The organism is Arcobacter lacus (assembly GCF_003063295.1).
Taxonomy (GTDB): Bacteria; Campylobacterota; Campylobacteria; order Campylobacterales; family Arcobacteraceae; genus Aliarcobacter; species Aliarcobacter lacus.
In genome coordinates this window covers 1-57671 of the sequence record NZ_MUXF01000007.1, presented here as the reverse complement: position 1 = coordinate 57671, position 57671 = coordinate 1, and the positions used below count along the sequence as shown (strand labels likewise).

At 27.3% G+C, this 57671-nt stretch carries 62 protein-coding genes (1 of these 62 running past the window's edge); 6 read left to right on the top strand and 56 right to left on the bottom strand.

What is annotated here, in order from left to right; genetic code table 11:
- Positions 1-23: the 3' portion of a large conductance mechanosensitive channel protein MscL gene (mscL, locus tag B0175_RS04950; protein WP_108527547.1), read on the top strand. Its footprint begins 406 nt before the window's first position; only the last 23 of its 429 coding nucleotides appear in the window; its start codon lies beyond the left edge, outside the window; the stop codon is at positions 21-23.
- A gap of 7 nt (positions 24-30) precedes the next feature.
- Here the strand turns inward: mscL and B0175_RS04945 are convergent, their stop codons facing one another.
- The 37 genes from B0175_RS04945 to B0175_RS04765 all read right to left on the bottom strand — a co-directional run bounded on the left by B0175_RS04945 (position 31) and on the right by B0175_RS04765 (position 34591).
- Positions 31-1281, bottom strand: a complete 1251-nt coding sequence (locus tag B0175_RS04945) for an arsenic transporter (RefSeq protein WP_108527546.1) — start codon at positions 1279-1281, stop codon at positions 31-33.
- Positions 1275-1586: an ArsR/SmtB family transcription factor gene (locus tag B0175_RS04940; protein WP_108527545.1), complete on the bottom strand. Its 312-nt coding sequence runs from the start codon at positions 1584-1586 to the stop codon at positions 1275-1277. The genes B0175_RS04945 and B0175_RS04940 overlap by 7 nt, the downstream gene beginning before the upstream one ends.
- Positions 1586-1822, bottom strand: a complete 237-nt coding sequence (locus B0175_RS04935) for a thioredoxin family protein (protein WP_108527544.1) — start codon at positions 1820-1822, stop codon at positions 1586-1588. The genes B0175_RS04940 and B0175_RS04935 overlap by 1 nt, the downstream gene beginning before the upstream one ends.
- Positions 1823-1826: 4 nt before the next feature.
- The gene (locus tag B0175_RS04930) at positions 1827-2792 is read right to left on the bottom strand and encodes a permease (RefSeq protein WP_108527543.1); all 966 of its coding nucleotides are present in this window, start codon (positions 2790-2792) and stop codon (positions 1827-1829) included.
- The gene (locus B0175_RS04925) at positions 2793-3191 is read right to left on the bottom strand and encodes an arsenate reductase ArsC (protein ID WP_108527542.1); all 399 of its coding nucleotides are present in this window, start codon (positions 3189-3191) and stop codon (positions 2793-2795) included.
- Between the two features lie 108 nt (positions 3192-3299).
- Complete coding sequence (locus tag B0175_RS04920; RefSeq protein ID WP_228156068.1) at positions 3300-3863, bottom strand: flavin reductase family protein; 564 nt, start codon at positions 3861-3863, stop codon at positions 3300-3302.
- Between the two features lie 127 nt (positions 3864-3990).
- Positions 3991-5175 (bottom strand): MFS transporter, encoded by a 1185-nt coding sequence (locus B0175_RS04915; RefSeq protein ID WP_108527540.1) that lies wholly within the window; start codon positions 5173-5175, stop codon positions 3991-3993.
- 33 nt (positions 5176-5208) lie between these two features.
- Positions 5209-7320 (bottom strand): flagellar biosynthesis protein FlhA, encoded by a 2112-nt coding sequence (gene flhA / locus B0175_RS04910; protein ID WP_108527539.1) that lies wholly within the window; start codon positions 7318-7320, stop codon positions 5209-5211.
- Positions 7321-7346: 26 nt separating this feature from the next.
- A complete protein-coding gene (gene flgL / locus B0175_RS04905) occupies positions 7347-8477 on the bottom strand; it encodes a flagellar hook-associated protein FlgL (RefSeq protein WP_108527538.1) in 1131 nt (376 codons plus the stop codon).
- Positions 8474-9781 carry a flagellar protein export ATPase FliI gene (gene fliI / locus B0175_RS04900; RefSeq protein WP_108527537.1) on the bottom strand — a complete coding sequence of 436 codons (1308 nt, stop codon included), beginning with the start codon at positions 9779-9781 and terminating at the stop codon, positions 8474-8476. The genes flgL and fliI overlap by 4 nt, the downstream gene beginning before the upstream one ends.
- Positions 9778-11778: a tetratricopeptide repeat protein gene (locus B0175_RS04895; protein WP_108527536.1), complete on the bottom strand. Its 2001-nt coding sequence runs from the start codon at positions 11776-11778 to the stop codon at positions 9778-9780. Before B0175_RS04895 ends, fliI begins: the two co-directional genes overlap by 4 nt.
- A 3-nt stretch (positions 11779-11781) precedes the next feature.
- Positions 11782-12831 carry a flagellar biosynthesis protein FlhB gene (gene flhB / locus B0175_RS04890; protein WP_108527535.1) on the bottom strand — a complete coding sequence of 350 codons (1050 nt, stop codon included), beginning with the start codon at positions 12829-12831 and terminating at the stop codon, positions 11782-11784.
- A gap of 9 nt (positions 12832-12840) precedes the next feature.
- Complete coding sequence (locus tag B0175_RS04885; RefSeq protein WP_108527534.1) at positions 12841-13590, bottom strand: flagellar biosynthetic protein FliR; 750 nt, start codon at positions 13588-13590, stop codon at positions 12841-12843.
- Positions 13590-15524, bottom strand: coding sequence for a flagellar hook-length control protein FliK (gene fliK / locus B0175_RS04880; RefSeq protein WP_108527533.1), 1935 nt, complete (start codon positions 15522-15524; stop codon positions 13590-13592). Before fliK ends, B0175_RS04885 begins: the two co-directional genes overlap by 1 nt.
- A 12-nt stretch (positions 15525-15536) precedes the next feature.
- On the bottom strand, positions 15537-16001 hold the full coding sequence (gene flgC, locus B0175_RS04875) for a flagellar basal body rod protein FlgC (protein ID WP_108527532.1): 465 nt from the start codon (positions 15999-16001) through the stop codon (positions 15537-15539).
- A 14-nt stretch (positions 16002-16015) separates the two neighbouring features.
- Positions 16016-16336 carry a flagellar hook-basal body complex protein FliE gene (gene fliE, locus B0175_RS04870; protein WP_108527531.1) on the bottom strand — a complete coding sequence of 107 codons (321 nt, stop codon included), beginning with the start codon at positions 16334-16336 and terminating at the stop codon, positions 16016-16018.
- An 11-nt stretch (positions 16337-16347) separates the two neighbouring features.
- Positions 16348-16731: a hypothetical protein gene (locus B0175_RS04865; RefSeq protein WP_108527530.1), complete on the bottom strand. Its 384-nt coding sequence runs from the start codon at positions 16729-16731 to the stop codon at positions 16348-16350.
- A gap of 62 nt (positions 16732-16793) precedes the next feature.
- Positions 16794-17618: a P-loop NTPase gene (locus B0175_RS04860; protein ID WP_108527529.1), complete on the bottom strand. Its 825-nt coding sequence runs from the start codon at positions 17616-17618 to the stop codon at positions 16794-16796.
- 2 nt (positions 17619-17620) lie between these two features.
- A complete protein-coding gene (gene flhF / locus B0175_RS04855) occupies positions 17621-18772 on the bottom strand; it encodes a flagellar biosynthesis protein FlhF (RefSeq protein ID WP_108527528.1) in 1152 nt (383 codons plus the stop codon).
- On the bottom strand, positions 18769-19164 hold the full coding sequence (locus B0175_RS04850) for a hypothetical protein (protein ID WP_108527527.1): 396 nt from the start codon (positions 19162-19164) through the stop codon (positions 18769-18771). The genes flhF and B0175_RS04850 overlap by 4 nt, the downstream gene beginning before the upstream one ends.
- Complete coding sequence (locus B0175_RS04845) at positions 19148-19525, bottom strand: hypothetical protein (RefSeq protein ID WP_108527526.1); 378 nt, start codon at positions 19523-19525, stop codon at positions 19148-19150. Before B0175_RS04845 ends, B0175_RS04850 begins: the two co-directional genes overlap by 17 nt.
- Positions 19526-19539: 14 nt before the next feature.
- On the bottom strand, positions 19540-19842 hold the full coding sequence (locus B0175_RS04840; protein ID WP_108527525.1) for a rod-binding protein: 303 nt from the start codon (positions 19840-19842) through the stop codon (positions 19540-19542).
- 1 nt (position 19843) lies between these two features.
- A complete protein-coding gene (locus B0175_RS04835; RefSeq protein ID WP_108527524.1) occupies positions 19844-20713 on the bottom strand; it encodes a FliM/FliN family flagellar motor switch protein in 870 nt (289 codons plus the stop codon).
- Positions 20714-20728: 15 nt separating this feature from the next.
- On the bottom strand, positions 20729-21040 hold the full coding sequence (locus B0175_RS04830) for a flagellin (protein ID WP_108527523.1): 312 nt from the start codon (positions 21038-21040) through the stop codon (positions 20729-20731).
- Between the two features lie 47 nt (positions 21041-21087).
- Complete coding sequence (locus tag B0175_RS04825) at positions 21088-23154, bottom strand: tetratricopeptide repeat protein (RefSeq protein WP_228156069.1); 2067 nt, start codon at positions 23152-23154, stop codon at positions 21088-21090.
- Entirely contained in the window at positions 23141-23467 is a 327-nt protein-coding gene (locus B0175_RS04820; RefSeq protein ID WP_108527522.1) for a hypothetical protein, read from the bottom strand. The genes B0175_RS04825 and B0175_RS04820 overlap by 14 nt, the downstream gene beginning before the upstream one ends.
- Before the next feature lie 53 nt (positions 23468-23520).
- Positions 23521-25752 (bottom strand): flagellar hook-basal body complex protein, encoded by a 2232-nt coding sequence (locus tag B0175_RS04815; RefSeq protein WP_108527521.1) that lies wholly within the window; start codon positions 25750-25752, stop codon positions 23521-23523.
- A 102-nt stretch (positions 25753-25854) separates the two neighbouring features.
- Positions 25855-27606 carry a flagellar hook-basal body complex protein gene (locus B0175_RS04810; RefSeq protein WP_108527520.1) on the bottom strand — a complete coding sequence of 584 codons (1752 nt, stop codon included), beginning with the start codon at positions 27604-27606 and terminating at the stop codon, positions 25855-25857.
- A gap of 15 nt (positions 27607-27621) precedes the next feature.
- The gene (locus tag B0175_RS04805) at positions 27622-28299 is read right to left on the bottom strand and encodes a flagellar hook assembly protein FlgD (protein WP_108527519.1); all 678 of its coding nucleotides are present in this window, start codon (positions 28297-28299) and stop codon (positions 27622-27624) included.
- A gap of 11 nt (positions 28300-28310) precedes the next feature.
- Entirely contained in the window at positions 28311-28598 is a 288-nt protein-coding gene (locus tag B0175_RS04800) for a FliM/FliN family flagellar motor switch protein (protein ID WP_108527518.1), read from the bottom strand.
- A gap of 49 nt (positions 28599-28647) precedes the next feature.
- On the bottom strand, positions 28648-29382 hold the full coding sequence (locus tag B0175_RS04795) for a FliH/SctL family protein (RefSeq protein ID WP_108527517.1): 735 nt from the start codon (positions 29380-29382) through the stop codon (positions 28648-28650).
- Entirely contained in the window at positions 29382-30395 is a 1014-nt protein-coding gene (gene fliG, locus B0175_RS04790; protein WP_108527516.1) for a flagellar motor switch protein FliG, read from the bottom strand. Before fliG ends, B0175_RS04795 begins: the two co-directional genes overlap by 1 nt.
- Before the next feature lie 12 nt (positions 30396-30407).
- Positions 30408-32132, bottom strand: a complete 1725-nt coding sequence (gene fliF / locus B0175_RS04785) for a flagellar basal-body MS-ring/collar protein FliF (protein WP_108527515.1) — start codon at positions 32130-32132, stop codon at positions 30408-30410.
- A gap of 17 nt (positions 32133-32149) precedes the next feature.
- Positions 32150-32548, bottom strand: a complete 399-nt coding sequence (gene flgB, locus B0175_RS04780) for a flagellar basal body rod protein FlgB (RefSeq protein ID WP_108527514.1) — start codon at positions 32546-32548, stop codon at positions 32150-32152.
- On the bottom strand, positions 32548-33267 hold the full coding sequence (locus B0175_RS04775) for a flagellar hook-basal body protein (protein ID WP_108527513.1): 720 nt from the start codon (positions 33265-33267) through the stop codon (positions 32548-32550). The genes flgB and B0175_RS04775 overlap by 1 nt, the downstream gene beginning before the upstream one ends.
- A 14-nt stretch (positions 33268-33281) precedes the next feature.
- Positions 33282-34205: a hypothetical protein gene (locus B0175_RS04770; protein WP_108527512.1), complete on the bottom strand. Its 924-nt coding sequence runs from the start codon at positions 34203-34205 to the stop codon at positions 33282-33284.
- A gap of 14 nt (positions 34206-34219) precedes the next feature.
- Positions 34220-34591: a response regulator gene (locus B0175_RS04765; RefSeq protein ID WP_108527511.1), complete on the bottom strand. Its 372-nt coding sequence runs from the start codon at positions 34589-34591 to the stop codon at positions 34220-34222.
- Positions 34592-34751: 160 nt separating this feature from the next.
- On the opposite strand from B0175_RS04765, the gene flgG reads away from it, so the two are divergent.
- From flgG to B0175_RS04750, 3 genes are read left to right on the top strand one after another with little or no spacing between them, the layout of a single operon-like run.
- Positions 34752-35540, top strand: a complete 789-nt coding sequence (gene flgG / locus B0175_RS04760; protein ID WP_108527510.1) for a flagellar basal-body rod protein FlgG — start codon at positions 34752-34754, stop codon at positions 35538-35540.
- 19 nt (positions 35541-35559) lie between these two features.
- A complete protein-coding gene (locus B0175_RS04755) occupies positions 35560-35931 on the top strand; it encodes a hypothetical protein (protein ID WP_108527509.1) in 372 nt (123 codons plus the stop codon).
- A gap of 2 nt (positions 35932-35933) precedes the next feature.
- Positions 35934-36878, top strand: a complete 945-nt coding sequence (locus B0175_RS04750; protein WP_108527508.1) for a hypothetical protein — start codon at positions 35934-35936, stop codon at positions 36876-36878.
- On the opposite strand, the gene rimM is transcribed toward B0175_RS04750, so the two are convergent.
- The 19 genes from rimM to rpsL form a co-directional block, all read right to left on the bottom strand.
- Positions 36875-37411, bottom strand: a complete 537-nt coding sequence (gene rimM, locus B0175_RS04745; RefSeq protein WP_108527507.1) for a ribosome maturation factor RimM — start codon at positions 37409-37411, stop codon at positions 36875-36877. The two genes, B0175_RS04750 and rimM, sit on opposite strands and share 4 nt — an antisense overlap.
- Positions 37412-37651 (bottom strand): KH domain-containing protein, encoded by a 240-nt coding sequence (locus B0175_RS04740; protein WP_004511332.1) that lies wholly within the window; start codon positions 37649-37651, stop codon positions 37412-37414.
- A gap of 13 nt (positions 37652-37664) precedes the next feature.
- The gene (gene rpsP, locus B0175_RS04735) at positions 37665-37892 is read right to left on the bottom strand and encodes a 30S ribosomal protein S16 (protein WP_004511333.1); all 228 of its coding nucleotides are present in this window, start codon (positions 37890-37892) and stop codon (positions 37665-37667) included.
- 80 nt (positions 37893-37972) lie between these two features.
- The gene (ffh, locus tag B0175_RS04730) at positions 37973-39325 is read right to left on the bottom strand and encodes a signal recognition particle protein (protein WP_108527506.1); all 1353 of its coding nucleotides are present in this window, start codon (positions 39323-39325) and stop codon (positions 37973-37975) included.
- A 150-nt stretch (positions 39326-39475) separates the two neighbouring features.
- Positions 39476-40231, bottom strand: a complete 756-nt coding sequence (locus B0175_RS04725; protein ID WP_004511335.1) for a pseudouridine synthase family protein — start codon at positions 40229-40231, stop codon at positions 39476-39478.
- Complete coding sequence (gene waaA / locus B0175_RS04720) at positions 40222-41373, bottom strand: lipid IV(A) 3-deoxy-D-manno-octulosonic acid transferase (RefSeq protein ID WP_108527505.1); 1152 nt, start codon at positions 41371-41373, stop codon at positions 40222-40224. Before waaA ends, B0175_RS04725 begins: the two co-directional genes overlap by 10 nt.
- 2 nt (positions 41374-41375) lie before the next feature.
- Positions 41376-42101 (bottom strand): zinc ribbon domain-containing protein, encoded by a 726-nt coding sequence (locus B0175_RS04715; RefSeq protein ID WP_004511337.1) that lies wholly within the window; start codon positions 42099-42101, stop codon positions 41376-41378.
- The gene (locus tag B0175_RS04710) at positions 42094-42849 is read right to left on the bottom strand and encodes a Nif3-like dinuclear metal center hexameric protein (RefSeq protein WP_108527504.1); all 756 of its coding nucleotides are present in this window, start codon (positions 42847-42849) and stop codon (positions 42094-42096) included. The genes B0175_RS04715 and B0175_RS04710 overlap by 8 nt, the downstream gene beginning before the upstream one ends.
- A gap of 2 nt (positions 42850-42851) precedes the next feature.
- Complete coding sequence (gene glyQ, locus B0175_RS04705; RefSeq protein WP_004511339.1) at positions 42852-43733, bottom strand: glycine--tRNA ligase subunit alpha; 882 nt, start codon at positions 43731-43733, stop codon at positions 42852-42854.
- Positions 43730-43960 carry a glutaredoxin domain-containing protein gene (locus tag B0175_RS04700; protein WP_108527503.1) on the bottom strand — a complete coding sequence of 77 codons (231 nt, stop codon included), beginning with the start codon at positions 43958-43960 and terminating at the stop codon, positions 43730-43732. The genes glyQ and B0175_RS04700 overlap by 4 nt, the downstream gene beginning before the upstream one ends.
- Positions 43960-44454, bottom strand: coding sequence for a 5-(carboxyamino)imidazole ribonucleotide mutase (purE, locus tag B0175_RS04695; protein ID WP_020848449.1), 495 nt, complete (start codon positions 44452-44454; stop codon positions 43960-43962). Before purE ends, B0175_RS04700 begins: the two co-directional genes overlap by 1 nt.
- A gap of 40 nt (positions 44455-44494) precedes the next feature.
- Positions 44495-45739 (bottom strand): hypothetical protein, encoded by a 1245-nt coding sequence (locus tag B0175_RS04690; protein ID WP_108527502.1) that lies wholly within the window; start codon positions 45737-45739, stop codon positions 44495-44497.
- Positions 45740-45758: 19 nt separating this feature from the next.
- Complete coding sequence (locus tag B0175_RS04685; RefSeq protein WP_108527501.1) at positions 45759-47048, bottom strand: peptidase U32 family protein; 1290 nt, start codon at positions 47046-47048, stop codon at positions 45759-45761.
- A gap of 109 nt (positions 47049-47157) precedes the next feature.
- Complete coding sequence (locus B0175_RS04680) at positions 47158-49563, bottom strand: methyl-accepting chemotaxis protein (RefSeq protein ID WP_108527500.1); 2406 nt, start codon at positions 49561-49563, stop codon at positions 47158-47160.
- A gap of 54 nt (positions 49564-49617) precedes the next feature.
- Positions 49618-51150, bottom strand: coding sequence for an AAA family ATPase (locus tag B0175_RS04675; RefSeq protein ID WP_108527499.1), 1533 nt, complete (start codon positions 51148-51150; stop codon positions 49618-49620).
- Positions 51151-51153: 3 nt separating this feature from the next.
- Positions 51154-52020, bottom strand: coding sequence for an NAD(+)/NADH kinase (locus tag B0175_RS04670; protein ID WP_108527498.1), 867 nt, complete (start codon positions 52018-52020; stop codon positions 51154-51156).
- A gap of 194 nt (positions 52021-52214) precedes the next feature.
- Positions 52215-54323 (bottom strand): elongation factor G, encoded by a 2109-nt coding sequence (gene fusA / locus B0175_RS04665; RefSeq protein ID WP_108527497.1) that lies wholly within the window; start codon positions 54321-54323, stop codon positions 52215-52217.
- Positions 54324-54332: 9 nt separating this feature from the next.
- Entirely contained in the window at positions 54333-54800 is a 468-nt protein-coding gene (gene rpsG, locus B0175_RS04660) for a 30S ribosomal protein S7 (RefSeq protein ID WP_004511351.1), read from the bottom strand.
- 16 nt (positions 54801-54816) lie between these two features.
- On the bottom strand, positions 54817-55200 hold the full coding sequence (gene rpsL / locus B0175_RS04655) for a 30S ribosomal protein S12 (RefSeq protein WP_012147885.1): 384 nt from the start codon (positions 55198-55200) through the stop codon (positions 54817-54819).
- 221 nt (positions 55201-55421) lie between these two features.
- Between rpsL and B0175_RS04650 the strand changes: the two genes are divergently transcribed.
- Together B0175_RS04650 and B0175_RS04645 are read left to right on the top strand one after the other, a co-directional pair.
- Positions 55422-56183, top strand: a complete 762-nt coding sequence (locus tag B0175_RS04650; RefSeq protein WP_108527496.1) for an alpha/beta fold hydrolase — start codon at positions 55422-55424, stop codon at positions 56181-56183.
- A gap of 74 nt (positions 56184-56257) precedes the next feature.
- Positions 56258-57400: an MFS transporter gene (locus tag B0175_RS04645; protein ID WP_108527495.1), complete on the top strand. Its 1143-nt coding sequence runs from the start codon at positions 56258-56260 to the stop codon at positions 57398-57400.
- Positions 57401-57671 lie beyond the last annotated feature (271 nt).

Sequence of the window (57671 nt, the reverse complement as noted above, 5' to 3'; positions counted from 1 at the left end):
ATTGTGGAAATACAGCAGTTTAAATTTATTTTAAACTGCTAAAAGAACAAGTAGTAAAACAGGTGGTGTAATAATCAAACCAAATTTACTATATTCCCAAAAGCTTATTTTTATACCTTTTTTTGCTAAAACATGAAGCCAAAGAAGAGTTGCTAAACTTCCAAATGGTGTCATTTTGGGACCTAAATTACATCCAATAATATTTGCATAAGCTAAAGCCTCATTTGGTATATCTTTTAATGCTATATCCATAATCATAATTGTTGGAAGATTATTCATAACTGCACTTAAAATTGCACTTATAAAACCTGTTGATATGATAGCTATTGTATCACCTTGTAAAACTAAATAATTTAATATCGTTGTTAAATATTCAGTTAATCCTGCATTTTTTAAACCATAAACAACAATATAAAGACCAATACTAAACCAAACGATTTGCCAAGGGGCTTCTTTTATAATATTTTTTGCATTTACACTTTTTGTTAAACTTGCAATTATTAAAAGAACTAATGCACCACCTAATGCAAAAAAAGAGATAGGAAGTTTGTAAATATCTCCTAAAGCATAAGCACTCAACAAAAAGGCTAGAAAAAACCAAGAAAAATAAAATAGATTCATATTTTTTATAACACTTTTGGGTTCTTTTAAAAGTCTTACATCAACTTTTTTTGGAATATCTTTTCTCAAAATTAACCATAAAAAAACTATCGAAGCAATAACACTCACAATAAAAGGAACAATCATATTAAGAAAATAATCCACAAAACCTATATTAAAATAGTTTGCCGTTACTATATTTGTAAGATTTGAAAATACAAAAGGTAAAGATGCACTATCACTTATAAAACCACCTGCAAGTAAAAAAGCAATTATAGTTTTTGTACTTAATTGTAAAACTCTCATTTTTGCCAATAAAATAGGTGTTAAAATAAGTGCTGCTCCATCATTTGCAAAAAGTGCTGAAACAAAACTTCCCAATAAAATAGAATAAATGAACATTCTTATTCCACTTCCTTTTGAAAATTTTGCCATTTTTAAAGCACACCATTCAAAAAAGCCAATTTCATCTAAAACTAAAGATAAAATAATGATTCCAATAAAAGCTAATGTTGCATCCCAAACTATACTTGTTACATCTAAAACATCATTGATACTTACTACACCTAAAATTAAAGCAACAATTGCACCTAAAATAGCTGTTGTTCCTATTTGTAAACCTTTTGGTTGAGTAATGATTAAAAATAATGTTACTAAAAATATGCAAACAGGAATTAACATACCTCACAACCTTTTTTTAATGCAGGAATTTCTAAGTTCAAATAACTAATTTCTTTTAAAATTGATTGTCTAAAAACATCTAAAGGTGTTCTTATACTATAATATGCCCAACGCCCTCTTCTATCAACTCTTAAAAAACCTCCATCTTTTAATATTTTTAAGTGTCTTGAAACTCTTGATTGTATCATTGAAAAAGAGTTCTCTATATCACAAACACAAACTTCATTGTGTATATCTATAAAATGTAATATTTTGACTCTTGTTTCATCATTTATTGCACCAACTGTTTGTAAAAAAATATCCATCATATTCCTTTAAATAGTAGTAACAGTTCATCAACACTCAAAACTTTTCCAGTAGATTTTACAACTCCATCAACAACAAGTGCTGGCGTACTCATAACACCATAATTCATAATTTCAACTATATCTTCAACTTTTTTAACTTCGTGAAATCCACCGATTTTTGCAACTGCTTGTTTTACAGCTTCTTCTAAAGCTTTGCATTTAGAGCAACCTGTTCCTAAAACTTCTATTTTCATTTTTTCATCCTATTAAATAATTAAATAAATACCCTGTTAGAAGTATCGCAACTCCAACAATTGCAAAAAATATTGAGATAAGTTTTAAACTCAAAACTCTTTTTAAAATCATAGCTTCTGGCAAACTAAGTGCAACAACTGCCATCATAAATGCTAAAGCCGTTCCTAAAAGCATTCCTTTTTGTGTTAAAACTTCAACAAGTGGTAAAATCCCTGCTGCATTTGAATACATAGGTATTCCCATAATAACTGCAACTATTGGCGCATACCAAACATCTCCGCCTGCATATTTGCTGATAAAATCAGCAGGAATATAACCATGAATAAATGCTCCAATTCCAACACCAATTATCACATATAAATAAATCTTTTTAAATATATCTTTTGTATATTCCCAAGACTCTTTTACTCTTTGGGAAAATAAAGTTTCATCACTATTTGAGCCATTACAACAGCTATTTATTGGTTTTACTTCTATTAAAACCTCTTTTTCTAAATTCATACTTCCAATTATAAGTCCAGATACAATAGCTATTAATAGACCAATTCCTACATATAATAAAGCTATTTTCCAACCAAAAAGTGAAAATAACATAGCAATTACAACTGCATCACTAAGTGGTGCAGAAATCAAATATGAAAATGTCACTCCTAAAGGAATTCTTGCTTGTAAAAATCCTAAAAAAAGTGGAATTGCACTACAAGAACAAAATGGAGTTATAACTCCAAAAATAGCAGCCATAATATGTCCAACAATTTTGTGTTTTCCACTTAAATAATCTCTTGCTTTTTCTACTGGAAAATAGCTTCTAAGAAGTGTAACCATATAAATAATTGTAATTAGCAATATAAAAATTTTTATCGTATCATAAATAAAAAAATTTAAAGCTTCACCTAAATGAGTTCCTTTTGAAAGTCCTAAAATATCAAATACAAAAATTGAAGTTAAGTTCACAAGCCAATCAAACATCTATTTTAATACCTCAACAATTTTTGGAAGAAGTTTTTCTTCTATCTCTTTATATGTTTTTTCAAAAGCTTCAAACCCTTTTCCATCAGGGTCTTCAAATCCCACATGAATAACTTTTACAGCTTTTGGAAACATTGGGCAAGTTTCATTTGCATGGTCACAAACTGTTACTACTAAATCATATTCATTGTTTATAACTGTATCAAGTGTTTTAGAGTGATACTCTTCCTTCCAAATCCCTTTATCTTCAAGAAGTTTTTTTGCATTTGGATTTACTTTTCCACTTGCACGAACACCAGAACTATCTGCACTAATTCCATCTAACTTTGCATTTATAAGTGCTTCAGCAATAATACTTCTACAAGAATTTCCTGTACATAATATCAAAACTCTTTTCATATTTGTCCTTTTATAAAGTTTTGGAAATTTTATCACAAAGACATTTATATATCAAGATATCTTGATATATAAATGTCTAAAAATCTCCCAATAAGAGAGATTTTTTTATTATAAATCAACCATAGCTTTAAAAGTAACTCCTACTCGACCGATACTATCTATATTTGTATGATTTCTTTCATTTATTCGTCCATCTTCAATATATTGATAATTTATCTTTAAAATAACAGGAGTTGTATCCCCTTCAACTTTATAAGTATCATAATACTCACAAAAAAGTGCAGTTTGAGTAGAACAAATCATAGGAGGATAATCTTCTAATTCTTTTTTTACTTCTATTTCATATTTTTCTATTTCACTCTCATCTTTTGGTAATTGAGTAGCACATTTTTGAACTTGATCTACATTGTCTTTATTTGGGAAACAAATTGTTGCTTTTTTTGTTTTTAATATGTTTGCTAAAGTATCTTTTGGACTTTCATTCTCTTTTCTTCCAATAGCAACAATTACAAGAGCTGGATTTGTAGAAATTGGAATAAAATAAGAAAATGGTGCAGCATTTAAAACTCCATTATCTTCTGTTACTATCCATGCTATTGGTCGTGGAACTATACTTCCAGACATTATTTTGTATCTATTTAAATCATTTACATCTTTATAATCTAAAATCATTTTCTCTCCTTTTAAATGGTTTCCATTTAAAAGGAAACCTATCATTTAATAACTACTTTTTAACGAAACTTATAAAAAATTTCTAAAAGTAGCAAAACTCTAAAGGGCTTTTAGAAAAAAGCCTTTCTTAAATCAGTTTTAAAATTTTTGTATAGTAATAAGCAAATAATAAAAATGCTACTCCTAAACAAACCGTAATAACTTGCGTTGTTGTAATATGTGCCATAAAACCAATAAACATAGTTGTACAAACATTTGATAACATAAAAAACATATCATTATACGATATTACTCTTCCAATATATTTATTATCACAACTATTTTGTAAAAGAGAATATGTATATGACCACAAGAACGCTGTACTTAATCCTACAAAAAATAAAGAAACTAAAGATAAATAAAAATTATCTTGTGTTAAAGCCCAAAGAATTATAGTTACTCCTTGAAAAACTAATAAATAATGAAGATTCTCTTTATTTATAATTTTATTTAAAAAAAGTGGACCAATCATCAATGCTACTGCTCTTATAGCATTTGAAAGACCAATAGCTAAAGGAACAGCTATCAACTCTTTATATTGATTTTTTGCCAAAATTGTAATCAAAGCATCATAAGAAGTTAATCCAACACTTGCGTGTAAAAATATCAAGTGCAAAATAACCTTATTATTTTTGATATATAAAAAACCATCTTTCATTAATTCAAAAATTTTTTCAGTAACTTTTTTATGTTCTATATTAAGTTTAATTTGTAAAAATACAATAATTGCTAAAACAAATATAAATACATCAACCATAATTGCGGTTTTTACACCATATAAATTTACTATAAATCCACTTGTTGCCATACCAACAGCATAAGTAAATGACCAAATTATAGAATTTATCTCATTTGCAGTTTGAAGATTTTTACCATCTAAAAGTTTAGCTAAAAGTGACATCTCTGTTGAAAAATACATTGAAGCTGCACTCATTCTAATAAAAATAAAAATTAATAAAATCCATAAATGACTCAAATCATTTATTGTTAAAAACATAATTGTCATAAGCAATTCTACAAAAAGTAAAGATATCATCAAAGGTTTAATTCTAACTCTATCAATAATTGCTCCACTCAATGGTGCAATTATAATTGCAGGAATAAAGTGCATTGCGGTAACAACAGAAATTGCAAGTTCTGTAGAACCAAATTCTACAACCATTGTATATATTGCAACAGTAGAAAACCAGGCACCAAAAGATGAAATAAAATTTACTAAAGATAAATCTCTAATAATTTTATTCTCTTTTAAAAATAAAATATATTGTTTCAAATAATTTCCTTAAATATAAAAAAGCAGCGAGTTTTAGAACTCTAAAGTACCTTCAATAGCAAAATTTGCTTTTGAATCTAATTCAGCATGAGATAAGACAGCAATTTGAAGTCCAAATTTTTCATAAATTTCTGATATTCTTTTTCTTAAAACAGGATCAACAACCATACAAACTTTAGAAAAACCTTTGAGTTCTACATCATCAAGAAGTTGTTTTGTTTTAGTTACAAGATTGTTTATTTCTGCAATAGATAACATCAGTTGAGAAATTCCATGATGCTCTTGTAATTTCCCAATAAATTGTTGCTCAACATCAGGTTTTATAGTTACAATGTGTAAAATACCATCAGTATCTTTGAATTTTTGAGTAATTAATCTATATAGTTTTGCTCTAACATGTTCTAATAAAATTTCTGGTGCTTTTGTAAATTCAGCAATATCTGCTATTGCTTCAATAATTGTTAGCATATCAATAATTGGTATTTTTTCATGTAGTAAATCTTTACAAACTTTTAACAGTACTCCATAAGAAGTAACTTTCATAGCTTCTTCTATTACTATAGGGAAATCTTTTTTCAATCTTTCAACAATATCAACAATATCTTGTCTTGTTATAATATCTTCTGCATGTCTTTTAATAATTTCAGAAATATGAGTAGAAATAATAGTTGGAGCATCAACAACAGTAAAACCTTTCATCAAAGCTTCTTCTCTTAAGTCTCCTGTTATCCATGTTGCATCAAGATTAAATACTGGTTCTTTTACATGAAGCCCTTGTAATTTTTCATTTCCTATTCCACCCATAGCAAGAAATTTATCTACTTCAATCTTTCCTTTTACTAAAGGTATTCTTTTAAGGTAAAGTTGATACTCATTTGGTGATAAATGTGTATCATCTGAAATTCTAATTTGTGGTATTACAAAACCTAATTCACTAGCTATCGTTTTTCTTATTGCTTTAATTTTATCTAGAAGTTCAGAGTTTCCTTGAACTAACTGTAAAAGTCTAATTCCTAATTTTAATTCTAGAACTTCTAATTTCATAATTGTTTCAATAGTTTGGGTTTCATCAGCAACAGAAGCGGTTCTTCTTTTTTCTTTTAAATCTGCTGGCTTATCAACTTTTTTGACTTCTGGTGTTTTTAAAACTCTTGTTACAATATTATCATCACCTCTATCAATCATAATAATAATATATCCTAATCCAGACATTAAAATACCCATTACCATTAAAATAAATGTTGGGAAACCAGGAACTAATGCAAAAAGCATTAAACCAATACCAACTAAAATTAAAGATTTACTGTCTTTAATAAGTTGATTAACTGTTTGTGTTGCAAATTTCTCTTCATCTGTATTTGATCGAGTAATAATAATAGCTGTTGCAGTTGACAATAATAGTGCAGGAATTTGACTAACTAATCCATCTCCGATTGTCAAAATTGTATACGTTTCTCCTGCTTGTGCAACAGATAAATCATGTTGAAAAAGACCAACTAAAATTCCTCCAACTAAGTTTACTAAAGTAATAATGATACTTGCAATAGCATCACCTTTAACAAACTTTGAAGATCCATCCATAGCTCCATAAAAATTTGCTTCAGAAATTAATGCTCTTCTTCGCTCTTGCGCTTGCTTATCATCTATAAATCCAGCATTTAAATCTGCATCAATTGCCATTTGTTTACCTGGCATAGAATCAAGTGTAAATCTCGCAGTAACTTCTGCAACTCTTGTTGCACCTTTTGTAACAACCATAAAATTTATTAAAACTAATATGATAAATATGATTACACCTATAACCATATTTCCACCAACAACAAATTGCCCAAATGCAGTAATAATTGAACTTACAGCATCAGGACCATTATGTCCTTCTCCTAAAATGGATCTTGTTGTTGCAATACTTAAAGCAAGCCTAAATACAACTAAAATCAAAATAAGTGTAGGAAAAGTTGTTAAATCAGCTGGCTTTTGAATATATAAAGATATTAATAGAATAAGAAAAGATATAGCCAAAGATACTGATATAAAAAAGTCAAGTGCTTCTTTATTTAAAGGAACTATTATAATCGCAAGCATTGAAAGAAACAATGCTACTGCGATTAAATCTCTTGTGAATATCTTTTTTAAATCAAATTTCATAAAGTCATTTTAGTTAGATTAGTCAATTATCTCATATAATTAACTAACGACAACTGATTTGTTTGGCTAATTGTTGAATATAAAGCTGAGAACATTAATTCTAAACTTTTAAGTTTAATTCCAACTTCAGTTAAGTCAGAAGATCCTATTTCTGTATATGTCTTATCATATTGAGTAATTTTTGAAGTAATTATATCCAATGAATTATTGAATGTTTTGTTTCTTCCACCTAAATTTGCATGTGCGATGCTCACATTATCAATAGCTTTATCTACTTCATCTTGTGCTGCTGAAACTCCTGCACGTCTTTCATCATAAGTTAGAGTAGGATTTCCACTACTATCTAAACCTTTTAAGCTATTTACTGCTTGATCTAGTAAATCAAAAATACTTCTTTTTGCTTCAAACTTTGTGCCATCTGTCATGGGCATAGTTACACTATATTCAGTAGCTGGAGCAGTTGGAGGAGTAACAGATAATGTATCGAAAGAACCATCCCAATTTTTTTTAGATAAAGTATTCGTTGCTGTATCTAATGTCCATTCATTTCCATCTTGATCAAGTATTCTATCACCTTCTTCAAAATTTAAAGTTTCACCTTTTGCTGCTGTATCAGCTGTGTAATAAAAAAGTTCAAGCCCGTTAACTCCAGATTCTCTATAAGAACCTTCATCAACTGCAATTTTTCTTAAGCTATCATTCCCATTATATGTTACTTTTCCATTAGCATCCATTGTAAATGCTTTCACTGAAGAGTCTGAACCTGAAAATACATATTGCCCTTCGACTTGTGTATTTGCCAAATCTAAAAGATTTTGCTTATACCCAGAAAGATTTTGTGCGATTGCTTCTAATCCTTCAATACTTGTCGTTGATGTATTTGCTTTAATAAGCTCTTCTTTTATTGAATCCAATTTAAGTTTTACACTAGATATAGCAGAATCTGCATTTGTATTTAAAACATTTGTTCTTTCAATTTGTTCTTTTATACCTGTCTGAGTCAATATCTTATCATTTATAAGAGCAAGCCTTCCAAAAAGCATAGAGTCATCACTTCCATATTGAAGTTTTTCTCCATTCATTTGAGAATTTAATTTATCTTGCGCATCATTCATATTATTTAATCTATATATTGATGAATTAACTTGTGCAATCATTGTAAAACCTTTCTAAAATTTGCAATGATTTCATCAAAAGAGACATTTTCTTGTGTACTTTGAGTTAAAAACTCTCGTATTCTCTCTTTTCTTGCCATTGCATTATCAAGTTCTGGGTCCATACCTTTCTTGTATGCACCAACTCTAACTAAAACTTCATTCTCTTTTATTAGTGATAATACTCTTTTTAACTTTAAAAAATCATTATAATGCTCTTTTGTAACAACTTTATCCATTACCCTTGAAGCAGATTTTAAAAGATTAATTGGGGGATAAAATCCTTGTTCAGTTAACTCTCTTGTTAAAACAATATGTCCATCAAGAATTGACCTACTTTGATCTGCAATTGGATCATTCATATCATCACCATCTACTAAAACAGTAAAAAAAGCAGTAATCGAACCTTTTTGATTATTTCCCGCTCTTTCCATTAATTGTGGTAAAAGTGCAAAAACAGAAGGTGGATACCCTCTACTTACAGGTGGTTCTCCTGTGCTTAATCCAATTTCTCTTTGAGCCATTGCAAACCTTGTTACACTATCCATCATAAGGAGAACATCAAGACCTTTATCTCTAAAATATTCAGCGATACTCATAGCTGTAAATGCACCATATTTCCTCATTAATGCTGATTCATCTGAAGTTGCAGCAACAATTACTGTATTTTCCAAATCATCATTTAAGTTATAATGAATAAATTCAGGAATTTCTCTTCCCCTTTCTCCAACTAATGCTACAACTTTTACTTGAGCCTCACAACCTTTTACTATCATACCCATCAAAGTTGATTTTCCAACTCCAGAACCAGCAAAAATACCAACTTTTTGTCCTTTTCCACAAGTCAACATTGAATCTATTGCTTTAACACCTGTTGAAAATTTTTGATCAATTATCCCTCTTTCTAGTGGAGACATAGAGATTTTATTAATAGCTGAATTTTCATCTAAATCTCTTATCTTACCTTTATTATCAATTGGTTCACCTAAAGCATTTACAACTCTTCCTAAAAGTCCATTTCCACATTTTACAGTCAAACCATCTCTTTGTAAAAATACTTTATCATTAATTCTAAAGCCTTCTATAAAAGAAAAAGGTACAATCACAAAAGAGTTATCATTTATAGTTGAAACCATTCCTAAAACTGAATAAAGCCTTTGTTCAGATTCTATTCTTACAATATCTCCAACAGCGACTTCAAGACCTACTGCAGTTAATGTAATCGCTGAAATATTTGTAATTCGACCAAAAGCAATAGGCAAAGTTGCCGAATCAATTTTACTTAGTAATTCTTCTATATTTATCATTTCGTATCACACATTTTTTTATATAAATTACCTTCAGATACATTTTTTAAATCTTTACACTTTTGAAGGTATTCGCTACTATTTTTACTATCACCTAAATTATCATATAAAGATAATATTTCATAATAGATTCTTGCTAATTCATCTGGTTTTATTCTTTTTGAATGCTCTAATGCTTGCAATAAATAATTAAGCGCTTCTTGTATTTTATTCTCTTTTTTTGCAATTTTTGACAAATCACTTTCAACTAAAGGAGAATAAACAAAAGCTTTAAATTCATTTTGTTTATCATAAAGTTTTTTTAATACTTCATTTGCTTTTTCAATATTAGTTCTTAATAAATAACCATAATAATCATGATAAAAGTCTATAATAATAGGGTTATTTTCATTTTGTGAAATATACTCTTCATTTTCAGATACAGATTTTAAAAATCTATCTAATTTGTTAAAATCATTTTTTGCTTTAATTACTTGATATTTGTATAGAAATTCTTTCTCTAGAACTTTTTTATCATTTATAGCTTCAATTTTTGATGAAAAATACAAAGCATCATCAGTAAAATTTAGTGAATAAGCCATAGTTTCAAGAACTAAATATATATTTGCATCTTTTGTATCACTAAAAATATTTTTAATTTGAGTATATGATTCTTCGGAAGGAACCTCAACAACACAATGAATTAAACCACTTCTAATAAATTCATCATCAACTAATTTTTGCCAAATTGAGAATTTAATATTTTTTAAAATTTTATTTAGCTCACTACATTCTTCTTTAGATAAATAATCTCTTATAAGTCCAATATAAACATTATCTAATATTTCATAAACATTATCGTAACCAAATCTTTTAAAAATAGAACTTGGTATTTCTTTATAAACTTTTTCAACTTTTAAAACTTCTTCATACTTTTTATCTCTAGCATTGTTTATCAATTCTTGAAGTAAAGCTTTTTGTTGCATATCTTCAATATTTGTATATTTTTCGGCAACATTATTTGGAATTAAAATATTCTGTCTCATCAGAATTTCATCCAAATACATTTGTGCATCTGATATATGATTTCCTTTTGGATAATTATCTAAAATATCTTTATATAAAACTTTGGCTTTATCTAAATAAACATCTGTTTTATCGTATAATTGCATATATATATTTGCTAATTTATATTTTGCGTCTTCAATTGCATCATCTTTTTTCGAGTTTGCAATAATTCCTTGTAAAAGTTCTATTGACTGTTCTATCATACCAAGCTTTGCAAATATATCAATTTTTTTATTTGCTAAATAAACATCATTGATATAAAAAGCCATATTTGTTTTAAGAATTTGAGTCATTAATTCTTTAGCTTCTTCTGTTTTATTTTGTAACAAATAAATATCAAATAATTCATTTCCAACTACTGTTGCAACTTGCTTATCTTTTGTTGAAGATAATATTTCAAAAAGAGTTTTTGTAGCTTTATCATAATCTTTTTGATACTTATAAACTTTCGAGAGAGATATTTTTCCATAAGTTTTTGTGAGTTCATCATCAAAATTATCTATGATTATTTTAGAAAAATATTTTGCATCCTCAATTTTATTTATTCCAAGTTTCAAATCTACTAAAATCATATAGGCTTTTAGTAAATCTTGCTGATTTATTAAAGATGCATTTATTGCTTTTTCTAACTCACTTGAAGTTTCTAACAATAACTTTTTTGATTGATTTTTTAAAGCTAATTCAGAATATAAAATCATTATATCTGAATACAAAACCTTTGTTTTATTTATATCTTTAAATTCTTTTATTTTTGAGAAGGCTTCTGTTGTTTTACCATCTTGTGCTAAACTTCTTATATACTGCAAATAATTTAATCCATCTACTATTGTTTGAGTCACTTTTTGTGGTATTTGTTGTCCATTTGAATCAATAAAACTATAATAAAAATCTTTCTCTTGTTGAGCAATTAAAACATTTATTAATAAAAATAATCCAAATATAAACTTCAATTTTTACCTTTTTCTTTTTAACTCATAAATATAAGAGAATATTTCAGCAATAGCTTTATAAAACTGATTTGGTATCTCTTTATCTACCTCAATTTGATCATATAAAGCACGAGCAAGTGCTGGATTTTCAATTATTGTTACATTATTTTCTTTTGCAATATCTTTTATTCTTAATGCTAAAAAATCAATACCTTTTGCAACAAGAACAGGTGCTGAATTCACTTTATTATCATATTTTAAAGCAACTGCATAATGAGTTGGATTTGTAATAACAACATCCGCATTTGGTACATTACTCATCATTCTTTTTTGTGCCATTTGCATCTGAATTCTTCTAATTCTACCTTTTACTTGAGGATCTCCCTCCATATTTTTATATTCATCTTTAATCTCTTGTTTACTCATTTTTAAAGATTTCATATAATAATATCTTGAAAAGTAAAAGTCCATTATAGCAAAAATAATGATAATAAGTAGAATTGTAAATACAAAATATATCGTTAGTTCAAGCATTGATGAGACAGTTGCCATAGTTTCTTTATTCATCATTGCTAAAAAATCATTATAAGTTATACTAAAAACAAGAAACATAACTGCAATTATAATTGCTAATTTTAAAGTTAATTTTAAAGCTTCTAATAATTTTTTTAAACCAAAAATATTTTTTAATCCTTTTATTGGATCTAATTTTTGTAAATCAAATTTTAAAGGGATTGCTATAAATCCAAATTGAGCCCAGTTTCCTACCAAACCAAGAAGAATAACTAATATAAATAATGGTGCTAATGCCTTTAATAAAGTTATAACCATAGTATAAGTAATTGAATAATAAAGTGCACTATCCATCTCTTGCCCTATAAAATTATAAGAAAGCATCATCAATTTTTTTATCTCCAACATAGAAGAGCCAGAGAAAAACAATAAAAATATTGATCCTAAAGTTAAAATAGAAGCTCCCACAACTTCCATTGATTTACTAACATTCCCCTCTTTTTTTGCATCTTCAAGCTTTTTGGACGTGGGTTCTTCTGTTTTTTCTTGATCATCAGCCATCAATAACCTCTATTCAAATTTTGTAATAAAATAATTTATAAAAGCATCAGCAAATATTTCCATTCCTAATATTAAAAATATAAATATTAGTGCAAATTTAAGTTGAAAAGTAATAATAAATGGTGAAAATGCTGGCATTGATTTTGTACCATATCCATAATATACATCCATGATAAAACCTATAAAAAATAGTGGTAAAGCAAAAGCAAAAGCAAATGAGAACATTCTTTTTATTTCATCTATTGCAAGTTGTATTCCATCGTAAGAAAAAACATTAAAACTTCCTAGATGTATCATCGTAAAACTTTTTGCCAAAATTACTAAAGTCATTTCATACATTCCTGTTTGAAAGAATAACATTAAAGCAATCCAAAAAAGAAGTTTTGCCACTAATCCTTCTTGAGAATTTGTTGTAGGATCAAACATCATAGCCATAGATAAGGCAGTTGAATATTCTATAAATTCTCCAATAATTCTAACTGCTGAAAATATTATATTCACAAGCATCGCAGCAACTAATCCCAAAGTTATTTCAGAAACTAAACTTATTATAAAATTGTTTTGATTTATACTCGTAACAATATCAACAAATGGATATATAAATATCGTAAGATAAAAAGAAAAAGCAACTCTAACCGTTACATTAATTGCTGTATGTCCAAAAACTGGCATAAAAACAACAAAAGCTAATATTCTAGCAAATAAAAGAAGAAATTGATAAACAGTTTGTTCATTAAGTAAAGATAATAGTTCTTCCATTACATATAATCTAAACTATCATCTCTATCTCTATTTTCTTCTTTTAATTTTAGAACTGATTGAGTATCAATTTTATCTTCATATTTTCTATTTTGTTTATTTGAAGATTGCTGTTGTCCACTTCCACTATTACTTTGGCTAGAAGAACTAAAATCAAGATTAAATTGAGTATTTTCATTGAATGTTTTAGATAAAGAGTTTCTTAAAATATTTTGATTATCTAGCAACGTATCTAAAGTTGTGACATTTGACACGCTCATGCTTATATTTAAGCTATTATTTTTATCATTTTTCATTAAAATAGCAATACTACCAAGCTCAACTGGATTTAAATTAATTTTAAATACTGTAACTGGTGGCTTATAGTTTTCATACATTTGTCTTGCAACATCTGACATCATTTGAGACATTTGTTGTTTAGCACCAATAATTCTTGACTGTAGATTATTTAATAAAGTTGGACTAACATCAATTGTTACATCATTTGAAACATTTAATGTATTATCAAGTAAAGCATTACTTGCTTCAACAGATTGAGTTATTAAGTTTTTTACATCAGCACTTCTAATATTTTTTTCATTAAGCATTGTATCTAAAATATTTTTTTTCTCATCACTTAAATTTACGTCTTGTTTTGTACTTTTTAAAGTTTGCATAAGATTATCTTGTTCAATAGAAACGTCATCTAATTCTAAATTTAGTATATTTGCACTCTTTTCTATATCTTCAAGTGAAATTGAGCCATTTTGCAATAATTTCATAGCTTCATTTTTATTAAATAAGAATTGATTAACCATGGAATTTTTTTGTTCACCTAAATAAAGGCTTGAAACAAAATCTTTTGAATTTGAAATAATAGTCTTTTCTTGTACTAAAGCTACATTTTCTGTATCTTGCATTTCTGTAATACTGTTTTCACTATTTTTCTCAATTAAATAGTCCATTAAACTTTTTTTAGGTTCAACTTTTTCTTCTATTTTATTCTGAACGACTAACTTTTTATCCTCAACTACTGGAGATGAAACCAATGCATCATCTATAATTTGAGTATTTATAGAAGGTTCAATCTTATTATTTTCAATAACAATACTTTCATCAGGAGTTATCACTTCTGGAAATTCTTGTGAATTAAGATTTAAAATTATTTTATCTTCTGATTTTGTTTGTTCTTCTGTCTTTATTTCTTTTGTTTTTATTTCTTTTTTATCATTATCAATTTTTAAATCATTATTAGAAAGATTTTTTATATCTATATTCTCATTATTTGTTTCAACAACTTGAACTTTATTATCTATTTTTATATCATTTATATCTATGTTTATTTTTTCTTTTATTTTATTTTTTGTTTCTAAAATAGGTTTTTCAATATTACTTATTTCTTCAATATTTTCTCCAAGAACTATATCTTCACTATTTGTTTCTGGTATTATTACTGTTTCTTCGTTCGTTATTAAGCTACTATTTTCTTCAACTTTTTTATTATCAGAAGTTAGTTCATTTTCACTTTTTTCTAAATTTCCAACCAATTTATCTAAAGGATTTTGAGGAATTCCATTTTCTTCAGAAATTTCACTTTTTGCTTCAATAACTAATCTATCTAAAAGGGATGTTGATTTTTGAGTTGTTTTATTATTTTTAAAATTTTGAGAAGATGGTATTTCTTTTTCTTGCGTTTTATTTTCAGTTTTATTTTCAGAGTTTTCAAGGTCATTATCTTCTACTTTTAAAGTGTCTAATGATTCTGCTTCTTCTAAAATATTTTTTTCTGTTGGTTTTATTTCTTCTTGTGATTTTTCAAGTTTTTTAGTAGAATCACTCAATAAAGAATCAAATAAAGATGGCGTTTCTTTTACTCCATCATCCTTAGAAGTTGATGTTGGGACATCTATTGATGTAGTCTTGTTCTGTACAAAAACATCTACTAAACTTGCCATTTATCTATCTTTTTATGAATTTAATATTTCTAAAGTTTTACTATCAATACCTCTATGAGTATTAAAAGAAGTCACATTTGCTTCGTAAGATCTCATAGCTTCTATTAAATTTACCATTTCAATAACTGGGTTAATATCAGGATATGCTACATAACCTTTTTCATCTGCATCAGGATGAGTTGGATCATATTTTAAAACTGGTTCAGCATCAGATTGAATTATCTTTCGTACACCTACACCTCTTAAAGAATATTCTGAAAGCGGCGAATTAGTAGTTTCAATATCATTTGCATTTGTTCTTTTATTTGTATTAGCAACTAATACATCTTCAAAAACAACTTCTTGCTTTTTGTAAGGACCACCTTCTGCTGTATGAGTTGTCTTAGCATTTGCAATATTTGCACTTACTACATTTATTCTAGTTCTTTGAGCACTCATTCCAGATGTTGCTACATTATATCCATCAAAAAAACCCATAACAACTCCTTCAATTAGATTTGCATTCTCATAACTTCTCTATAAGCACTTATAGCTTTGTTTTTAACCTCTAATGCCAATTTCATAGTTAATTCTGCTTCTTCAATTTTTTGTACTGCTTCTTGAAGATTTACAACCTTTCCTGTTGCAATCTCTTTCATTGAGTCATACCCTTTAATTTGTGTATCATTAACATCATTAACCGCTCCATCAAGTAGCTCTTGAAAAGATTTTCCTGCCAATTCACCATTTTCATTAGATTGTGTTTCTTGAACAGCATTCAAATTTATCTTTAAAGGATTTAATGAGTTTAAAGAATTTATTGTACCAATCAAATTTTACTCCTTTAACTAGCTTTATCTTGAATTTGAGTATCCTCATTATTTTCTACACTAAATTCATCATTATTTGCACTATCTTTATTTATTTTATCTGCGTCTTTAGTAACAAGCTGATTTAATAAAATATTTATTTTTTCTTCATTATATTTAAAATCAAATTCTGCTTTTTTATTTTCAAGACTAAAAGAACTTACCATAAAAGAAAGCATCAAATTACTCAATCCCTTTAGAATTATCGTAATCAAAATACTACCTAATATCATCTCTATTGGGCTAAATAATTCTGAATTCACTACAAAAAATATTAAAGTTGCAAAAAAACCAGTTGCAATATATATTTTAAATATACCACTATTTATTAAATTTTGAGAAAATCGTTCTATTACCATTTTACAATCTCTCTTGAAAAACAGAATTATTTAAAGTAATTTTTAACATTTAAACAACTCCTTTATTCAATATTTTTTAATATATTTTCTACGACTCTATGCATTTGTTTTGTTATTTCATCAACAGGAAACTCATTAACAAACAATTTTCTTAACCTTCCAGTTACCGAGATATTTTCTGAACTAGATATGCTACCTAAATATTTTATCATAAAATCTTCTTTAAGTCTATTCTTTTTTGCCAAATTTGATAAAGAATTTGTAATTGTCTCTCCAACTTGGTAATTTTTTGTATGATTAAAACATAACATTAGACTATTTTTATCAATAGCTAACATTTTCAATAAAGAATAAACATCAGTTAACGCACTTGGATCTGTTGTTGTAATTGCTAAAATATTTTCAGATACTGACAAAAATTCTTTTACATAATCATTTAATCCAGCACCTGTATCAACTACTAAAATATCAAATTGATTTAAAGAAATTATGTCATTTATAAGCCTTGTAAATACAAAACTATTTGTACCAGAAGCATATTCATAACCACTTTTACCTGCAACTAAAAAAATATTTTTATACTTAGTTTCTAAAATAATCTCATTTAAACTTTTTTGCCCATTTACATATTCAAATAAAGTACACTGAGGCTTAATATCAAATAAAACTTGCATATTTGCCAAACCAATATCAGCATCCAATACTGCAACTTTTAAATTCCTTTGAGCTAATAAAAAAGCTATATTAGCAGTAAAAGTAGATTTTCCTACACCACCTTTTCCAGAAGTAATTGTTAAAAGTTTAGTTCTAGAATTTTGAATATTTCTTTTTATTTTATTGGTAATATCTATTAATTTACTAGCTTGTGATAGTTTTGCATCAAGCACAATTATCTCCTAGCACACTCTTGATTCATAAAACAATCTATTAAAAAAGTAGCATCAGAAACTATTAAATCATCAGGAACATTTTGTCCAATAGAAAAATATGTAATAGATTTTTTTGTTTTATGAGCAAAAGAGATTAGATTTCCAAAACTTCTTGTTTCATCTAGTTTTGTAAAAGTTAAATAATCTATATCTAAAATTGAATAATTTTTATAAACTTCTAATAAATCACTATGTTTAACATTTGCAGGAAGTACCAAAATTTTCTCTATTGGTAATTCTTCAACTTTTTTTTGGTATTCATTTATAAGTTCAATTTTATCTATATCATATTGACTAGAACCAGCTGTATCAATAAATATATAATTACAATCTTTTAGTCTTAAAAGTGCTTCTGATAAATCATCAGGCTTTTTTACAATTTCTAAAGGTAACCTCATAATATTTGTATAAGCTTGTAGTTGTTCAACGGCTCCAACTCTAAATGAATCTAGAGTAACAATTCCAACTTTGTAATTTTGTCCTAATTTATAAGCATATCGTGCGGCCAATTTTGAAATTGTTGTAGTTTTTCCAACTCCAGTTGGTCCTACCATCATTATAATTTTTCTTTGCTGTGGTCTTAAAGGAACTTCATGCTTTATTGGAATAACTCTTCTCAAAATTAATTTAAAAAAGTCATTTATTTTTTTTGGATTTGATTTTAAAGAAATTGGAAGTTGTTTTATAGTTTTTTTCATAATTGAATAAGTCATTTCTTGATCAAATTCATTTTTCTCAAAAATATCATACATTGGAGCAAATTCAGGAGGAATAGTTAAATCAAAAAGTTGACTTTTGGGATCCCAAATTGATTTTTGAACTTGTTCTAGAAGATGTTGCATTTTTAGAATTTCTTCTTTAAAATCATAGACTTGTGCTTTTATAGCTTCTTGATTTTCATTTGCTTTAGTAATTGCAGATTTTGTATAAACTAAATTCTTTTTTGTATCTTCATCTTCAACGGCTACTACAATTTCATACATATCTTTATTTAAGCCATTTGCATTGGCTATTTTTTTTGTAGATATTACTATTGCATCTTCACCACATTCTTCTTGAGCTTTTCTTAATGCAACTGTAGGAGTTTCACCTAAAAAAGAGAGTTTATTCATTTTAATCTTCCATCTTTATATATTTGTTCTATTGTTCCATCTAAGTTTTTTATTCTAATAAACTCACTATTTTCAAAAATTATTTTTCCTTTTTTTTCAATTTTTAATCCACCAAAATTAAAAACAATACCTTCATTTTCTAAGCCTTTAACATCTTTTTCACAAATAATTGTATTTTTATTTATATAATGTGTAGTTATGAATTGACTACTTTCTAACTGTTGTAAAGTCAAAGGATTACAAGTTTTACCAATAGTTTCAACCTCTTTCACTATAACATTTGAAGTATCAATCTTCTCTTCATATTTTAGAGCATCTTTTGAAATTAATACTGTAATAGCGAAAAGGTAATTAGTTAATATTAAAGATAAAAAATTAAGCTTTAATATCAAAAATTTGTCCTCCTTGCTTTGAAGCAACATCATCTATTAATTCTTTATACATTTGTTGAATTGGCAAAACAATAGAAGCTAGTTTTTTATTTAATTCATTTAAATCTTTCAAATTAGTTTCTAAAGAATCAACCTTTGTTCTATAAATGTTAACATCAACACCTGCTTGAAGTTTTTTTATTAATTCTTGATTTAAATCTTGTTTTAAATTTGTTATTTCTTGAATAATAGAAAGTTTTTTATCATTTCTTTTTAAAAGTTCTTCCTGCTTTGCAGCTTTTATATCTTCAATATCTAAATTTATTGAATCTTTCAACTCATCAATCAATTTGTTCATATTCTCAATAATAACTTCTATCATAAAAAATCCTACTTTTATTTTTTATTATTTTGACTTAAAAAGTCATATAACATATCACTAATTCCAAAAGTACCTGTTGAATTATCAGCAATAGATTGTAAATACATACCTTTTATTATATCTGAGCCAGTTCCCTCACCGGCAACTGCTGTATCTTTTAAAGAAGTATTTAATATTTGATTTAAGAAAAATGCTTCAAAATCGTTACTAACTTGCCTTAAAGCTTTATCTTCTTTTAAAGATTCAGTATTTACATTGTCAAATTTATTTGTTTGAAAGATATCTTTATTTATCAGATTATTACTATTAATTTCCATTTTATAATCCTATTTTATCAATTTGAAAATCTTCATTTATGATTCTTTTAATTTTTAAACCAAATTTTCCTTCAACAATTACAGCTTCACCTTCTCCAATTTTTACACCATTTATCAAAATTTCAAGTGGTTCATTTACCATTTGCTCAAGTTCTATAATTTCTCCAACATCCCATCTTAAAATATCTTTTAGTAAAACTATTTTTGTTCCTAATCTTACACTTAATTTTAGTTTTACATTATACAAGAGTTCTAAGTTTTTTGAAGTAGGTGAGAGAGAAGAGTTACTATTACTCCCCGTATTATTTGAAAGTGGTGTAGATGGTACTATTTGTATTTTTGGTTCTTCTTGATGAATTCCCGTTATTGAAGAAAAGTATGGTAAAAGAAGTTTATCAAAAACAATAATAAAAGGGTATTTTTCTTCGTCTAAACTAACTATAAATTCATATGCATCATCTTTTGCAGACAAGACAGAATTTTCAACTTTTATTGTACTTTTTATTTCAGCTTTTATAGAACTAACATCATGTAAACCTTGTGCATTTACTGATGTTGAAAAACTACCACAAATGTTTGATATTATCTCATTTATTGCATCTGTTGTTTCATCATCAATTGTCTCTTTTAAATCACCCATCCCACCAAGCATTAAATATTCAAATTTTGTTGCGCTTAGAGTTGGAACATAAAAATGGATTCTCGAAGACAAACCTTTCATGTCAAGTTTTACATTACATTCAATAAGTTGCCCTAAATTTGTATCATTTTTAAACTTTTCAACACTATCAACTTTTGTTTTTTTTGATAACAGCTGTTCCAGTGTATTTGAAAGTTCATTCTTTAGTATATTTGATAAATCTGATGCCAAAATATTACCTTTATATTATCTATCTTGTTTTTCTAATTCTTGTAAAAGGAAAGCCTTTACTTTCATCATATCTTCAGTTGGGTATTTATATTCTGCTTCACCTCTAGTTACTTTCACAAAGAAATCTTTTGACTCTTTGTTATAACCAAATTGAACATTATCAATAATTACCTCATTTAACTCCGTATTAGGAAGTTTACTCGAGTTTTTTTTATATTCATCTTCTTGAATAACTTTATTTTGTTCATCTACTGTACTAACTTTTTGAGCTTTCTCTATGTTATTTTCTTTTGCATTATCTACTTGTGCAACTCTTCCAATTTCCATAAGATTCTCCTACGTGTGAGTAATTGTCTTTTATTATAACAAAAAAATTATAAAGATTGTAAATATTCATCAAATCCTATCATCTGAAAATCAATTAATGGATTTTGATATTTTATATTTAAAAATTGTTTTGCACTATTAATATTCAAATTTTGTATTAATTGAATAGCTGTTAAAAAATCTGTGTCAGTATCTTTATAAAATGCTTTTATTAAAGATATTTGAATAGAAGCATCTTCATATCTTCTTGCTTCTAGATATGCAGCAACTGTCAAGTACATAGTAAATCTATTATCATATTTATAATTATCTCTCAAATAATTTAAACTTTGTATAGCATCTTCTTCTTTATTTAGATACAAATTTCTCATAACTGTAGTTAATATGTATGTTGGGCTCTTATTTCCTTCAATATAAAAATCTGCTCTAGAAAAAATACCCAAAGCTTTTAATATATCAATATAGTATTTAGGAATAATCAAAGCACCTTGTAAAAAATTATTATTATAAATTAAAGGGATATTATCTTGTATTCTTGAATAATAAGTAAAATCATTTTCTTGAGGTTTTCTTTGTATTAATTTTATTAGATAAATTAAAGGATCTCTTTCATATTCATCAAGTAATTTATGATTATATAAAGATTTGTTTGCATCCATTGTTTTTAAAAAGTCTATTGCTTTATAGAACATTGTATTTTCATATTCATATGAAGGTTCATTTGAAATATATTGAGTATTTACAAATAATTTATAAATTTCTTTTGCAAAATAGCTATATAATCCTCCACTATTTCTTATATTTGTATCTAAATATTCTTTTTGTTTATCATCTATTCCTAGTGATGTTTTACTTGCAGTGATTAGATACATAACAGAATATAGTTTATTACCTGGATTTAGTTTATATGCTCTTTCAAAATATTTACTTGCATTATAAATATCATTAATTTGTGCATAAGATAAAGCCAAATTATAGAACATATAAGCTCTATTATTTTCTGCTTTTTTTATTAATTCATTTAGTTCATTTACTCTTAAAATAGGATCTTCTTTAACAATCTTTAAAAATTTTGAATTATATTCGACCATATCTTCTAAGTTAGTAACATTACTTTGTTGGCTATATATAAACCCTTTTACTGAATCATATATTATCTCTTGTGAATCAGAAAATACAAAAGGTGCAAAATAATAAATAAAATCTAACTTTCTTGTTTCATCAAATTTCAAAACAGATTCAAAGTACTCTTTTGTACTATATAATTCTTTATTAAAAAAGATTTGAAGTGGAAGTTCTGTATTAACTTTAAATTTTGATTTTCTACTATTTATTAAATCTAAAGTTAATTTAACATCTTCAAATTTATTTAGTTTTAAATCTACAAAAGTTGATATCCACAAAATTTTATCGAAAGTCTGAGGATCTTTTTCTATCTCTTTCAATTTTTTAAGAATTGCTGCTGCTTTTATATATTGATTAAGTTTTATATATATCATTGCTTTTTTTAAATCTAGAGAATAACTCATAGCATTTAATGCCCCTAAAGCATTTTTATAATCCTTCACAATAAGGTATCTATTCGCTAACTCTTTTAAAATTGAATCCTTTATATCTGTAATAACTTGTTTATGATCACTTAATTTATTACTATTTTGAAATATTGTTACTAAATCAACTATATATTTATCATCTTTTGTTATCTCATATAAATAATAACAAGCTGATATAAAAGAAAAAGTTTGATTTACAAGATTTGACTTTTTTTCATATATTTTACTTAAATACTCTTTTGAGAGTTCAATATTTTCTAACTTGTAGTAGGCAATTCCTATATTTAAAAGTGATGGGATCTCTATAAATGAAGAAGTTTTTTCAAAAAGTTTTATAGCTTCTTCATATTCGCCTTTTTTTAAATGTAAAACTGCTTTATTAAAATCTACTTGTATTTCTAAATTTTCTTGAGAATCCAAAAGCCTATCAGTTTCAAAAATAATTTCGGGTTGAGATTCTAATAAATCATTATTAGCATATAAAATAGAGTTAAAAAGAAAAATACTAAAAAGTATTTTATATACTAATTTTCTAAGTATTTGTATCTTAAACAATAGCATTAACTTGTGCAAAAAGTTCTTCATTTCTTTTTTGTAAATCATTAATTTTATTTTTAAGATTTATATTTTCAAGCCTTAATGCTTGTAAATCATCTCTTGCAACTTGTAAATTCTCTTGATTTGTTTTTAAAGTGTTTGTACCAATTTTTACTTGTTTTTCATATCTTTCAATTAAAGCCTCAAGCTTAACCATATCTTCTTCTACAATAATTTTTTCTTCATTCATTTTTTTATACATAGAACGATACACATTTGCACTAGAGATAAAGTATAACAATAATATTCCAAGTATTGATGATATTAAAAAATCCAAATTTCTTCCTGTATATAAAATAAAGCAAGAAAAGCCTTGCTTTATTTATAAAATTATCTTTTTAAGTTAATTAAAGTTGTAAGCATTTCATCAGCAGTTGTAATTGATTTTGCATTTGCTTCAAAAGCTCTTTGAAATACCATTAAGTTTACTAAACTTTCACTTAAATCTGCTTCACTTAATTCAAGTGTTTGTCCTTGCATACCTGATGTATTATTATTATTTATACTATAAATTGCTTTTCCAGATTCTTGTGTAGCTTGAAAATTATTATCTCCAACTGCTAAAAGTCCTTGATTATTTGTAAATCTTGCAATTGAAACCTGTCCAACAGCATACTCAACTCCACCTTCAGTTATAGTTACAAGTCCTGTTTCATCTACAGAGAAAGAACCAAATTGACTATCAGAAATTCCCAATTTATCAAGTCTTAACTGCAAACTACTTTGAGTAGTTGTTTGATCTATTCTAGTAGTAATTTCCATAAATTCCGCACCTGCACCTTTTCTTCCTGAGTAGTCTGGATTAACTTCAATTAAAGTATCATCTGTTACGATAGTAGTTGGATCCTGAATTAAAGGTAGAGTAGGTGCTGCAGGTGGAACAGCTGGATCCGAAGGATCTCTTATCCAATCTCCGGCTGGATTCGTATATGTTAATGCGGCATCAAATTCAACATCATAATTTGCATCATTTGTTTCAATAACTAAATATCCATTTACATTTTTTGCTGTTATATAATCACCTAATTGTGGTCCTGATGGTGATGTATTATTGTTTATAGCAGTAACAATATCATCTATTGAAGCATTTGGTCCAAAAGTAATAGGATATGCCTGGGGAGGGACATTTCCATCATTTGGTACAGGAATATCATATCCCAAATCTTTATCATATACAGTTATATTAAAATTATATACCCTCCCTGATGTTGTAGAATCTGCATTACCATATAAATCTTGAGTTGTATAAACACTTTGTTGATTCCCTGTAACTAATCTTGATAAAGCATCTCTCGCCTCTTCAAGTGCAGCTTTCCCAGAACCTGCTACTGCTGTTGCAGTTGATTGATAACTTCCTTTTACTGTTGTTTTAGTCCCACCTTGTAACTCACTAACCGAAGTTATTTTGAATTCTGTTCCAGGAATTAAAGACTCTATTTGAATAACTCCTTGAAGCATATCTGAAATCTCTGTTGACATTTCATAAGTACCATTAGGATCTAAAACATCTGCTGTTGGATTTGATGTATTTTTAGCTAAATAAGCTACCATTCCACCAGGCCCAGAATTTGATATTTTATCTGCTAAAGCTTTATATGTCTCAATTTTTCCTGCTACTTTATCGTAAGCAGCTATTTCTTCTTCTTCTGTAGCTGAACCTGAAACTATTGATGCTGGATCAACCAAACCATGTTGTGTTCTTTCAGCTGCACTCAATGAATCCCATATATCTTGTCTATAACTAGTTGTTGTTTTAGTTACTACAAAGTTTTGGCTATAAGTATTACCATCAATTGTAACTTCTATTGAGTCACCCTCTTTTCCAATAATTGATGTTGGTGGTAATCCTGTTTTAAAGTTTACTTGAGATACTTGTGCAGTTGAACCAGAAGAAGAAGCATCTGGATCATCTTGATATTTTGTTAACCAAGCATTATAATTTGTAATAGCTAAATCTATATCTTTTAATTTTGAAGCTTTTGTTTTCTGTCCAGCTCCTGTGAATACTGCTGTTGAATCAGAAGCAGCTGTTTCATCATAATTTGTAGTTTTAGCTGCAACTGTTTCAATAAAATCACCATGTTTGATAATAGATGATCCTACATTTTTTGTAAAATCAGTTGTAAATCTTGATACATTTGAATTTGTACTTACAACATCATTTTTTTCATCTATTGAGCTCATTGCCCAACCTTGAACTTCATATCCATCTGCTGTTTGCAAAGTTCCACTTGTTCCCATTCTAAAGTTTCCAGCTCTTGTATAAAAAGTCTCTGCTGTCCCTAAAGTATTTTGATTTATTACTGTAAAAAATCCATCACCTTTTAATGCTATATCATAGCTTGCACCAGTTATTTTCATTGAACCTTGTGTAAAAAGTTTCTCTGCATCTTGTACATATGATCCTTTACCTATTTGATTTTGATAAATTTGATCTGCAAAAGATATTCTTGAAGCTTTATATCCAACCGTATTAACATTTGCTACGTTATTTGATTCATTGTCTATTGCTGTTGTTTGAGAAGCAAGTCCTGCAACTCCAGTCCATAATGCGCCTATCATAATTTTTCCTTTATATTAAGGTTGTGATGAACATAATGTTCATACCTTAATACACACCTTTGTACTAAAGTATGAACATTATATTTTTATTTTATATTTACTCTATTTTACCATGTCTATGGCTGTTTTCAAAAAATCATCAGAAGTCGTAATAGATTTTGAACTCGCCTCATAAGCTCTTTGATAAACCATTAAAGATGTTAAAGAAGCTGAATAGCTTACATTTGATCTTTCAAGAGATTTCTCTTTTATCGTATTCATACCATCTGCATTGTAAGCAGTACCTGATGATTTTGTTGCAGCAAATTTATTATCTCCAACAGCTTCTAAGCCTTGTTCATTTTTAAACGCTGCTGTACTAACTCTTCCAACTAAAAATTTGTTATCGCCACTCGATACAAAAATAAATCCATCATCAGAAATACTTACTTCTCCAAAATCACCTTCAACTAAACCTAATGTATCTAATCTTAAATTTAATTCATTTGTTCCATAACTTCCTAAGTTAGCATATTCCATAACATTTGTTATCTCTAAAAATTTTCCACCTGCAGCTTCAACAGCTTCTTTTAAAGCATCTTTAGCACTGTCAACCATAGCCATTCCAGAACCAGTTACTGCTTCTTGTGTTATAGTAGAATTTACTCCTGTATCATTTATTTTTGCATTTGTTATATTAAATGAATTACCAGCAACTAAACTTTCAACAGTTAAAACGCCATCTTTTACACTCGCAGTGTATCCTGCAGTATTAGAGATTTTATCTGCTAAATCTTTATAAGCTGAAATTGTATTTTTAGCACTATTATAAGAAGTTTGAGCATCTGCTCTTGCTTGATAAGCTGTTTGATAATCAGTTACTGCTTGGTCTCTTTGAGCTTGTGCAGCTGCTTTTGCTGCTATTTCTGCTGCTGTAGAAGTTGGCATTGCATCAATAATCGCTTGATCGGGAATTGCTAAATATAAATCATCTACTTGAGTCTGAGTAGGAATAGTAGAAGGATCAACTAAACCAAAACTTGATTTTCCTTGTGTACTTAAGAAATTATATAAATCTTGCATATCCTGCTCTGATGCAACACCATCATTGTTAAAAGAAACACTAAAACTCTTTCCATCAATATTAAGAGAAATACTATTACCTTCGCTTAAAAGATTTGAAAATTGTGAAGAGAAATCAACTGTCGAAATTTGAGAAACAGATGCAACTGAATTTTGTGTTCCATCATACTTATTCAATTTATTTAAATAATCAGTAATCAAAGCATCAATATCGTTTATTTTTGCTTGTGCAGACTTATAGTTATCACCTTTTAAAGAAGAATCATCTGTAGTTGCTGTTTTTGTATAGTCAGTTGTTTTGGCATTTATATTACTAATCGTACCATTTCCATCATTTATATTTGTAGAAACAATATTTTTCGAATATTCTGTTGTGAACATTGTATCTTGTGGATTTGTAGAAGAGATTAATTTACTTTGAGGAACTAGTCCTAAAACATTCATTCCATCTTGAGTTTGTAGCCAACCATCTTTTGTTTGCTGAAAATCTCCAGCTCTTGTATAGTAAATTCCACCATTTTTGTCACTTACTATAAAAAAACCTGTTCCATCTATTGCCATATCCAATGTTCCACCTGAAGAATTAATATTCCCTTGGGCAAACTGTTTTGATATACTTTGAGTTGTTACACCTTTTCCATAACCACCATTAGTATATAGCATATCTGAAAAAGTTGTTTCATTTAGTTTATATGCTGTAGTGCTCGAGTTTGCTATATTATTTGATTCAACAGCAATTCCTTTATCATAGTTTGAAATACCTGAAACTCCATTCCATAACGCACTAATCATTTTTTATCCTTTTAATTAAGATATTTTTGTTATTGATGAAAATGGAATATCCGTTGTTTCGTCTGAAACCACAACTGTACTTTTTCCACTTAATTCATAATTATGATCCGTTGTTTCATTTCCATCAGCATCTTTTATTTTTAGACTTCCATCACTATTTTGTGCAGGTTTTCCTATAGAATCTAAGACTATTACTTCTCCTGTTTTTTCACCATTTGCATTATAAAGATTTCCATATTCATCATAATTTGCTGATGTTATTTCACCATCAACATTCATTTGAATTCCATTATACAAATATAACCATTCTCTAGCTTTTACAGTTAATGTTCCATCATAATTTTCTATCGATTCAACCGTATATGCTTTTAAGCTTCCATCTGACATTGTAGAACCATCTTCAATAGTTTTTCCAATTAACCCAGCAGCATTTGTCACTGAAGTTTGTTGGAATGATTGCGAAATAGATTCCAAAGTTGAAATCATTTGCATATTTGCATTTAAAGTTGACATTTGCATTTGTGTTTCAAGCATTTGAGACGAATCATAAGGCTTTGTTGGATCTTGCAACTTTAACTGCTCAATCATAAGTGTTAAAAAATCATTTGTAGTTAAAGAATCGTTACTTACACTAGTTGTATATGTGTTTCCACTTGCATCCGTTGATCCAGTCGCTGAAATAGTACTTGCCATGTTATCTCCTTTTATATCATATGTTCATCAAAGAAATATCTAACAACATTATCAGAATCCATAGCATCTTGAACTCTAACTGCTAGTTTCTCATCAATTACGATTATATCACCAGTTCCAATTATACGCGAATTCACATAAATTTCACCACCTGAACCAGCAGGTTTATGTAACGAAATAATGTCACCTTCTGTTAATTTAAGAAATTCACCAATAGATATATTAGTACTTCCTAACATAACATCTACGACAATTTCTGTATCTACTAATAAATCGTAAACTCTTTCACTTATTTCCATAATTAATACTTTTTTTTATTATTTTTCTATTATAGCATAAAAATGCTTTTTATATTACTAAATCTAAAGATTCTAACATAGAACTAACTTTTGCTTCAATGCTTCCATCAAAATTACCTAAATCGCTTGCAATTACAACTCCACCTGCAACTACATTTGAATCTTCACAAAGTTCAATAAAAGGTTCTAAAGTTAATTCAGCTTTTAGAATATGATAATCTTTTGGGTTTAAATGTATTTTCACTTTTGAAGCAGATTTTATTTTATCTAAAAGTTGAGTTATAGTTTGTTTTGCTATTTTTGAAGAATTTTCACCTACTTCAATGTTTATAATCTTTTGTGCAATTGAAATCGATGTCTTTAATAACTTCGTTTCCATTTGAAAAGTAGCTTGTTCAAAAAAAGCTGCATACTGCTTTAAATCTTTAATAGCTTTTACAACTTGCGCATCAATATCTTTACCTTTAGAAACACCTTCTTGTTCTATATTTGTAACTTTTTCTGAAATTTCATTTAATTTAATAGTTAAACTTTGTACTTCTTGTAATATAGGATCTATTTTTCCAATAATTTCATTTATTACTACTTTTTTTTCTTCTTCTCTTGCTGCTTTATTTTCTTTTAAATTATTTTTTTCTTCTGCATTATCACTTTGTTCTAATTCTTCATCTATGATTATAGTTTCTGGCTCGGGATCATTTTTTATAAAGCTTACCAATTCATATTTTTCTACATCATCTTTTTTTGATACAACTTTTGCACTTGAATATACATTTTCAGCCATTATATATTCTCTCTTTCTATTATTCCATCTTCCATCATTTTTTGTGCGACATCAAGCATTCTTCTTTGTGCAGCTTCAATATCTTTGATTTTAACTTTTGTAAGCATTTCTGATTCTTCTTTAAATCTATCTTTTACCCTTTGTGACATTGCACTTGTAACTTTTTCAATTTGTTCTTCTGTTGTATTTTTCATAGCAACTGCAACATCTGCTGATTCGACACCTTGTAAAATTTTCATAATATATTCTACATCTAGATTTAATAAATCTTCAAATACAAACATATTATCTTTGATTCTTGTTGCTAAAGAAGTATCAATACCATTAATATTTTTTAAGATATCTATCGATTTTGGTCCTAGTTTATTTAACATATCTGCAACAACTTTTACTCCACCAACATCAACAATAGAAGATAATAAAGATTCAAGTTTTCTTTCTAAAACAACTGAAATAGTTCTTACAACATCAGGAGAAACATCTTTTATTGTCGCAATTTGAATACTTACTTTAACTCTAATTTCTTCATCTAATTCCATCAATACATCTGCTGATTTTGATGGATCCATATGTGCTAAAATAACAGCTATTGTATGAGGAGATTCATCTTTAATAAAATCGCTTAATTGTTTTGGATTAATCCCATCAAGATAAGAAAATGCTTGAGAAGCCATTTTCATTCTTGATAGCTTTTCTAAAACTTCATCTGCTGCTTCTTGTCCTATTGATTTATATAAGATGTCTTTTGCAAAATCATATCCACCAGAACTAATAAAACCTTTTGTTCTAGTATAAAGATGAAATTCTTCAAGAATAGCTAATGAAACATCTTTATTTATTGAGCGTATTTGTGTAATAGCAGTTGAAATTTGTTCAACATAATCTTTATCTAAATATTGGAATATTTTTACAGTAGATTCTTCACCTATCAAAACGAAAAATCTTGCAATTTTCTCCAACATTGACATTCCTTTTAGAATATCAATATCTTCATAAGCATCTGCTACAGCCATTTACTTTATTCCTTATTTAAAATTTGCATTACCTTCACTCAGTAACAACTCTATCATTCTTGCCATTTCTGCTGGACTATTATTTATTTCTCTATCTAATTCTTCTATAAAAACTTCATATTTTGCTGCTGATTCTTCATCTAAGCCTTCAATATTATTTAAAATTTGACTTTTTACTTTAGATTTTAATCTTCCTTGAGCAGTAGCAGTATCAAATTCATTTTCATAATTAGTCAACATTTCATTAACTATATTTTCATCATCTACATCAACTTTTTTCTTATTTCCATCACCTAAAATAACAATATCACTTGAAGCAATAAATTTTTTATAGAAAATAAATAATAAAATTGCAACTATTAAATATTGTATATAATCTTTATAATCTTGTAAAATTGATTTTACTGTAGCTAAAGTTCCTGCTACCCCACTACTTTCAGCAGAATTTATTACATTTCCAAATTCGTCTACTAATTGTCCATTTTCATTTAAAGTTTTTGCACCTACAAATTTAAAATCTTTAACTGTTATTGTATCGCCTCTTCCCCTATCATAACCTATAGCATCTCCTGAAAGAGATTCTAATGAAGCTATAAATTCACCTTTATCTGGATGATCTTTTAAAACAGCAGAATCAAAAGTAACAGAAGCCGTAATTCTTTTTATATTTGTGTAATTACTATCTTTTTGAGAAATTATTTTTCGTGATATTTCATAGTTTGTAACTGTATTTGTACCTTCGCTATTTGATGATATTTTTGAACCATCTCCAACAGTTGTTGGAATTTGTATATTGTTATCAACTCCTGCAATTCCACCATTATTCGGAAGCATTCCTTGAGTATTATTTGTATTTTCAATTACTTGTTGCGAACGAATACTTCCTTCTGGACTATAAATTTCTTCTTCAATATCTTTTTTTACAAAGTCCAAAGCAACATTTACTTTTGCAACTACTCTACCAACTCCAACAACTGGTTCTAATAAAGATATGATTTTTTCTTCATAATCTTTTTCTATTTTGTCTTTATATTTATTTTGAGCAGCAGATCTTAAAGTGTTTTCTTCATCTACATTCTGCTCTAATAAATTTCCATCTTGGTCTATTAATTGAATATTCTCTTGTTTTAAATCAGGCACTGCTGATGCGATAAAATTTTTAATACCATCTATTTGTTTTTTAGTTAAATGTATTCCCTGTTTCAATGAGATAACAGCTGAAGCAGTTGTGTCAGCTCTCTTTTCTGTAAAAATTGTTTCTTTGGGAATAGCAATTTTTACATTTGCTTTTAAAACACCTGATAATGACTCTAATGAACGAGAAAGTTCACCTTCTAAAGCTCTCAAATATTTTACTTTATTTTCAAAATTTGTAGTTCCCAATGAAGATTTCTCAAAAATTTCCCAACCAACATGTTTATTTGTTGCAGCTTCACTTGTAACTAATTTAATTTTTGCAATATTAATAAATTCTTGTGATGTTTTTAAAATGAGATTATTTCCTGTTCCTGTTACAATAAACTGAATACCTGAAGCTTCTAATTCTTCACTTGCTCTCATAACATCAGCTTGAGTAAGATTTGACGCAATTGTATAATTCAATTTTTTATCTTCTGCTTTTATACTTGAATATATCAAGAAACCAACTACAATTATAAATAATAAAGCAAACCCACTTACTAAAATTATTCTTTGTGATTTATTTAAATTATTTATAAACTTTAAAAGTTGATCCATAAAATACTTATCCTAAATTAATTTTTTGATGAAGAATCAATAACTGATTTAAAAAGATTAGAGTCTCTTTTTATTGCTGCTTGAATTCCATCAAATAAAATTTTATTTTTTGATTGTTCACTCATTTGACTATCTAAATTAACATTATTTCCATCATTTTGTTCTACTAATCCAGGAACTTGAATCAATTTTTGATTTGATTGTCCTGTAAAATCAAGGTTATACATATGGTTACTTGTTGTTCTTTTTAGTTGCAGCATATTAGAATTTTTATCTAATTCCTCTTCAAATACTAAATCTTTTGTTTTATAGTTTGGAGTATTTATATTTGCTATGTTACTTGAAATAACTTTTTGTTTTTCGCCTCTAAAATTTAATTGCTCAAAAAGTTTACCTGTTACTTCACTTGCTTCCATTATCTAGTATTGCCTCCAACTTTTTCTATTAAACTCGCATTCAATTCATCTATTGTTTTAACTGCTCTTTGTGATTGATCAAATCTTCTATGAGCATCAATCAATTCAACCATTGCTGTCACAGAATTTACATTTGACTGTTCTACTGCACCTCTTAAAATTCTATTATCATTATTTTCAAAATTTTCAATTTCATCTTCATTTTTTGCCAAATATGTGTTATCACCTAATTTTTCTAAATTTGTATAAGGAGTTTTTGCAACACCAATTTGTAGTTCAAAACCATCTTCCACAACAATAGCTTCATTATCAGCATTCAAAACATTGTTTCCATTTGAGTCCACTAAAAAACCATCTAAATTTTTGAATGCTCCATCTCTTGTGTAAACAATATCTCCGTTATCATTTTGAATCTTAAAAAAAGTGTCTGGTTCATTTAATGCAAAATCTAGTTTATTTCCTGTCATAACGATAGGTCCCATTTCTGCATTCGTATATCTAGAATCTATTTTTGGAATATTATTTGTTACAACACTTTCCTTTAACATAACTTTTTGTTCATTTTCCATTTTTTGCAAATAGTAGTTAAATGTTGTTTCAGTTGTACCCTCTTGTTTAAATCCAAGAGTATTAACATTTGCAAGGTTATTACTTATCTGATCTAATCTATTTATTTGATTAATCATTGATGCAGCTAATGGATAAACACCTTGATTCATAATATTTCCTTTATTTAATCTTTTTGAGAAAATTCTGCTATTAATTTATCTAAATCTTCACCTACCAAATCTTCTGTATCATCTCCATGAATATGTTTTGCCATAGGTAAATTTGTTGTTTTACCATCATCTTCAAATAAATTATTTAAATAAATAGATAATTTTCTAATAACAGACATTACTCTTTCAATTTTTTGTCTATTTATATCATTAAATTGCATTAATTCCATTCCTTGAAAGATATGCATATCTTCATCATCAAGTAATGCTTTTAATTTATCCAATGATTCTTTCACAGTATGAGTATTTTTTAAATGTTCATCAAAGATTTTTATATTTGGAAATTTATTATTTAAAGACACTAATAAACTTGTTTGAGATGTAATAAAACTATCATATTCTTTAAATGCCTTTCTAAGCTCATTATTATTATCCAGACCTAGACTTAAAACATCAAATATTTGAGAAACTTTTTCTTCTGAATCATTTGCAACCTGACTTAATTGTGTTACAACCTTTGTATCACTTTCAGCAGGAAAAGGGAAAACTCCTTCATTTATTTTTGAAGAAGTCCAATCTTTTACAATATCATCTTCGCTTCTATCAGATTTATCATTTTCTTCAATTTTTTTGTTTTTATCAGAAGAATCTAGTTCAGTAGAAGAATTTATTTCAATATCATTCAATAGATTTTCTATTTCATTTATTTTATTATTTTTATTTGCATTATCTTCTGTTGGAATACTAGATTCAACATTTGAGAGTGCTACTACATCATCTTTATCTTTGATTTCTTCTGTTTGAGACAAAAGTTCTTCTATCTCTTTTGTATTAACTTTTGCAGGTTCAATAGTTTCTTCTGTTTGTTCACTATTTCCATCACTTGCGATGTCTAAACCGCTCATTAAAGCTTCAATATCTTCTTGACTCATACTCATGATAAAACCTTATATTATTTTTTTAATACACCATCTAATTTTTCTTTTAAAACTTCTGCATTAAAAGGTTTAACAATATAGTTATTTACACCTGCTTTTAAAGCAGTAATAACTTCACCTTTTCCACCTTCAGTTGTAATCATAATAATTGGAGTTTTTTGGTGAGTTCCCTCTGCTCTAACTCTTTTTACAAGTTCTAACCCATTCATATTTGGCATATTCCAATCTGTTAAAATTACATCATAATGCCCTTCACTAAGAAGCTTCCAAGCCTTTAATCCATCTTCTGCTTCATCAAAGTTTTCCTTAGCAAATCCTAATTGCATAACTACATTGGCAATGATTCTTCTCATCGTAGAGCTATCATCAACTATTAGAATTCTCATTTGATTCCCTTTATATATTAATATATCAATAAGCTATGCATTATATATAATTTGTTTTAAATTTTTACTTAAGATTATAAAATAATATATTTTAGATTTTATCAAAATTTAATGCTATATAAAATATAATTAATGCTATATGTAATAGAAAGGATATTCTATGATTAGAGGACTTTATACAGCAGCAACAGGGATGAATGCAATGCAACATCAAATTGATGTTACATCAAATAATATTGCAAACGTAAATACAACAGGTTTTAAAAAAGATAGAGCAGAGTTTCAAGATTTAATATATGAAACGTTAAATTATACAGCCGGACAAACAACTCAAACGACTTTAAATCCCACAGGAATTGATGTTGGACTAGGAGTTAGAATATCAAATATACAAAAAGATTTTACAGAAGGTGATTTAAAAACAACCGGAAATCCACTTGACATAGCAATTGCTGGTGAAGGTTTTTTTCAAATTACACTTCCAAGTGGAGAAATAGCATATTCAAGAAATGGTAATTTTAAATTGAATGATGAAGGAACAATAGTGAATGGGAATGGATATCCTCTTGAACCAGAAATAGTTGTTCCAGATAATGTTAAAGATATTACAGTTGGAACGGATGGTTTAGTAACAGCAAAAGATCCTCAAACAGGTGATACAATAGAATTAGGACAAATAGTTCTTGCTGATTTTATAAATCCTGCTGGATTAACTCCATTAGGAGATTCATTATTTATGCAAAGTGAAGCTTCTGGAGATGTAATACAAGGAGATCCAACAACAGAACAATTTGGAAGTTTAAAACAAGGAATGCTTGAAAGTTCTAATGTGAAATTGGTTAATGAAATGGTTGATTTAATAACAGCACAAAGAGCATATGAAGCAAATTCAAAAGCAATTACAACAGCTGATAATATGTTGGATATAGTTAATAGATTAAAAAGTTAATTAATTTAATAATTTTAAAATGAATTTGAATGAACTAAAAAAAAGACGAGAACAAAATTTCTTAGCACATAAAAAGAAAAAAAGAGCTTATTATCTCAAAAATAAAGCAAAAAATGAGATAGACTATGAAAAAGAGTTAAATAGTGGTGACTTTTTATTAAAAATGAAAAGTATTGCTTCTAAGCAAAAGCAATATATTGATAATAGAAAAGAATCAATAATAGCAAAAATAAATGATTATAAAGAGTCTAAAAGAGCTTATTATGAACAGAATAAAGAGAAAAGGCTTGAATATGACAAAGAATACAGAGAGAGAAAGAAAGAAGAATTAAAAGCTTATAGAAAAAAATATTATGAGTTAATGAAAGAAACTAAATTAAGTAAAGAGTAAAAATGCCAAACAAAGAATCAGAAAATAATAATACAAATGTTGAAGATAAAAAATCAACTGAAATTATAAATGAAGCATTGGAAGCTAATTCTGAAAATAATGTTGAACCTAAAAACAACAACTTTTTAAGAAAAATTTTAATATATGTAATTGCTTTTTTAATATCTGTTCTTGTTATAATTTCAATTTTTTATATTTTTAATTTGTTTATGTCAAAAGAAGAAGACAAAAGTACTCAAGTTGTAATAGAAACTCCAGAAAAAACTGTTGAAAATCAAACACAACCAGATCAATTACCGCAACAAGAAGAACCTAAACATGAAGAATATAGTTTTGATTTTAATACCTTAGATCCAGATAAATTAAATGAACAACTTGCTTTGTTGACAAATAAAAATATAGAACAAAGTAGATTAGAAAAAATTAAAGCTGAAAACGAAAAAAAGCTTCTTGAAGAAAAAAAACTAAATGAACCAATTTCAAAAAGTCCTGAAACTGTAGATTCAAATGTAAAAAATGAAAATATAAAAGATTCAAATGAAAATCCTAAGAATAATGCAACAGAGCAAAAAGCTCAAAATGATATAAAAGCTGATGAGAAAATAGAAACAACTCAAAATCAACAAAATATAAAAGAGCAAAATTCTACAAAACAAGATATCATAGCAGATAACAAAAATAGTAATAATAATGACTTCATAAAACTAATTAATATAGCAAAAATAAAAGGTGAATTGAAGAAAAATTTCCTAGATAAAGTTATTTCAATAAATCCAAATGTTCATTTATGTAGAGATGAAGAGAATATTATAGAGTTATATTTTGGACCTTTTTCTGATGATGAAACAAGAAAAGAGTTATATAATAAGTTAGTTTCTAAGGGTTTTAAAGAGGCTTATGAATTAGAAATGACTCAAGAAGCATTTGATAAAAGTTGTAATTATTAAGAGTTTTCTAAAATATCAAAAGAATTAATTACATCAATTCTTTTATTTTCAATATCAATATTTAAAATAAATTTATCAAAGATGTGTGGTATTAAAAAGTTTTTAGGCAAAGCTTTTTTTACAAGTTCACTATCTGTTATTATCTCTAAATAATCATTTAATGGATATCTATGTATCTCTTTTACAGTACCCAATTTTAAATTATTTTCAAAAACTTCACATGAAATTAAATCAAACCAAAAAAATTCATTTTTAGCCAATTTACAATTTTCTTTTGTTTGTTCTATAGTTGCATAAAGTTCTTGATTTGTAAGTTTTTTTGCTAGTTCTACATCTTCATAGTTTTCAAATTTTACAAGTTCTCTTGAAGAGTTATATTCTAAAACTTTTAGTTGAAGATTTCTGTTTGTGCTAAAAGTAACACCTTTTTTAAATTGCTCAGGAAAATCAGAGTCAATAAAAAGTCTTAAATGACCTTGTAGACCAACTGTTTTTCCAAGTTTTGCAACATAGATATTACTATTCATAGACAATTATTTTACTACTACTTGTATTTTATAAGAAATACCATCTTTTGCTTTACAACCATTAGCCATAGTTTTTAAAGCATTTATCATATTACCATTTTTACCGATAAGCTTGCCAATATCAATGCTATTTACAACAATCGTTATCTCAGCAAAATTATCATCAATTATCTCTTTTTTAACTGTAACATCTTCTGGTACGCCAACAATAAGTTTCGCATAATTTTCTATAAATTGAGTTATCATATTTTTCTACAAATTATTTTGAAGCTAATTTTTTAACTTTTTCAGATGGTTTTGCACCAACACTTAACCAATAGTTATATCTCTCTTCATCAATTTTTAAAACTTTTGGTTCAACAACTGGGTTAAAATAACCAATTGATTCAATCCATCCTGAATCTCTTCTTTTTCTTGAATCTGTTACAACGATTCTATAAAATGGTTTTTTATTTCTTCCCATTCTTGTTAATCTAATTACTGTCATGTTTTCTTTCCTTTTTTGAATTATAGTATTGAATTCTAAACTCTTTTTTTAAGTTCACAGCTCAACACTATTTAATAAAATTATCTTGGAATTTTTGGCATTCCACCTGGTCCCATTTGAGACAACATATTTTGTAAACCTTTCATTCCGCCTTTAGATGAAAGTTGTTTCGCCATTTTTGAAGCATTTTTAAACTGTTTTAATATCTTGTTTACTTGAACTTCAGATAATCCAGAACCTAAAGAAATTCTTCTTTTTCTACTTGCATTCATAAGTTCTGGGTCTTCTCTCTCTTTTGGAGTCATTGAACTAATAAGTGCTTTGATTCTTTTTAATTCAACTGAATTTTCAAAATCCATATCTTTTAAAGCTGGAGCCATAGAAGAAAGTCCAGGAATCATTCCAATAATAGATTTCATACTTCCTAGTTTGCTCATCATAGAAAGTTGTTCCAAGAAGTCATTAAAGTTAAATGTACCTTTTTTGATTTTTCTACTAACATCTTTTGCTTTTTTTGCATCCATTATTGCAGAAGTTTTTTCAGCAAGCCCTTCAATATCTCCAAGTCCTAAAAGTCTTGAAACTATTCTATCAGGAATAAATACTTCTAAATCTGGCATTTTTTCACCAATACCAATAAATCTTAAAGGAACTTCAACTTGATTTGCAATACTAAGTGCTACCCCACCTTTTGTATCACCATCATATTTTGATAAAATAACTCCATCAATTCCAATTTTTTCTTTAAAAGTAATTGCTGTTTTAGTTGCATCGTGTCCTGTTAAAGAATCTGCTACATAAAAAATCTCATTTGGATTTATAGCATCTTTTACCTCTTTTAATTGAAGCATTAACTCTTCATCAATAGCAAGCCTTCCAGCAGTATCAATTAAAAGAACATCATAATGCTCTTTTATAGCTTTTTGCTTTGCAGCAAGTGCAATTTTTACTGGATTTTTTTCATTATCATCAAAATAAATATCAACTTCAATTTGAGCTGCTATTTGTTTTAATTGCTCAACTGCTGCTAATCTTTGTAAATCACAAGCTGCAACTAAAACTTTTTTCTTTCTAATTTTTAAATAATTTGCTAATTTTCCAGTAGTAGTAGTTTTTCCACTACCTTGTAATCCAGTCATTAAAATAGTAGTTGGAGGAGTTGAAGCAAAAACAAAACCTTGATTTCCATTAGCTGTTAAAAGTTTCGTTAATTCATCTTTTAAAGCTTTTAAAAATGAGTCTTGTCCAATACCAGCAGTTTTTGTTTGTAATTCAACAGCAGTTATTAGCTCTTTTGTTGTTTTATGATGAACATCTGCTTTTAACAAAGCTTTTTTTAATTCAGCTGTTGCTTTATTTAAGGCTGTTATATCATCTTGATATCTAATTTTATTTACTGCATTTCGTATCGAACCTGTTATTGAATCAAACAAAATTTCTCTCCACATTAATTAAAGTTTGTGAGTTTACAAAAGATTTACTTTAAAATAGTTTAAAAAGAATAGTATTTAAGATTATTTTTAGGTTTTACTTATATCAAAGCCCATTATTATGGACTTTGATATTTTTTAAAAGCTTAAAAATTAATTAAAATCATACACTTTGAATTCTTTTGGTTCATGTGCTTCAAATGTATAATCAAATATTTTTGTGATTTTTGAGTGAAGTAAAACTCTATTTACATTTGAACTAACTCTTCCATAAATAGCATCACCAATAATAGGTAGCCCAACAGAATTTAAATGAACTCTAATTTGATGAGTTCTTCCACTTTCTATTACAACTTTTATTTTTGATTTATTTCCTTCAACTAACAAAGGATAAACCGTACTTTTTGCAGGTTTTCCTCTTTTTACATCGATTTTTGATTTTGCCATTCCTCTATCTTTTGTTGTTAAAATTGGTTTATCAATTTCTATTTCATCAACAACTTTTCCTTCAACAATAGCAACATACTCTTTATAAACTCTGTTCGCTTGAAACTCTTTAATTGCTTTTTTTTGAAACTCTTCATTTTTTGCAAACATCATAACACCACTTGTTTCTTTATCAAGTCTATTAAGTAAAATTGCATTTTCAAATTTTTTACAAACTTCATCAGCAGTTAGAAAAGCTGGTTTATCTACAACTAAAATATCTTTATCTTCAAATATAACTTTTACTTTATTTATCTCTTTAATTGTAAATTTTGTATCAGTTCTAATTTCACCTCGTGCTATTAAAACTTTTTTATCTCCTACTTTTACAACGCCTTTGTCTATTAATTCTTTTGCTTTCGAATTTGATATTTTTTCTTGAAGTGCAAGTAATTTATATGCTTTATCATATGTTACAGCCATTTATTTATCTCCTTAATAATAGGCTCAAATGAACCCGCTTTTGTTAAACTTGGTTTTTCTAACTCTTCTAGCTTTTCTAAATAATTACCTAACTCATTTTCTTCTACTAAGTAATAATTATTTATACATTCAAAAAGTGATTTTTGATTAAAAATATTTTTTCCACTTATTAATTTACAACCAAAATATGCAGGTTCTATTGGATTGTGTCCTCCAATTTTTCCAAATGCTCCACCAAGAATCACAACATCTGAAATTGCATAAATATCATTTAATATTCCCATTTTATCAACTAAAATTATATCTGAATTAAAATTTTCATTCTCACTATATTTATGATATGTTAAATTTTTACCTTTTATATACTCTTTAATTAAATTATCAACTTTAATAAATCTTTCAGGATGCCTTGGAACAATAACCAACTTTCCAAACTCTTTTTTGTAAGATTTTAAAACTAATTCTTCCTCATTTTCATGTGTACTTCCTGCTGTTATTAAAATACCTTTAGGTTTTGATAAATCAAGTTTTTTAGAAGGAAGTTGCGCTAATTTTATATTTCCAATAACTTCAATATTTGTTGCACCTAATTCTTCAAGTCTAGTTTTATCAACTTCACTTTGTGCAAAAACTTTATCAATATTTTTAAAAATCATCTTATAAAAAAATGCAAATTTTTTATAAGAATTATATGATTTATCTGAAATTCTAGCATTTATTAAAAAAGTTTTTGCACCTTTTCTTTTCGCAACTAAAAAAAGCATATACCAAAGTTCTGCTTCCATAACAACTAAAACTTTTTGTTTAGTTATCCAAAAAGGTAAAAAAATTTCAAAAGGTAAAAATCTTACATTTTGAGTTATTGTTTTTGCTTCATCAAAACCTGTATTTGTGATAACAGAAAGATTTACATTATTTTTGTAATTTTCAATTAATGGTTTTATAGCTCTTGTTTCGCCCATAGAACAACTGTGAAACCAAATTTTATTTTCTTCAAACTTTTTATTATCTATTAAAAAAAATTTTGATGGAATTGCTTTTTTATATTTTGGATTTCTTGATTTTAATATTAAATAAGGAATTGCAAGTATATATACAATAGTTAATATAAGAGTATAAAATATACTAAACAAAAAGCTCAAAATTAAGCCTTTTGTTCGTCTTCTTCATCTTCTTTATAAAGAATTCTTCCACAATGTAAACAATTAACAATCTCTTCGCCTCTTAAAACTTCAGCATAAGTTTTGTCATTTATTTTCATAAAACATCCATAACAAGCTTGTTTTTTTACAGGAACAACAGCTGTATCTTTTGCCCATCTTTTGATTTTTTCATAGAATGTTAAAATTTTATTATCAAATTGCTCTAGAAGTTCACTTCTTTGTTGATAAACTACATTTCTTTCTTTGCTAATCTCTTCAATTGTACTATCAACTGCAACTTTAATCTCTTTTATATCAGCTTCTTCAGCTGCAAGTTTTTCTTGTAACTCTTTTAAAGTCTCTTCTTTAGCTTTTGCAAGATTATCAAGTCTATCTATTTCTTCATTTGCAAATGAAATTTGTTCTTTTGCAATCTCTTCTTCTAATTGTAAAGCTTTTAACTCTTTTTCATTATGAACATCTTTATTTTTTTTAGCAATTCCGTCTAATTTTGATTTTAATTCTGCTAAATGAATATTATTTTTTGTTCTTTTTGATTTTACATCATCAATTTCTAAATAAATTGAATTTATTGAAGCTTTTATAACTTCTGCAGTTTCAACAAAAGTTGCTAGTTTTGCTTTTTGGCTCTCAATTTTTGGTTCAAATGAACTTATTGCCGTATCATATTTTGATAACTTTATCAAATCTTCTAAATACTTATTCAACCGTTTCTCCTTCTATAAAAAACTCAAATGGATTTTTTGAAGCTGTAATTATAGCTTTTAATTTATTTTTTTTCAAATACTCTTCTAAAAGAGTTTCAACTAAGCTATTAAAATAGCACTCACTTTCATAATGTCTTATATCAATCAAAGATATATTTCTTGCTTTTGCTTCCATTGCATCATGATATTTTATATCACCTGTTAGGAAACAATCAGCTTTTATTTGGTCAAGCAAAGACATTGCAGAACCTGTTACAACGGCAATATCTTTTATAAACTCTTTACTTCTAACTACTTTAGTAGTTTTTAAATTTAATTTTTTAGATACATATTTTACCAATTCATCAAAATTCATATTTACATTACAATAAGATATAAATTCTGATGAATTTTCTATTTTAAATCCTAAAATTTTTTCTATTACATATTTATTTAAATGTGTTTTATCAATATTTGTATGCATTGAAATAAGAGAAATATCTTTTTTTATTAATTCTTTCAAAATCTTTGTACTATAAGTATCAAAATTTACTCTTTTTATTCCAGAAAAAATCAAAGGATGATGAGTAATAATAAGTGAATTTGGCTTTAAATCTCTTGCAAGTTCTAAATCCAAATCCATACTAATATAAACGTTTTCTATTTCATCTTCAAAAGAACCTACAAGAATTCCTGAATTATCCCATTTTTCTTGTAATTCAAAAGGAGAAATTTCATTTAAAACATCATAAATTTCTTGAAGTTTCAAATTTATCTTCCTACTCGTTTTAATCTATCACTTTCTTGTTCTTTATATAAAACGGCACAACCTTGCGCTAATTCTCGCACTTTTAGAATATAATTTTGTCTTTCAGTTACTGAAATTGCTTTTCTTGCATCTAAAGTATTAAAAGCATGACTTGCAATCATACATTGATCATATGCAGGAAGAGGAAGTCCAGCATCTAAACAAACTTTACATTCATTAAAAGCATCATCAAAATGTCTAAATAACATTTCAGTATTTGCTACTTCAAAATTATATTTAGAAAATTCGTACTCACCTTCTTTATGAACATCAGCATATGTTGTTTTTCCAAATTCATTTTCATTCCATACAATATCAAATACAGAATCAACACCTTGTAAATACATAGCAAGTCTTTCTGTTCCATAAGTTATTTCAACAGCAACAGGAGAGCAAGGAAGTCCTCCTACTTGTTGAAAATATGTAAACTGAGTAACTTCCATACCATCAAGCCAAACTTCCCAACCAAGTCCCCAAGCTCCTAATGTTGGTGATTCCCAATTATCTTCTACAAATCTAATATCATGTTTAGATACATCTAAACCTAAAAATTCTAAAGATTGTAAATATAAATCTTGAATATTATCAGGGCTTGGTTTTATTAAAACTTGAAATTGATAATAAGCACCTAATCTATTTGGATTTTCTCCATATCTTCCATCAGTTGGTCTTCGACTAGGTGCAACGTAAGCTGTACTCCAAGGTGTTGAATCTAAACTTCTAAGTAATGTTGCGGGATGAAATGTTCCAGCCCCAGCAGGAATATCATAAGGTTGAACAATATTACAACCTTGCTTTGCCCAAAATTCTTGTAATTTTAATAACATTTGTGAGAATGTAATCATTTTATTCCTAACTCTTTGTTTATTTTATTTTTGTCAAAGCCACAAATCCAACTATTTCCTATTAAAAGAACTGGAGCACCTGAACAATGCTTTTGACAATCTTTTAAAGCTTGTTTATTCTTTGATAAATCTATAAGATTATATTTTAGTTTTTTACTTTTAAAATACACTTTTGCCTCTTCACACCATTTACAATTTGGCAAAGTAAATAGTGCGATTGGCTTCATTATAAAATTACTTCTACGTCTTTAGAATCACTTTCTACTTTTTTAGCTTGAACAATTCTATCTTCTTTTAATTTTGTAGATAATTCTTTATCAAAAATTGCTAAAATTTGCATAGCTAAATATGCTGCATTAACTGCACCACTTCTTCCAAGAGCTACAGTTCCAACAGGCATACCTGCAGGCATTTGAACAGTTGAAAGCATAGCATCCATACCATCCATTGCTCCACCTTTCATAGGAACACCAATAACTGGTTTTGTTGTGCTTGCAGCAACTGCACCTGCTAAATGAGCGGCCATTCCAGCAGCAGCAATAAATGCAACTGCACCTTTTTCTTCAGCTTCTTTAATATAATTTTTTGTTCTTTCTGGACTTCTGTGAGCTGAAGATACAACTAGTTCATACTTTACATTAAATTTTTCAAAAGTATCAGCACAGTGTTTCATTATTTCATAATCTGATTTACTACCCATTAATATTGAGATAAAATTCATTATTTTTTCCTTTTTATTTTTTTAAAAGTTCAGGATTATATCAAAAATTATCTAATATTTTCATAATCTTATCTATCTTCAATTTTTTCCAAGCTTCCAATTTGTAAAGTGTCAAATCTTCACTTTCATAAATAAAATTTGAAAAATTTTTTGACTTATCTTTTACATAAATTGCTTTTGTGTATTTATAATATTTTATTTTTTTTTCATAATCTTTATCAGTAAATATCACAACAGTTGGAATCATAAAACTATCACTGATATGATAAGTTGACGTATCAGCAGTTATGATTTTATCCATATTTGAAATAATGTAAATGAAATCACTAATAGATTTTGATTCATTTGTTAAATCAATAAAATTGCTATCTTTCAACTTAGAGTCAACTTGTAAAGTTGTGACTATCACATACTCTTCTAATTTTAATAATTTTTTTAATAAATCAATTGCAATAACTTGAGGAATAGATTTATTTATATTTGCAGAATATGGGTGAAATAAGAGCAATTTACCTTTTTTTCTAGCTTGTTCTATTTTTGTTTTTAAATCATTTTGTATTTTGTATTGAGACAGATCTAAATTATTATATTTTTCTAATTGATCTACTTTTTTATAATTTATTCCAAACTTATAAAGCCAAGCATCTACATTATTTAATTCTTTTAGTATATCCTGAGCATTTAAACTATTATCTATAAAATAATCATACTCACAAAGTTTTTTTGAATTTATACTCAAAGGGAAAATATTATTTATATAATTTTGAGTTTTATAAATCTCTTTATCTCTACTATAATAACTATTATTTGAAGCATTTATAAAAACATCGAATTTTACATTTTTATAAATTTCCTTTAATTTTTTATGTAAAATTCTCAAAGCGGTACATGATGAAACAATTTGGCTAATACTTTTTCCTACTCCACCTATTAGTGCAATTGAAACTTCTTTTTTATCAATATTTTTCAACTGTTTATAAATATCTGTAGGCTTTAAGTCAAAGAAAGTGTCTATATCTCTTTCATATTCAAATTGATTTAAAATTCCTAATTCAATTGGAAAATTTACATTTGTCCTAATATTTTCTTCTTTTAATATTTTTACAAAATATTTATTTTTATCAACTTTTTGAAAAATATCTTTCAAATCATTAAAATCTTCACGAGTGCTCATATAAACTGTTTCATTTTCTAAGGACACTGGTGCTTTAAATTTTAAATAATTAACTAATGTCCCATCAGTTATTTTTATATTTATATTTTCTGAAACTCTAAAAAAAATCATTTTATTAAATAATATTACTTTATTCTACAATTTGATCAATATTTTCAACTCTAAACATAGTAAGATATGGAAGACGTCCTGGTAATTTAATTTTATTTACATTTCCACTATGTACTGATTCTAACTCTTTATTTGTTTCAGTTAAAATCTTTTTAAAATTAATATAATATAAACCATCATCTTTTTTGAAAATTTTTCCTATTTCATTTTCACACTCTTCTAGGATTTCATCATTTGGTGTAAAAATTTCAATATCTTCATTTGGATAAACTTTATATTTACATAAGAAATGTTCTTCATCTTCTGTTACAAGTCCTGTTACTTCATAACTTCCTTTGCTTAAAGCATAATCATGATTTTGTGAGTCTGTTTTTTCAAATGGTCTATGAATTAAATATGCGTCTGTGAATCCTCTATTTTTTGTAGTATGTAACTCTTTTTGATAAAGATCTGGCTCAAATTTTCCAGCATAATAATCATCAATTGCATTTCTATATGCTTTTGCAGTTACTGCTGCATAATATGGAGATTTTGTTCTTCCTTCTATTTTTAAACTATCAACAGCTCCTGAATCCAAAATCTCTTTTATATGTGAAGCTAAGTTCATATCTTTTGAATTAAAAATATATGTTCCAACACCTGGTTCTTCTTCTAATCTAAATAACGTATTATGATCTTCATTTGCAGCATATAATGTATATTGAAATCTACAATCATTTGCACAACTTCCTCTATTTGGTACTCTTCCCATTTGAACTGCACTTACTAAACATCTTCCACTATATGCAAAACACATTGAACCATGAACAAAAATTTCTATTTCCATATCTGGTAAATGTTTTTTGATTTCAGTTACATCTTTTAGTGAAATTTCTCTAGCTACAACTATTCTTTTTACACCCATATCCCAAAATACTTGTGCATCAAGATAATTTAAAACATTTGCTTGAGTTGATAAATGTATATCAATTTCTGGAGCAATTTCCCTACAAAGCTTAACAACTCCAGGAGCTGCAACAATAAATCCATCAGGTTTAAGTGCCGCCATAGTTGCAATGTGTTTTTTAAGTAGTTCAATTTGCGAATTAAATGGAAATCCATTTATTGTTGCATATACTTTTTTTCCTCTGGCATGAGCATAATCGATTCCTTCTTTAAAAGTTTCGAATGTAAACTCTTTTCCTGCTCTAATTCTTAAACTAAAGTGACTAACTCCTGCATAAACGGCATCTGCACCATATTTTATAGCTATTTTTAATTTTTCTAAATTTCCTGCAGGAGAAAGTAACTCTACTTTTTGACTATTCATTAAATTCCTTTAAATATTCTATATAAATTATTTTAGGAGATATTATATCTTCTTTTTAATAAATCTATAAGTAGTAATGTTTTTGATTATTTATAAAATAAGAAAGCTTTTAAAAGCTTTCCCATTCATCATTTTGTGAAGTTTTTGGAGTAGGAGTTTTTACATTAGATTCAGTAAATATCTCTTTTTCAATTTTATTTTCAACTAGATTATCTTTTTTTAACTGGTCAAGTCCTTTAAACACTTCAAATATAGAACTATCCATTTTATGAGATAAAGAATTTAAAACTTCATTATTTGAATTATCTTTACACTCTTCATTTATATATTCTTGAATACTATTATGTACCATTTCATGATTTGTTTTTAAATCTTTCCAATTTTGTGTTTTTGTAAAAGCTTTAGCATTTTTTTCTTGCTCAATTAACCATTTACCTAAATCACATTCTGTTGGTTTAGTAACACTCCATGCAGTTTTTGTCGTTGCAATTTTACTTAAATTTACCAACTTAAATCTAACATGATCATTTTTTAATTTAGAAACAGTAAATACTAAATCAATATCTTCTATCTCTTTTTGATTTGCTTTATTAAATTTAGCTCTATCTGCAATTTTTAGCAAGTTTTTTGATAAATCTGAAACTTCATTCGCTAATTTACTAATATCTATTGCAGAATTTGCATTTGACTGTGTAGCTTTATCTAAAGCATTAATCGTATCATTTATCTGTAAAATACCTTTTTCTTCTTCTTTACTTCCAATAGATACATCTTCAATTAAATTAATTGTTTCATTAATTTTACTATTTAAAACTGTATATCCATTTATCATCTCATTTGCAATTGCTTTTCCTTCATTTGCTTTTGATGTTGCAAGTTCAACTATATTTTTTATTTCTCTTGCTGCTTCTGCACTTCTTGAAGCTAGATTTCGCACTTCTTGAGCAACAACTGCAAATCCTTTTCCTGCTTCTCCAGCTGTTGCTGCTTCAACTGCTGCATTTAAAGATAAAATATTTGTTTGGAATGCTATTTGATCTATCACACTAATTGCTTCATTAATAGAATTTACTTGTGTATCTATGTCATCCATTGCTTTATTTGTTTTAGAAGCTAAAAGTTCTCCATCTTTTGAAGAAAGTTGTAATTGCTCTGCTAAAGATGACATTGTTTTAGTTTTTTGAACAGTAGATTTTACAATAGAAGTAATCTCTTCAATTGCAGCTGCTGTTTCTTCTAGTGATGCAGCTTGGCTACTAGCAGAATCAGATAATTTACTTGCAGATTTTGATAAATTATCTGTATCTTCATTTAATTTTTTTCCACTATTTACAATCATTGATAAAAATTCTGATACTGAAGCACCTATTAATTGTGTGCTTGCGACTAAAGAAGAAATTATTCCTCCAACTTTTGATGTATCTATTTTTGAATCATTTAAAGAGAAATTTGAACTTCCATAATCAATTAAAATATTATTTAATCCTAATAAATTTTGATTTGTTTTATCTATCATAGAATTAATAGAATTTCTTAATTTTTCTATTTGTGGATTTGAAGATGTTTTTTCAACTTTATAAACATAAAATCCATTTATTACTTTTTCAATAACTTCATCAACATTTTCAATTACTTTTGCATCTTCCATGTATCCTGATTTTAGTTTTTTAATATAATTGTTAAAGCTATCAGTTAATTTACCTATTTCATCATTTGACTTTTTATCAATATGATCAGTATTCCCTTTTTCCTCTGTCATATCTATTATTGCTTCATTGATATTTCTAAGAGGTTTAATGATTGCTTGATTTACAAAGTAGTTATATATTGAAAAGAATACTACGGCAAGAATTAATGAAAAAATCAAAAGGTTGATAACAACACTTCTTATCTCACTATTTACTCTTTCTTTCATTAAAGCTACTTCTGTTTCTACATCATCAACATAAGCTCCTGTTCCAATGATCCAATCCCAAGGTTCAAATTTTTGAACATAAGAAAATTTCTCTTTAGGGTCATTTTTCTTATTTGGTTTATCCCACCAATACTTTACTAAACCACCTGCTTTATTTTCTGTCGAAATTTTCGCCATTTCTATAAATAGTTTTTTACCATATGGATCTGCATACGTTGATAAATCTTTGCCATTTAAAGCAGAATTTATAGGATGCATAATCATTTTAGGACTTGAATCATTTATCCAAAAATAGTCATTCTTTGCATATTTTAAATCAGCAATTGCTTTTAATGCTTCTTGTTGTATCTCTTTTTCATTAGATTTATCTGCATCAACTTTATTATAATAGATTTCAACCATTTTATATGCTAAAGTAACATAGTTTTTAAGTTCTACTTCTTTTTTTAAATATGCTTCTTTTTTATAGTTTTCAATATTTTTTTCTGAAAGATTTTTTATTGAAATAATTGAATCAATACTAATTGATACAGTTACAACAATAATTACAATCAAAGAAAGAATTAGAATCTTAGCCTTTATAGTCATATTTGATAACATTTTATCTCTCCCATATAATGTTCTAGGTTCTAATTATAGTAAAATAACTTTAATTTAATTATTTAATAAATTTTTTGCAAATTCTAAGGCTTCAGATGTAACCTTTTCACCACTTATCATTCTTGCTACTTCATTGATTTTTTCATCTTTATTCAATAATTTAACAGTAGATTTTCCATTTTGTTTATCAACTAAAAAGTGTTGATTTGCACTCGAAGTTAATTGAGTTTGATGTGAAATAGCAAAAATTTGATATGAAGAGCTTAATTTCACTAAAACTTTTGCTATTGCTTCACTCTCTTTTCCACTTAAATTTGCATCTATTTCATCTAAAAATAAAATACCATTTTCACCAATATCCAACTCGCTCATCGAAGTCAAAAGAGCTAGTCTTAATCTATTATATTCTCCTGAACTAATAGTTTCAAGAGCAACTTGATTTAATTGAAATTTAATTTCATCAATTCCTGTTGAATCAAGACTTTTTTCTTCAAAAATGATTTTTGCATTACTCAAATATAAAAATTGCAAATATTGATTAATTTTTTCTTCTAAAATTTTGCTATTTTCTTTTCTAAAAGCTGAAATCTTTTGAGATAATTCTTTTATTTCTTTATGTAAATTTTCATATTTCTTTTCTAAATTTTCTTTTTGAAAAGAGATGTTTTCATATGATTCTAACTCTTTTATTTTTTGTTCTTTATATTCTAAACACTCTTTTATAGAGCCAAATCTTTTTTGTAACGATGAAAGTTTTTCAATTCTATCTAAAACATTTTCTATATTTATGTCATCTAATTCCATCAAGCTATCATTAAACTTTTCAAATATATTATTTAACTCATTCATAGTTTCATCAAAAAATGAAGAATCAACTTCCATCAATTCTAAAACGTTATTAACACTTTGATTAAACTCTAAAATTCCTGAAGCTTTATTAATTGCCACTTCAATTTTTTCTTTTTTTGCTAATCTTTTTTTTATTTCATTTAATTCTTCATATTCATCAACTTTTGGATTTATCTGTTCGATTTTATCAATTTCAAATTTTACAAACTCTTTTAAATCTTCAAGTTTTGTTTCGTCTTCTATGATTTTATCTAACTCTTTTTTTGTTTGAATAAAATCTTTATATAAGTTATCAAAACTATTTTTTATTTGAATAAAATTACTATTTTTCTCAGAACATAATCTATCTAAAAATCCAACGAGTTTTACACTATCAAATTCCGAAGTATCTCTTAAATTTAAGTGTTTTATCAGTTTTGTAGAAAAATCATAAAGATTCTTTTTAGAAATTGTTTGATTATTTAAAAAATATCTAGTTTTATCTTTTTTTATACTTTTAATAACAATATCTTCTTCAAAAGATATATCATAAACTTCATCACAAATTTTTGAATTATTCAAATTAACTTCACCAATATCAGATTTTACTTCTGTTAATGCAAATAAAGATAAAATCTCTTGCATTAATATGGATTTACCCGCACCACTAGGTCCTGTAAATATATTTAATCCTGATTTAAACTCTAAATCAACTTCATCAAATGATAAACAATTTTTTAAATAAACTCTAGTAATCAATTTTTAATTTCCCCATCTTAATTTTTCACTTAAAACTTCAAAATAGTTTCTTTGAATTCTATGTAACATTTTTACTTTTTTTTGCGCAATTTTTATTTTTACGGATTGGTTTTCTTCAATTTCAAAAATTTCTTGTCCATCTACTATTACAACTGCACCTTGATTATCAACTATTTTAAACTCGATTTCAAAATCAGCTGGCATAACAATCGGTCTTTGAGTTAATGAATGAGGTGCTATTGGAGTAATGATAAATGCTTCAGTTAAAGGATAAACTATTGGTCCTCCAACAGATAAATTATATGCTGTTGAACCTGTTGGAGTAGAAACTATCACTCCATCACCATAATAAGTATTAAAAGATTTTCCATCAATTTTCCCTCTTATTTTTATCATAGAAGAAATTGACTTTCTTGAAATTACTATATCATTAAATGCAACAAAACTATTTTTATTAATACAGCCTTCAATCATCATTCTTGTATTAATTTTATAAATATCTTTTTTTAAATCTATTATAAAATTTTCTAACTGATTCATAGAAATATCTGTCAAAAAACCTAAAGTACCAAGATTTATTCCTAAAATTGGAAGATCATATTTAAATGATTTTCTTACTACTCCCAATAAAGTTCCATCGCCACCAACAGATATCAAAAAATCTACTTTTTTGCAAATATCATCAAATTCAAATCCATCTAAATCTATCATTTTTGCAGATTCTTTTTCTAAAAAAGTCTCTATATTTACTTTATTAAATAGCTCTTTTATATTCTGGTAAACATTTTTTAGTTCTGGGCTTTCAGGTTTTAAAATAACACCAACGCTTCTTATATTTTTTAATAATTCGAAATTTTTTTCAACTCTCAAATTTTACTCATTTTCATAAATTTATTCTATTTTATCCTATTATAAAAAATATTTCAAATATTTTATTTTGCCTATTTTAGCAATTATTTAATAAATATCAAAAAAATATTACAAAATGAAATATTTTTCTAATATTTAAAATAAAAAAAAGGGATATGCAAAGCATATCCCTTTATAAAAAGAAAATTTAGAAATTATCCATTTCTTTTTTTCATAATCTCTTCAGAAACATTTTTTGGAACTTCTTGGTATGCATCAAAAATCATAGAGTATGTTGCTCTACCTTGAGACATTGATCTTAAATCTGTTGAATATCCAAACATTTCAGATAATGGAATCATTGCAGTAACAAGTTTGATACCTGCTCTGTCATCCATAGATTGAACTTGTCCTCTTCTTTTATTACAATCACCAATTACGTCTCCCATATAATCTTCAGGAGTTTCAATTTCAACTTTCATAATTGGCTCAAGAATAACTGCACCAGCAGCTGCACTTCTACAACCTTGTTTAAATCCCATAGAAGCAGCAAGTTTAAATGCCATCTCAGATGAGTCAACATCGTGGTAAGAACCATCATATAATGTAACTTCGATATCAACCATTGGATATCCAGCTAAAATTCCACCTAACATTGCTTCTGCACAACCTTTTTCAACAGCTGGAATATACTCTTTTGGTACAACCCCACCTTTAATTTCGTTGTTAAATTTAAAGTTTGGCTCACTTCCAGAAGGTAATGGTTTAATTTCTAAATAAACATGTCCATATTGACCTTTACCACCAGATTGTTTTGCATATTTATACTCTTGTTTAACAGCATTTCTGATAGTTTCTCTATAAGCAACTTGTGGAGCACCTACTTCAGCTTCTACTTTAAACTCTCTTTTCATTCTATCTACAAGAATTTCTAAGTGTAATTCACCCATTCCAGAAATAATTGTTTGTCCTGATTCTTCATCAGTATTTACTCTAAATGATGGATCTTCTTCAGCAAGTTTTCCTAAAGCAATACCCATTTTTTCTTGATCAGCTTTTGTTTTTGGTTCAACAGCAACAGAAATAACTGGATCCGGAAAATCCATTCTTTCTAAGATAACAGGATCTTTTTCACTTGCTAGTGTATCTCCTGTAATTGTATCTTTAAGACCAACAACTGCACCAATTTCTCCAGCATAAAGTTCTTTAATCTCTTCTCTAGAGTTTGCGTGCATTTTAAGTAATCTTCCGATTCTCTCTTTTTTCATTTTTGTTGAGTTTAACACATAAGTTCCAGACTCTAAAATTCCTCTATAAACTCTTGTAAATGTTAATTGTCCAACAAATGGGTCAGTCATAATTTTGAATGCTAATGCTGCAACTTCACCTTTATCAGTTGAAGGAACGATAATTGCATCACCATCTTGAGTTTCACCTTTAATATCAGCAACTTCAGTAGGTGCTGGTAAATACATAGCAACAGCATCAAGTAAAGGTTGAACCCCTTTATTTTTAAATGAAGTTCCACATACCATTGGTGTAATTTCCATTGCTAAACATCTTTTTTTAAGTCCTTCAACAATTTCATCTTCAGTTAATTCTGTACCTTCAAGATATTTTTCCATTAATTCTTCACTAGATTCAGCTGCAGCTTCAACAAGTTTTTCTCTATATTCAGCAACAACATCTTCTAAATCTGCAGGAATATCTTCAATTTTATACATTTCACCAGCTTGTGCATCAAGATTATAAGTATATGCTTTCATTTTTACTAAATCAATCATACCTCTAAAGTTTTCTTCTGCACCAATTGGAACTTGAATTGGAACTGGATTCGCTTTTAATCTATCTCTAACTTGAGCTTCAACATTAAAGAAGTTTGCTCCTGTTCTATCCATTTTATTTACATAAATAATTCTTGGAACACCATATTTATTTGCTTGTCTCCAAACAGTTTCAGATTGTGGTTGAACCCCACCAACTGAACAAAATACAGCAACAGCACCATCAAGAACCCTCATAGATCTTTCAACTTCAATTGTAAAGTCAACGTGACCTGGTGTGTCAATAATATTTACTTGTAATTGCTCATTTGTTTTTGGGTGATTCCAGTGACAAGTTGTAGCAGCAGAAGTAATTGTAATACCTCTTTCTTGCTCTTGTTCCATCCAGTCCATTGTTGCAGCACCTTCATGAACCTCACCAATTTTATGAGAAACACCTGTATAGAATAAAATTCTTTCAGTTGTTGTAGTTTTTCCTGCATCAATATGAGCAGCAATACCGATATTTCTAACTCTATTAAGTGGTATTTTTCTAGCCATAATTTTATCCTACCATCTGTAGTGTGCAAATGCTTTATTAGCTTCTGCCATTCTATGTACATCTTCTTTTTTCTTAAAAGATGCTCCTCTTTCATTTGCAGCTTCGAATAACTCATTAGCTAATCTTTCTACCATTGTTCTTTCATTTCTTTTTCTTGAAGCATCAATTAACCATCTTAAAGCTAAAGTTTGTCTTCTAACAGCTCTTACTTCAACTGGAACTTGGTAAGTTGCCCCACCAACTCTTCTTGATCTAACTTCTAATAATGGTTTAACATTTTCAATTGCTCTTTCGAATAAATCAAAACCTTTTTCTTCACCTCTTGCATCTAAGTTTGCAATAGCACCATAAAGGATTTTTTCAGCAACAGATTTTTTACCATCTAACATAATTGCATTAACAAATTTTGTGATCACTTTACTATTGTAGATAGGATCAGCCATAATTTCTCTAACTGGAGCTTTTCTTCTTCTCATCTTTCTATCCTTCTACTTATTTTTTCGCTGCTTTTGGTCTTTTAGTACCATATTTAGATCTAGAAACTGTTCTGTTATTTACACCAGCTGTATCTAAAGCACCTCTAACAATGTGGTATTTAACCCCAGGTAAATCTTTTACTCTTCCACCTCTAACTAATACGATAGAGTGTTCTTGAAGGTTATGCCCTTCTCCACCAATATATGAAATAACTTCAAATCCTGTTGTTAATCTAACTTTTGCAACTTTTCTTAAAGCCGAGTTAGGTTTTTTAGGAGTTGTTGTATATACTCTTGTACACACACCTCTTCTTTGTGGACATTTTTTTAAAGCTGGTGATTTTGATTTATCGATCACCTTTTTTCGCTCTTTTCTTACAAGCTGATTGATTGTAGGCATTTCTTTCCTTTTTAAAATTTGGTTTGAGTAGTTATAGCCCCACTCATGCTTCTCGTGTACTTCAAAATATTTTTGAAACGATACTACCATTCTAGGAAACCTGTGAGTTTTCTAAAAAAGTGTTGGATTATATCTAAAAATATTTAAAAATTCCTTTATTTGATTAATTATCAAATTCTTAGTCATATTTTACTAAAATCGCTTAGTTAAAAAGGATATTAATGGAAATACTAGAATACAAAAAAATTGGTCAAGGTGAAAATGCAATTATTTTTTTGCATGAATTAATGGGAGATTGTACTAATTATGAAGCTTGTATTCCATATCTAAACAAAAATGATTTTACTTATTTTATGGTTGATTTAAGAGGTTATGGATTATCAAAAAATATATTAGGTGAATATAATTTAAAAGAAGCTACAAATGATGTAATAAATTTAATTTCTCATCTTAAAATTGAAAAATATACATTAGTTGCACACTCTATGTCAACTATGATAGCTCAACATATAGCTTTTGAAGATAAAAGACTAAATAAACTTATTTTAATAACACCAATTAGCTTCTTAGGAGTAAAAAGTACATCCAAAGCAAAAGAAAATTTATTATCACAAATGAAAAAAAATAGTGGGAAAATAGAAGAAATTGTTGAACAATCTAGTCAAAGATATAACCAAACGTGGAAAGATTATAGAATAAAATTAGCCTATGATTGTTCTATACTTGAGGCAAGATTAGGTTATATGAATATGTACTTAAATGAAAACTTTTTAAGTACTTCAAATACTCAAATTAGTTTAGATATTCCTATAAAAATCATTACAGGAAGCTATGATTTTCCTGTTTTCTCTTCAGCAGAAGTAAAAAAATATTTTGAACAATTTGATGATGTTGAAATAGTAGAATTTAAAGAAGCAGGTCATTATCCGATGATTGAATCTCCAGTACTTTTTGCTTCAAAAATAGAATCATGGATTCATTGATATTCAAATACTTTATTTTAAGTTAGTAATAAACTTTTTTTACTAAAATTCAAAAAAAAATTTTAAGGCACAATATGACTAAACAATTATTTCCCCTTGCCTTAGGTGGATTAGGTATAGGAACAACAGAGTTTGTAATTATGGGTTTACTTCCCGATGTTGCAAATGATTTAGCAATTTCAATTCCAGTTGCAGGACATTTAATATCTGCATATGCTCTTGGAGTTGTAGTAGGAGCTCCAATTTTAGTTGCACTTAGTGCAAAATTTCCTCCTAAATATGTTTTAATAACTTTTATGATTTTATTTACATTTTTTAATGCACTTTCAATTATTGCACCTGATTATAATACACTTTTGATGTCGAGATTTTTTGCAGGTCTTCCACATGGTGCATTTTTTGGTGTAGGAACTGTTGTTGCAGCTAAACTTGCAAAAGAAGGAAAAGCTGCCCAAGCAATAGCATCTATGTTTACTGGACTTACAGTTGCAAATCTTGCTATGGTTCCTTTGGTTACATATATTGGTCATCACTTGCATTGGAGATATGCTTTTGGAATTGTCTCATTATTAGGTCTTTTAACGATAACTTTTTTATACCTTTGGATGCCAAAACTAAAGTCTTTAAAAAGTGTTACATTTAAAGAAGAGATAGAGTTTTTTAAAACTATAAAAGCTTGGCATATTTTATCAATCGTTATTATAGGTTTTGGTGGACTTTTTGCGTGGTTTAGTTATATTGCTCCACTTTTAATTCATGTTTCAAAATTTGATCCTTCAACCGTATCTTATTTGATGATAGTTGCAGGAGCAGGAATGGTTGTAGGAAATATTATGGGTGGATATTTTTCTGATAAAAAAGATCCTGTAAAAGTTATAATTACTATACTTTTTTTGATGATAATTTTCTTAGTTTTCGTTTTTTTATTTTCAGAGAATAAAATAATTTCTATAATTCTTACATTTATTTGTGGTGTTTTATCTATGTCAATGGGAACGCCTATTAGTATGATTATGCTAAAAAATGCAAAACATTCTGAAATGTTAGGTGCAGCTTTTGTACAAGCATCATTTAATGTAGCAAATTCTATTGGTGCTTTTGTGGGAGGAATTCCACTTATATTTGGTCTTTCTTTTAATTATCCATCTTTAGTTGGAGCAGGTATTGCAACTTTAGGACTTATATTAACTATAAGTTTTTATAAAAAATATAAATAAAAAACTGTATATGTTAAGAAGATATGAGTCAAGATTATAAGATTTGTCAATTCCAAAAGAAGAAAAAAGCCAAGTTTTTTAGCTTGGCTTTTTTTATGGCTAAAAAATAATAGAATTGTATTTTTTTTTAAATCAGTGTTATATTAGAGAATTAGAGATAGTAAAGATTTAATGTAAGAAGAATATATGAATAAAATAATCAATAATAATAAATTAGAATAATGTATTAAAAATAATTTTGTATAGAATAATAATGGTTAAAAAATTAAAT

Bases quoted from the DNA above. Each gene is read 5' to 3' on its own strand.
- B0175_RS04945 (WP_108527546.1), bottom strand. From the start codon at position 1,281: ATGTTAATTCCTGTTTGCATATTTTTAGTAACATTATTTTTAATCATT.
- B0175_RS04940 (WP_108527545.1), bottom strand. From the start codon at position 1,586: ATGGATATTTTTTTACAAACAGTTGGTGCAATAAATGATGAAACAAGA.
- B0175_RS04935 (WP_108527544.1), bottom strand. From the start codon at position 1,822: ATGAAAATAGAAGTTTTAGGAACAGGTTGCTCTAAATGCAAAGCTTTA.
- B0175_RS04930 (WP_108527543.1), bottom strand. From the start codon at position 2,792: ATGTTTGATTGGCTTGTGAACTTAACTTCAATTTTTGTATTTGATATT.
- B0175_RS04925 (WP_108527542.1), bottom strand. From the start codon at position 3,191: ATGAAAAGAGTTTTGATATTATGTACAGGAAATTCTTGTAGAAGTATT.
- B0175_RS04920 (WP_228156068.1), bottom strand. From the start codon at position 3,863: ATGATTTTAGATTATAAAGATGTAAATGATTTAAATAGATACAAAATA.
- flhA (WP_108527539.1), bottom strand. From the start codon at position 7,320: ATGAAATTTGATTTAAAAAAGATATTCACAAGAGATTTAATCGCAGTA.
- flgL (WP_108527538.1), bottom strand. From the start codon at position 8,477: ATGATTGCACAAGTTAATTCATCAATATATAGATTAAATAATATGAAT.
- fliI (WP_108527537.1), bottom strand. From the start codon at position 9,781: ATGATAAATATAGAAGAATTACTAAGTAAAATTGATTCGGCAACTTTG.
- flhB (WP_108527535.1), bottom strand. From the start codon at position 12,831: ATGGCTGATGATCAAGAAAAAACAGAAGAACCCACGTCCAAAAAGCTT.
- B0175_RS04885 (WP_108527534.1), bottom strand. From the start codon at position 13,590: ATGGAAGAACTATTATCTTTACTTAATGAACAAACTGTTTATCAATTT.
- fliK (WP_108527533.1), bottom strand. From the start codon at position 15,524: ATGGCAAGTTTAGTAGATGTTTTTGTACAGAACAAGACTACATCAATA.
- flgC (WP_108527532.1), bottom strand. From the start codon at position 16,001: ATGGGTTTTTTTGATGGATATAATGTAGCAACATCTGGAATGAGTGCT.
- B0175_RS04865 (WP_108527530.1), bottom strand. From the start codon at position 16,731: ATGGTAATAGAACGATTTTCTCAAAATTTAATAAATAGTGGTATATTT.
- flhF (WP_108527528.1), bottom strand. From the start codon at position 18,772: ATGAATAAACTCTCTTTTTTAGGTGAAACTCCTACAGTTGCATTAAGA.
- B0175_RS04845 (WP_108527526.1), bottom strand. From the start codon at position 19,525: ATGATAGAAGTTATTATTGAGAATATGAACAAATTGATTGATGAGTTG.
- B0175_RS04840 (WP_108527525.1), bottom strand. From the start codon at position 19,842: ATGGAAATTAATAGTAATAATCTGATAAATAAAGATATCTTTCAAACA.
- B0175_RS04830 (WP_108527523.1), bottom strand. From the start codon at position 21,040: ATGGAAATTGGAAGAGTTGCACAAGTAGATAATGCAAAAGAAAATAAC.
- B0175_RS04825 (WP_228156069.1), bottom strand. From the start codon at position 23,154: ATGCTATTGTTTAAGATACAAATACTTAGAAAATTAGTATATAAAATA.
- B0175_RS04815 (WP_108527521.1), bottom strand. From the start codon at position 25,752: ATGATAGGCGCATTATGGACTGGAGTTGCAGGACTTGCTTCTCAAACA.
- B0175_RS04810 (WP_108527520.1), bottom strand. From the start codon at position 27,606: ATGATTAGTGCGTTATGGAATGGAGTTTCAGGTATTTCAAACTATGAT.
- B0175_RS04805 (WP_108527519.1), bottom strand. From the start codon at position 28,299: ATGGCAAGTACTATTTCAGCGACTGGATCAACGGATGCAAGTGGAAAC.
- B0175_RS04800 (WP_108527518.1), bottom strand. From the start codon at position 28,598: ATGGAAATAAGTGAAAGAGTTTACGATTTATTAGTAGATACAGAAATT.
- B0175_RS04795 (WP_108527517.1), bottom strand. From the start codon at position 29,382: ATGGCTGAAAATGTATATTCAAGTGCAAAAGTTGTATCAAAAAAAGAT.
- fliG (WP_108527516.1), bottom strand. From the start codon at position 30,395: ATGGCTGTAGCAGATGCTTATGAAGATATTGATATTCTAAAAGGAATG.
- fliF (WP_108527515.1), bottom strand. From the start codon at position 32,132: ATGGATCAACTTTTAAAGTTTATAAATAATTTAAATAAATCACAAAGA.
- flgB (WP_108527514.1), bottom strand. From the start codon at position 32,548: ATGGAAGCAAGTGAAGTAACAGGTAAACTTTTTGAGCAATTAAATTTT.
- B0175_RS04775 (WP_108527513.1), bottom strand. From the start codon at position 33,267: ATGAATCAAGGTGTTTATCCATTAGCTGCATCAATGATTAATCAAATA.
- B0175_RS04770 (WP_108527512.1), bottom strand. From the start codon at position 34,205: ATGAGTATGAGTCAAGAAGATATTGAAGCTTTAATGAGCGGTTTAGAC.
- B0175_RS04765 (WP_108527511.1), bottom strand. From the start codon at position 34,591: ATGAGAATTCTAATAGTTGATGATAGCTCTACGATGAGAAGAATCATT.
- flgG (WP_108527510.1), top strand. From the start codon at position 34,752: ATGATTAGAGGACTTTATACAGCAGCAACAGGGATGAATGCAATGCAA.
- B0175_RS04755 (WP_108527509.1), top strand. From the start codon at position 35,560: ATGAATTTGAATGAACTAAAAAAAAGACGAGAACAAAATTTCTTAGCA.
- B0175_RS04750 (WP_108527508.1), top strand. From the start codon at position 35,934: ATGCCAAACAAAGAATCAGAAAATAATAATACAAATGTTGAAGATAAA.
- B0175_RS04740 (WP_004511332.1), bottom strand. From the start codon at position 37,651: ATGATAACTCAATTTATAGAAAATTATGCGAAACTTATTGTTGGCGTA.
- rpsP (WP_004511333.1), bottom strand. From the start codon at position 37,892: ATGACAGTAATTAGATTAACAAGAATGGGAAGAAATAAAAAACCATTT.
- B0175_RS04725 (WP_004511335.1), bottom strand. From the start codon at position 40,231: ATGGCTGTAACATATGATAAAGCATATAAATTACTTGCACTTCAAGAA.
- glyQ (WP_004511339.1), bottom strand. From the start codon at position 43,733: ATGATTACATTCTCACAAATGTTATTAAAATTACAAGAATTTTGGGCA.
- B0175_RS04700 (WP_108527503.1), bottom strand. From the start codon at position 43,960: ATGAAGCCAATCGCACTATTTACTTTGCCAAATTGTAAATGGTGTGAA.
- purE (WP_020848449.1), bottom strand. From the start codon at position 44,454: ATGAATTTTATCTCAATATTAATGGGTAGTAAATCAGATTATGAAATA.
- B0175_RS04690 (WP_108527502.1), bottom strand. From the start codon at position 45,739: ATGATTTTTTTTAGAGTTTCAGAAAATATAAATATAAAAATAACTGAT.
- B0175_RS04685 (WP_108527501.1), bottom strand. From the start codon at position 47,048: ATGAATAGTCAAAAAGTAGAGTTACTTTCTCCTGCAGGAAATTTAGAA.
- B0175_RS04680 (WP_108527500.1), bottom strand. From the start codon at position 49,563: ATGTTATCAAATATGACTATAAAGGCTAAGATTCTAATTCTTTCTTTG.
- fusA (WP_108527497.1), bottom strand. From the start codon at position 54,323: ATGGCTAGAAAAATACCACTTAATAGAGTTAGAAATATCGGTATTGCT.
- rpsG (WP_004511351.1), bottom strand. From the start codon at position 54,800: ATGAGAAGAAGAAAAGCTCCAGTTAGAGAAATTATGGCTGATCCTATC.
- rpsL (WP_012147885.1), bottom strand. From the start codon at position 55,200: ATGCCTACAATCAATCAGCTTGTAAGAAAAGAGCGAAAAAAGGTGATC.
- B0175_RS04650 (WP_108527496.1), top strand. From the start codon at position 55,422: ATGGAAATACTAGAATACAAAAAAATTGGTCAAGGTGAAAATGCAATT.
- B0175_RS04645 (WP_108527495.1), top strand. From the start codon at position 56,258: ATGACTAAACAATTATTTCCCCTTGCCTTAGGTGGATTAGGTATAGGA.